The sequence below is a fragment of the Photobacterium sagamiensis genome (assembly GCF_050337085.1).
Lineage (GTDB): Bacteria > Pseudomonadota > Gammaproteobacteria > Enterobacterales > Vibrionaceae > Photobacterium > Photobacterium sagamiensis.
Genome location: NZ_JAKJSP010000033.1, coordinates 1 through 57671, shown reverse-complemented (window position 1 = coordinate 57671; position 57671 = coordinate 1). Strand labels below are relative to the sequence as shown.

The 57671-nt window shown below is 44.4% G+C and carries 43 protein-coding genes (1 of these 43 running past the window's edge); 27 read left to right on the top strand and 16 right to left on the bottom strand.

All coding sequences use genetic code 11. The features are described 5' to 3' along the window. The 6 genes from L4D76_RS16595 to L4D76_RS16570 all read left to right on the top strand — a co-directional run. Positions 1-1416 carry the 3' portion of a 4Fe-4S dicluster domain-containing protein gene (locus L4D76_RS16595; protein WP_428442013.1) on the top strand. It extends 108 nt beyond the left edge of the window, so the window shows 1416 of its 1524 coding nt (coding positions 109-1524); its start codon lies off the left edge, out of view; its stop codon occupies positions 1414-1416. After that, on the top strand, positions 1416-1718 hold the full coding sequence (locus L4D76_RS16590) for a hypothetical protein (RefSeq protein ID WP_428442012.1): 303 nt from the start codon (positions 1416-1418) through the stop codon (positions 1716-1718). The genes L4D76_RS16595 and L4D76_RS16590 overlap by 1 nt, the downstream gene beginning before the upstream one ends. 85 nt (positions 1719-1803) lie before the next feature. After that, a complete protein-coding gene (locus tag L4D76_RS16585) occupies positions 1804-3069 on the top strand; it encodes an FMN-binding protein (RefSeq protein ID WP_428442011.1) in 1266 nt (421 codons plus the stop codon). After that, a complete protein-coding gene (locus L4D76_RS16580) occupies positions 3066-3275 on the top strand; it encodes a hypothetical protein (protein WP_428442010.1) in 210 nt (69 codons plus the stop codon). Before L4D76_RS16585 ends, L4D76_RS16580 begins: the two co-directional genes overlap by 4 nt. A 195-nt stretch (positions 3276-3470) precedes the next feature. After that, positions 3471-4370: a LysR family transcriptional regulator gene (locus L4D76_RS16575; protein ID WP_428442009.1), complete on the top strand. Its 900-nt coding sequence runs from the start codon at positions 3471-3473 to the stop codon at positions 4368-4370. Between the two features lie 281 nt (positions 4371-4651). Then, positions 4652-5560, top strand: a complete 909-nt coding sequence (locus tag L4D76_RS16570) for a L,D-transpeptidase family protein (protein ID WP_428442008.1) — start codon at positions 4652-4654, stop codon at positions 5558-5560. Between the two features lie 54 nt (positions 5561-5614). Here the strand turns inward: L4D76_RS16570 and L4D76_RS16565 are convergent, their stop codons facing one another. The 3 genes from L4D76_RS16565 to L4D76_RS16555 form a co-directional block, all read right to left on the bottom strand. Beyond that, positions 5615-5878 carry an Lpp/OprI family alanine-zipper lipoprotein gene (locus L4D76_RS16565; RefSeq protein ID WP_428442007.1) on the bottom strand — a complete coding sequence of 88 codons (264 nt, stop codon included), beginning with the start codon at positions 5876-5878 and terminating at the stop codon, positions 5615-5617. A 237-nt stretch (positions 5879-6115) separates the two neighbouring features. Next, the gene (locus L4D76_RS16560; RefSeq protein WP_428442006.1) at positions 6116-6586 is read right to left on the bottom strand and encodes a copper chaperone PCu(A)C; all 471 of its coding nucleotides are present in this window, start codon (positions 6584-6586) and stop codon (positions 6116-6118) included. Beyond that, positions 6586-7179 carry an SCO family protein gene (locus tag L4D76_RS16555; protein ID WP_428442005.1) on the bottom strand — a complete coding sequence of 198 codons (594 nt, stop codon included), beginning with the start codon at positions 7177-7179 and terminating at the stop codon, positions 6586-6588. Before L4D76_RS16555 ends, L4D76_RS16560 begins: the two co-directional genes overlap by 1 nt. 514 nt (positions 7180-7693) lie before the next feature. Between L4D76_RS16555 and L4D76_RS16550 the strand changes: the two genes are divergently transcribed. Then, complete coding sequence (locus L4D76_RS16550) at positions 7694-8086, top strand: sulfotransferase (protein WP_428442004.1); 393 nt, start codon at positions 7694-7696, stop codon at positions 8084-8086. Positions 8087-8707: 621 nt separating this feature from the next. Then, positions 8708-17701, top strand: coding sequence for a tandem-95 repeat protein (locus tag L4D76_RS16545; protein ID WP_428442003.1), 8994 nt, complete (start codon positions 8708-8710; stop codon positions 17699-17701). A 56-nt stretch (positions 17702-17757) separates the two neighbouring features. On the opposite strand, the gene L4D76_RS16540 is transcribed toward L4D76_RS16545, so the two are convergent. Both L4D76_RS16540 and L4D76_RS16535 read right to left on the bottom strand, forming a co-directional pair. Beyond that, positions 17758-18288, bottom strand: a complete 531-nt coding sequence (locus L4D76_RS16540; RefSeq protein WP_428442002.1) for a hypothetical protein — start codon at positions 18286-18288, stop codon at positions 17758-17760. 163 nt (positions 18289-18451) lie between these two features. Continuing rightward, the gene (locus L4D76_RS16535; RefSeq protein ID WP_428442001.1) at positions 18452-19366 is read right to left on the bottom strand and encodes a polyprenyl-phosphate transporter; all 915 of its coding nucleotides are present in this window, start codon (positions 19364-19366) and stop codon (positions 18452-18454) included. A 268-nt stretch (positions 19367-19634) separates the two neighbouring features. Between L4D76_RS16535 and L4D76_RS16530 the strand changes: the two genes are divergently transcribed. Continuing rightward, positions 19635-20114, top strand: coding sequence for a GtrA family protein (locus L4D76_RS16530; protein ID WP_428442000.1), 480 nt, complete (start codon positions 19635-19637; stop codon positions 20112-20114). On the opposite strand, the gene L4D76_RS16525 is transcribed toward L4D76_RS16530, so the two are convergent. Next, the gene (locus L4D76_RS16525) at positions 20071-21357 is read right to left on the bottom strand and encodes a sensor histidine kinase (RefSeq protein WP_428441999.1); all 1287 of its coding nucleotides are present in this window, start codon (positions 21355-21357) and stop codon (positions 20071-20073) included. The genes L4D76_RS16530 and L4D76_RS16525 overlap by 44 nt on opposite strands. Further along, positions 21354-22034, bottom strand: a complete 681-nt coding sequence (locus L4D76_RS16520) for a response regulator transcription factor (RefSeq protein WP_428441998.1) — start codon at positions 22032-22034, stop codon at positions 21354-21356. Before L4D76_RS16520 ends, L4D76_RS16525 begins: the two co-directional genes overlap by 4 nt. A gap of 151 nt (positions 22035-22185) precedes the next feature. Between L4D76_RS16520 and L4D76_RS16515 the strand changes: the two genes are divergently transcribed. From L4D76_RS16515 to L4D76_RS16495, 5 genes are all read left to right on the top strand, one after another. Continuing rightward, positions 22186-23205, top strand: a complete 1020-nt coding sequence (locus tag L4D76_RS16515) for a glycosyltransferase family 2 protein (RefSeq protein WP_428441997.1) — start codon at positions 22186-22188, stop codon at positions 23203-23205. After that, on the top strand, positions 23205-24728 hold the full coding sequence (locus tag L4D76_RS16510) for an ArnT family glycosyltransferase (protein WP_428441996.1): 1524 nt from the start codon (positions 23205-23207) through the stop codon (positions 24726-24728). Before L4D76_RS16515 ends, L4D76_RS16510 begins: the two co-directional genes overlap by 1 nt. 129 nt (positions 24729-24857) lie before the next feature. Beyond that, on the top strand, positions 24858-25109 hold the full coding sequence (locus L4D76_RS16505; protein WP_428441995.1) for a hypothetical protein: 252 nt from the start codon (positions 24858-24860) through the stop codon (positions 25107-25109). 382 nt (positions 25110-25491) lie between these two features. Then, positions 25492-25890, top strand: coding sequence for a VOC family protein (locus L4D76_RS16500; RefSeq protein WP_428441994.1), 399 nt, complete (start codon positions 25492-25494; stop codon positions 25888-25890). A gap of 222 nt (positions 25891-26112) precedes the next feature. Then, positions 26113-26379 (top strand): hypothetical protein, encoded by a 267-nt coding sequence (locus tag L4D76_RS16495; RefSeq protein WP_428441993.1) that lies wholly within the window; start codon positions 26113-26115, stop codon positions 26377-26379. An 11-nt stretch (positions 26380-26390) separates the two neighbouring features. Here the strand turns inward: L4D76_RS16495 and L4D76_RS16490 are convergent, their stop codons facing one another. The 3 genes from L4D76_RS16490 to pdsR all read right to left on the bottom strand — a co-directional run bounded on the left by L4D76_RS16490 (position 26391) and on the right by pdsR (position 30514). Next, on the bottom strand, positions 26391-27029 hold the full coding sequence (locus tag L4D76_RS16490; protein ID WP_428441992.1) for a hypothetical protein: 639 nt from the start codon (positions 27027-27029) through the stop codon (positions 26391-26393). 579 nt (positions 27030-27608) lie between these two features. After that, a complete protein-coding gene (pdsS, locus tag L4D76_RS16485) occupies positions 27609-29822 on the bottom strand; it encodes a proteobacterial dedicated sortase system histidine kinase (RefSeq protein ID WP_428441991.1) in 2214 nt (737 codons plus the stop codon). A gap of 5 nt (positions 29823-29827) precedes the next feature. Next, positions 29828-30514 (bottom strand): proteobacterial dedicated sortase system response regulator, encoded by a 687-nt coding sequence (pdsR, locus tag L4D76_RS16480; RefSeq protein ID WP_428441990.1) that lies wholly within the window; start codon positions 30512-30514, stop codon positions 29828-29830. A 257-nt stretch (positions 30515-30771) separates the two neighbouring features. On the opposite strand from pdsR, the gene pdsO reads away from it, so the two are divergent. Both pdsO and L4D76_RS16470 read left to right on the top strand, forming a co-directional pair. Continuing rightward, positions 30772-31527, top strand: coding sequence for a sortase-associated OmpA-like protein PdsO (pdsO, locus tag L4D76_RS16475; RefSeq protein WP_428441989.1), 756 nt, complete (start codon positions 30772-30774; stop codon positions 31525-31527). 18 nt (positions 31528-31545) lie between these two features. Beyond that, positions 31546-31773, top strand: a complete 228-nt coding sequence (locus L4D76_RS16470) for a hypothetical protein (protein WP_428441988.1) — start codon at positions 31546-31548, stop codon at positions 31771-31773. Between the two features lie 495 nt (positions 31774-32268). On the opposite strand, the gene L4D76_RS16465 is transcribed toward L4D76_RS16470, so the two are convergent. After that, positions 32269-33213 (bottom strand): chemotaxis protein CheV, encoded by a 945-nt coding sequence (locus L4D76_RS16465; protein ID WP_428441987.1) that lies wholly within the window; start codon positions 33211-33213, stop codon positions 32269-32271. A gap of 442 nt (positions 33214-33655) precedes the next feature. Between L4D76_RS16465 and fdhF the strand changes: the two genes are divergently transcribed. Both fdhF and L4D76_RS16455 read left to right on the top strand, forming a co-directional pair. Next, positions 33656-37831: a formate dehydrogenase subunit alpha gene (gene fdhF, locus L4D76_RS16460; RefSeq protein ID WP_428441986.1), complete on the top strand. Its 4176-nt coding sequence runs from the start codon at positions 33656-33658 to the stop codon at positions 37829-37831. 474 nt (positions 37832-38305) lie between these two features. After that, positions 38306-38689 carry an NADH:ubiquinone oxidoreductase gene (locus L4D76_RS16455; RefSeq protein WP_428441985.1) on the top strand — a complete coding sequence of 128 codons (384 nt, stop codon included), beginning with the start codon at positions 38306-38308 and terminating at the stop codon, positions 38687-38689. A gap of 395 nt (positions 38690-39084) precedes the next feature. Here L4D76_RS16455 and nagA read toward each other — a convergent pair whose 3' ends face one another. The 3 genes from nagA to L4D76_RS16440 all read right to left on the bottom strand — a co-directional run bounded on the left by nagA (position 39085) and on the right by L4D76_RS16440 (position 42709). Further along, the gene (gene nagA, locus L4D76_RS16450) at positions 39085-40212 is read right to left on the bottom strand and encodes an N-acetylglucosamine-6-phosphate deacetylase (RefSeq protein WP_428441984.1); all 1128 of its coding nucleotides are present in this window, start codon (positions 40210-40212) and stop codon (positions 39085-39087) included. A gap of 209 nt (positions 40213-40421) precedes the next feature. Then, a complete protein-coding gene (locus tag L4D76_RS16445) occupies positions 40422-40961 on the bottom strand; it encodes a hydrolase (protein ID WP_428441983.1) in 540 nt (179 codons plus the stop codon). 203 nt (positions 40962-41164) lie between these two features. Then, a complete protein-coding gene (locus tag L4D76_RS16440; RefSeq protein ID WP_428441982.1) occupies positions 41165-42709 on the bottom strand; it encodes a glutamate synthase-related protein in 1545 nt (514 codons plus the stop codon). Between the two features lie 310 nt (positions 42710-43019). Here L4D76_RS16440 and L4D76_RS16435 point away from each other — a divergent pair, with 310 nt between their 5' ends. From L4D76_RS16435 to L4D76_RS16410, 6 genes are all read left to right on the top strand, one after another. Then, a complete protein-coding gene (locus L4D76_RS16435; protein WP_428441981.1) occupies positions 43020-43163 on the top strand; it encodes a hypothetical protein in 144 nt (47 codons plus the stop codon). Positions 43164-43443: 280 nt separating this feature from the next. Then, positions 43444-44130 (top strand): VC0807 family protein, encoded by a 687-nt coding sequence (locus L4D76_RS16430; protein WP_428441980.1) that lies wholly within the window; start codon positions 43444-43446, stop codon positions 44128-44130. Between the two features lie 356 nt (positions 44131-44486). Beyond that, positions 44487-44942 (top strand): hypothetical protein, encoded by a 456-nt coding sequence (locus tag L4D76_RS16425; protein ID WP_428441979.1) that lies wholly within the window; start codon positions 44487-44489, stop codon positions 44940-44942. A gap of 655 nt (positions 44943-45597) precedes the next feature. After that, positions 45598-46032 carry a thioredoxin TrxC gene (gene trxC / locus L4D76_RS16420; RefSeq protein WP_428441978.1) on the top strand — a complete coding sequence of 145 codons (435 nt, stop codon included), beginning with the start codon at positions 45598-45600 and terminating at the stop codon, positions 46030-46032. A gap of 197 nt (positions 46033-46229) precedes the next feature. Further along, positions 46230-47144, top strand: coding sequence for a cation diffusion facilitator family transporter (locus tag L4D76_RS16415; protein WP_428441977.1), 915 nt, complete (start codon positions 46230-46232; stop codon positions 47142-47144). A gap of 970 nt (positions 47145-48114) precedes the next feature. After that, complete coding sequence (locus L4D76_RS16410; protein ID WP_428441976.1) at positions 48115-49698, top strand: EAL domain-containing protein; 1584 nt, start codon at positions 48115-48117, stop codon at positions 49696-49698. A gap of 80 nt (positions 49699-49778) precedes the next feature. Here the strand turns inward: L4D76_RS16410 and nagZ are convergent, their stop codons facing one another. Beyond that, positions 49779-50783 (bottom strand): beta-N-acetylhexosaminidase, encoded by a 1005-nt coding sequence (gene nagZ / locus L4D76_RS16405; protein WP_428441975.1) that lies wholly within the window; start codon positions 50781-50783, stop codon positions 49779-49781. A gap of 390 nt (positions 50784-51173) precedes the next feature. Between nagZ and L4D76_RS16400 the strand changes: the two genes are divergently transcribed. Further along, on the top strand, positions 51174-51665 hold the full coding sequence (locus tag L4D76_RS16400) for a DUF1097 domain-containing protein (protein WP_428441974.1): 492 nt from the start codon (positions 51174-51176) through the stop codon (positions 51663-51665). Between the two features lie 368 nt (positions 51666-52033). Here L4D76_RS16400 and L4D76_RS16395 read toward each other — a convergent pair whose 3' ends face one another. Then, positions 52034-52969: a precorrin-2 dehydrogenase/sirohydrochlorin ferrochelatase family protein gene (locus tag L4D76_RS16395; protein WP_428441973.1), complete on the bottom strand. Its 936-nt coding sequence runs from the start codon at positions 52967-52969 to the stop codon at positions 52034-52036. 297 nt (positions 52970-53266) lie between these two features. Between L4D76_RS16395 and L4D76_RS16390 the strand changes: the two genes are divergently transcribed. Next, on the top strand, positions 53267-54382 hold the full coding sequence (locus L4D76_RS16390) for an efflux RND transporter periplasmic adaptor subunit (protein ID WP_428441972.1): 1116 nt from the start codon (positions 53267-53269) through the stop codon (positions 54380-54382). A 9-nt stretch (positions 54383-54391) separates the two neighbouring features. Continuing rightward, positions 54392-57544 carry an efflux RND transporter permease subunit gene (locus tag L4D76_RS16385; RefSeq protein WP_428441971.1) on the top strand — a complete coding sequence of 1051 codons (3153 nt, stop codon included), beginning with the start codon at positions 54392-54394 and terminating at the stop codon, positions 57542-57544. Positions 57545-57671: the final 127 nt, after the last annotated feature.

The window sequence follows — 57671 nt, the reverse complement described above, 5'->3', positions numbered from 1 at the left end:
GGCGCGGGTTTTGTGCTCGGGCGTGATCCGGATGCCAACATCGGTTGGGGCAGAACCGAAGCCGGTAAGGACATGTTCTTTAACCGCGAACCATTCCGCGTCGACATAGCGCCAAGCCTAAAGGCAGTCGGAAAAATTGAGCGTCCGGAATGGGGTGATTTCCTGTTCAACCGGGTAATCAGCATGGGCGGCTCTATTCATAAAGATGGCTGGGTACCGACGGCAGACTGGGGCGATATCCCGGATCCCCGGGTGCGTGAGTATTACTCCAGGCATCCCGAACGCTGGAAAGAGATGTTGCAGTCGTTCCGCGAGAAAGTGAACCACGATGAGAATATGGAGCAGCACCGTGACCGTTTTGCACTGGCCTATGCGTATTCTAAAGCCTTTTTCACCGGCATGAATGCGAACTTTCCACCATTGCCGATCGCGCATCCTGACCAAGATGATTTTAAATGGGTGAAGCGAGAGCCGATGGAGTTCCAGTCACCGGCACACGCGTCGAAGCTGGTTAAGCAGATGGCGTTCAAATTTGGCATGAGCCTTGTGGGTGTCACTAAGCTGGATCCGAGCTTTGTCTTTAAGAATATGATGCGTGGTATGCCAGAGTGGGGCGAAGAGATACCCAAACACTGGAAGAATGTGATCATTTTCGGGGTGCCAATGAATTGGGATCCTCTATATGCCGCAGTTGGCTATTCCACCTCTTACGATGCCTATTACCGCGCCAAGCAGGCTAGCGGCCTGATGGCGGCTTTCCTGGGTGAGTTGGGCTATGCTGCCCGTCCTCAATATCCACCAGGTGACTATGAAATGATGGTGGTGCCACTAGCCGTTCAGGCTGGCTTGGGTGAGGTGACCCGCAATGGTATTTTGATGACGCCGGAAGTCGGGCCAAATATCCGTCTTGCAGCCGTGATCACCAACCTGGATCTTGAGCCGGATAAACCCGTTGATCTGCACATGACACACTTCTGTGAAACCTGCAAAATCTGTGCAGATGCCTGCCCGAGCGGTTCGATCAGCAAGGCTGACAAACCGGATGCTGTGGTACGCGGCTTCAAAAAATATGCCTTCAGTCAAGATGGCTGCTGGCGATTCTGGAACCAGGGACCGACGGAAGATGCGATGGGTTGTCGTGTGTGTATCGCCGTTTGCCCTTATACCCGCAAGAACAACTGGATCCACACATTGGTTAAAGAGGCCGATCCGCGCGATCCAACCGGGCTAACCCGTAATGCACTGCTGGGAATGCAGCACAACTTCTTCTATTACCCTGAAGCCGAGGCTTATCATGGTTCATGGACCGGAGGAAACTTCGCCAGCTATCACTTGCCACCAGAGTGGATGCGCAGTGAAAACTATCTGAAGGTTGAAAAAACCTGGGACTATGACGGCAACTGGGAGGGCTTCTAATGTTTCCGCAATCAACTGTATTAGATCCGTTATTCTGGATGTTGCTAGGTGCCGTTCAGGTGATGGTCTTTGCTGGTGCAAATCAGTGGGCAAAAGAGTATCAACTGGGCATGAACTGGTGGAAGTGGGCGCTTGCCGGGGGCTGGTGGTTTAGCTTTGTCTTGACCATTGCCGGGGCTTTCACTTTATTAGGCGAAAACGAAGGAAATGCCGGTTGGTACTTCCTTGGTTTTGCCGGAACGCTGCTGGTGATCGGCGGCGCAGTATTGCTCAAAGTATTACTGATGTTAAAGCCTAAGTAACAGCAGACTGCATAGTTACATCTGATAAGCTAATTACTGACATTAAAGCCTTGAAGAGTCCGTTCTTCAAGGCTTGTGAGGTCATATGAAAAAGAAACAACGTAAACAGTCAAACAAGCTGGTCGATAAAATCGCCAGCGTGGCGTCAGTCCTGTTACTGATCCTGGCCTGGTATATGGGCGGATTACGTATTGCTGGCAACCAAAACGATTTTCTTAATAACCTGTTGGTCGACGGCGACACATTGCAGGCCATCAGTTCGACCTTGTATCAAGGCAATGCAGCGCAAGAGCCGGATCCGGCAGAATGGATCAGCGTCGGTACCGGCATAGGCTATGGCGGCGAGATGGAGGTGGCGCTGACGGTGTCACCGCAAGGGGAGATCAAACGTATTGCCGTCTTGTCTTCGAAAGATACCTCCTCCTATCTGGAAAAAGTGATGCAGGGTAAGTTGCTGGACGACATGCTGGGGAGGAATATTAAAACCTCTCTCTATGTTGATGGCATCAGCGGGGCCACCTTATCTTCAAACGGCCTTCTACAGGCAGCCAACAGTGCTGCAGATTCGGTGCGTAAGCAACTATTTGGGTATACATTAAGCGAACAAGCCGATTCTATAACGTATTTCCGCTGGCTGGATTTTGCGGCACTGGTGATGTTCGCCGCAGCAGTTTGGGTGAGCAAAACCCGCCACCCGAGAAAGAACACGTTTAACTGGGTAATCTTGCTGACATCCATGGGACTGTTTGGTTTTTATTCTGCTTCGCCGTTTTCTTCATCGACAATGGGGATTTTTGTTTCAGGAACCTGGATATCGGGGTTGGGTAACTATACCGCATTGATTTTGTTACTGTTGAGTGCCGGCTATATTCTGGCATTTAATAAAAATGTTTATTGCCAGAGCCTGTGTCCGTTTGGCGCAACCCAGGAATGTCTGGCCAAGATTGGTAACGCTAAAGCGGTGACGTTCAAGCATTCATTTTTTGTTTGGTTCCCGAGAGTTATCTTACTTGCCATCTTGTGTTTCGGGGTCTATTTTCGCAACCCGGCATCGTTCTCTTATGAGCCTTTCGGCATCATGTTCGGCATGATCGGTACTTTATATCTTTTTGTACTGACAGTGCTGGTGTTGCTCACTTCTTTGATGGTGCGACGACCGTGGTGCAAATCACTGTGTCCGATGAACGCGATGACCGATTTTTTGAAATTCAACAAAACCTGGGCAAAGCAGACGATGAATGGTCGAAAAAAGCCACGGGGTAAGCGAGCGGTAAATGCCGCGGAGGTTGTAACGAAATCTGGCGCTGTGATATGGCGTGAAGGTGCGGAAAACCGGAGCAAAGCATCATGAGAAAAAAGATAATGGGGGTGTTTTATACCCTGGCATCGGTGCTGATTTTGATTCATATTGGTACACGGCTTAACATTATGAATAGCCTTCAGTCCAGTACCAAACCGCTGTATATAATATCTCAGACATCGGAACCGACTGCAGCAGAGCAGCAACCAATCGATTACTCAAAGTGGGGCCATAAGTATGATGATAAACAGCAATAGATAAACAGTGCCAGGCTGGTCCGCAATAGCGTAAACAATAGGGCAATGATGCTATAACTGGCTTCATTGCCTTTTGAGTACCGGTGAGTAAAACAGAGATTTGTGGTGTGAACTTGAACCGGTAGAGAACGCTCGTATCAAGGATAATTATTGGTGGCGAATGTCTACCAGAGAAGTTTTGAACTAGGGTGAGTTATGGATCAGTTAAGTGCAATGCGAGCTTTTATTCGGGTCGTGCAAACAGGCAGTTTTTCAGCGACCGGTAGGGAATTTAATACCACCCAGACTACGATCAGTAAAAAAGTGGCGGCGCTTGAACAAAAGCTGGGTGTTAAGCTGCTAACCCGGAGCAGCCGGGATCATGCGTTGACCAATGTTGGTTCCGAATACTACGAAAAATGCGTGGCGATTATCGGTGAGCTGGATGAAGCTGAGGCAAAAGCACGTTCAGAAGTGGCGACACCACAAGGCGTTATTCGAATCGCTGCCCCGGTCGCTTTTGGTCGCTTGGTTATAGCGCCTGTCATCGCTGAATTTTTTTCCCTCTACCCTGAAATCAGAGTGGATTTAATCTTAAGTGATAGGTGTGTAGACCTTATCAGCGAAGGTGTGGATGTTGCAATCCGAGCCAGTAATCTGGAAGACTCGTCTTTGGTCGCCCGGCACTTGTTTGATAACCCCATGCTTTTGGTGGCTTCACCCGAGTACTTGGCACAGTATGGCGAGCCCAAAGAGCCAAAGGAGCTAAAACGACATAACTGCCTGATTTATTCGAGGTTAAAATCGGTCGATGTCTGGCATTTTAGCCTCGGTGACAATCATTTTTCCGTGCCTGTAAACGGTAACTTTCAAAGCGATAACGGTGATGTAATTCTGGAAGTGGCTCTTTCCGGAATGGGATTTAGCAGGCTACCGATTTGGATGGTAGATGAACACCTGAAATCGGGGCGGTTGATACAGGTTTTGTCAGACTATACGGGGCAATCGCACCCTTTTAATGCTATCTATCCGCAAAACCGTTATGTTCCGCTTAAAGTGCGTTGTTTTGTCAATTTCTTAAAACAGAAGCTGTCTGAAAATTCAATTTATAAATAGACATATACCCAAGCACCTTAAAGTCACTTGGGTATAAACATAGCTGCTTGAAATGTTGGATGAAAAATTAAGCTACTGGCTTGAAGTAGCTCAGCCTTTGTGATCTTTGTTCACGAAAATGCCGAATTAGAGTAGAATACCTATAATGCTGATAAGGAATATTGCATGAACTAGTTGGTCTCTTTACAGATAAACGTCTTAAAGTTAGGAATTTTTGGTCAATTACGACAGTTAAAACAAAACTTTGCCATAATTATCAGATTACTATTGGAGGCGTTTACGTGTATCGCTCACTACTTTTATCGTTAACATGTTTAGTTTCAACGGCAGTAAATGCAATTGAATATCCGTTGCCTGCTGACGACAGTAATATCATTGGCACGATGGAGTATTATCAGGTTAGCAAGGGCGACAGCCTGGCTGATATCGCGAACAGGTACGATGTGGGCTTTTTAGCACTGCTAGAAGCCAATAAAGGGGTTGATCCGTTCTTGCCAGAGATAGGAACCTTGTTAGCTGTTCCTACTCAATTGATTCTGCCTGATGTGAAACGACAAGGGATCATTATTAACCTGGCAGAGCTGAGACTGTATTATTTTCCAGCCGATGACGATTCAATCGTTCATGTGTTTCCTATCGGTATCGGACGTGTCGGACGTGAAACACCGTCAATGAAGACCCGGATCAGCCAGAAAATAGAAAATCCCACCTGGACACCTACCGCGAATATTCGAAAAGAATACCTGGAACAACGTGATATCGAATTACCAGCCGTTGTTCCTGCGGGGCCTGAAAACCCGTTGGGTGATTATGCAATGCGCCTTGGGTATGGTCATGGGCAGTATTTAATACACGGTACCAATAAAGATTTCGGTATCGGTATGCGCGTCAGCTCTGGTTGTATTCGGATGAATCCATGGGATATCGAATGGTTATTTCCCCAAGTGCCAGAAGCAACGCCAGTCCAGGTGATAAATCAGCCATTAAAGCAGACGATAGAGCCGGATGGGGCGCTATATGTTGAAGTGCATCAGCCTTTATCGAAAACAGAGAAACAAGTCGGACAGCCTAAAAAGGTAAAAGCGACTTCGTTGTTAAAATCGGCTGTGGAAAGTGACAGTGTTGCAGCATCCAGACTGAGTGCAGCATTGAATTTGCAGATGGGTATTCCAGTAGAAATAACAAAGTAATACAAAAAAAAGAAGTGGCGTATGAACGCCACTTACAGTTAGTAAATTACAGCGCTACTTACTGTACGAACTAGCGATGTTATCGATACGCTGGTTCGCACGCATTGCTTCTTGGTAAGCCGCATCTGAAGCTGCTCTAGCATCATTTACTGCGCCTGCCATTTGATCTTGTTGACTTTGTATAGCACTGACTTGGTCAGAAAGCATGTCTACTTTATTAGTCAGCTGTTGCATTTGGTCGACTTCATCTGAGCTTGAACAACCAATTAAGCTCGCACTCAGGATCAGACCTGCAAGGATAGATAGGGAACGTTTCATTTTTCTTTCTTCTCCTTTGTTTGCCACTACAAACCGAGTGTTAAAAGTTTCGGTCGGCAAATTTATTATGGCATAACTTGCTCAATATGCTCATTAAATGTCCTTAATTTGCAAAAAAATCGCTCTCAAAGTCGAGAAAACCTGCTGCAGGAGGTATATGGCATGCTTCTGAGGGGCGGTAAATAGCCGTAGATATGCCCGCAGCACATAGCCTCGAGCATGATCGCTGCGGGTAAATTATTTGACCGGGTTCTTATCCTCGTCGTGTTGCATACCTTTCATTCCTGCCATTACTTTCTTTACGGGGACGAACATTGATTCGCTGTCACCATTTGCGAAATGTAATGTCAATGCGACTTGTTCACCTTCTTCTAAGGGATGTTTTAAACCAAGTAGCATCACATGTAACCCCCCAGGTTTTAAAAAGGTGCTACCGTAGGATGGAACAGCAATCGAATCGACTTGGCGCATTTGCATCATCCCATCAACCATGGTGTGATTATGAAGTTCAACCTTTTCTGCAATATCACTAGTGGCAGCCACCAGACTGCGATCATTTTCGCCATGATTCATTATGGTCATGAAGATGGCACTGTTAGGTGCGCCAGGGGGCGTTGCTCGTGCGTATACACCATTAATCATTAGATCTGCATACGCTGACGTTGAAGCCAGTAATAAACTGCTGAGAGCCAGGATTTTTAATTTCATTATGAATCTCCATTTTTTATTAACAGGCGATCTATCGCATCTACCAGAATCGCAGGGTTTAATGTGTGTGGTACTTTCTCTAATAAGGAGCCGTCTGGTTTTAGGAAATAAAAATATGAACTGTGATCTATAGCGTATTCCAGGGCGGAGTTTTCAAGCTCGGTACGCATATAAAGCACACCATATTTTTCGGCAAGGGCTTTCGTTTGTAGAGCATTGCCCGTCATTCCTATGATGTTCTTATGAAAATATTGGGCATATTCGGCACTTTTCGCTGGCGAATCACGCTCAGGATCCAGAGTAATGAAGATTGGCCAAAGCTGGCCTAGCTGGTCTTGCTTTATCTCTTTCAGCGCAGCAGAAAGCACAGCCAGTGATGTCGGACAAACATCCGGACAGTGAGTATAACCAAAATAGAGAATACGCAGGCGGGGATCTTCCTGATCATAAAGGTCGATGGCTTGATCGCCACTTTCTAAAATATTCATGGGATAGGCAGGTTCAACCGCTGCAGTGGTATCGCTGCTATCTACCACATAGCGAGTGATTAACCCCGCACCGAGTGCCAGTGTTAAGATAATCCATTTTTTCATCTTCGTTAACATTCCTGTATCGAACAGTATACATTTAGCCACCTCGCCCCAATATAGCACATGAAATCATATGGGTTAGGCTCGTTTCACGATAATTAAGTTTATAAGAAACGTAATAGCGAACAACTTAACCCACCATCTCAGTATTGCGATACAACCCAACAATGTGGAAAAACATTAGGTTTACAAATGACTATTACTTCTCTTTCATATTAGAGTGTGAGCTCTATTGCATATAATGTTTTTTTACGCGTTCACCTGAAAATGAAATTTGTTGTCATGATGGAATTGTCTACATTTATGTATGAATCATCATACATTTTGGTTGTGAATGTTGGACATCAGTTATTGTTGTCTCCCTATTCATTTTCCGGTGGCTCCTCAGTTGCAGGCTTCAATCGAAGCATTATCAGATGACAGGTGGCTTCCTCATGTCAATCAAGGCTGTTTTGAAGGGCAATGGGATGATGACTAATTACCAAATTGCATAGAAAGCTATTAATGGATGGACGTCATGGACAGGACATACCATTTTATTGCGGGGCTGCCTCGCTCAGGTTCAACACTTCTTGCTGGGATATTAAGGCAACCCCGTGCCTTTTATGCTGCGATGTCTAGCCCTGTTGTGTTTTTAATCAATAGTTTTTTAGAGCAAATAAGTGCAAACCGTGAATTTTCCAGCTTCTTTGATGCAGAAAAACAAAAAGTGATGTGTCATGGCTTATTTCATTTTTATTATTCAGCCACCCCTAAACGTGTTATTTGGGATGCCAACCGGCAATGGACAGCACACATGCATCAATTGGTTGTGCTGTTTGATGATTTCAAAGTGATTTTCTGTGTGCGCAAACCAGCCTGGGTAATGGATTATTCCGTTCAACCCAGTAGATACGCGGGAAATCAGTAAAATCACAAAAAATATGATCTGGATACATCCGAGCTTAAGCGATAAATTTCATCTCAATAAAGGATTGCCAGCATGAAACTTAAAAATCTTGTCAAGAGATCGTTGAGTATTTACAGGCTTTCTAAGCTGAACGATATTTTTAATACGCAATCCAAAAAACGTCCGAAGCTTAACTATTCCCCGCAAAAATTTATCACACAGTGCTTTTTGGCACTAAGTCTTCTTGTTATCTCCGGAAATTCAGCGTTTGCTGCAGCAGCGTGCACAATATCAGCACCTAATAGCACTGGGTCTAGTGCTGTTGGTACTCCTTTGGGACAAAGTTTTACAGCAGGCTGTGATGGTACATTGTCTCAGCTAAAACTACTTGGTGATCCCCATCAAACTAATGTAACCATAACTATTTATGAGGGAGAAGGACTTGGGGGGGATGTTTTAGGAGAAGTTACTGGTATTACGTTGCATGATTATGGCAAAAACTTCACTAATTATTCTATTATTGATTTGTCTGGTGCAGATGTTTCAGTGACCGCTGATAGTAAATATACTTTCTACTTGACACACGCTACAAATTTTGACGGAGCAGTTGGGTTAATATATTCAAATCACTATGATTGGGGGATGGCTTATTCTGATGGAAGTGCCGTCCCAGATCTGGACCTCATTTTTACAATGGATATTGTTTCTTCCAACGCAGCCCCAACAGCTACAGCACCAAGTGCACCAAGCGTAACTGAAGAAGACACAAATGTTGCTTTGGCAAATGATATTCAAGTGGCAGATACCGATGCAGATGACCAGACTCTTACATTTACAATAACAGGAGGAACGCTAACTATCGGAACTGCAGGTATAACTTTTGATAGTGGAAGTAATGGTTCTTCAAGCTTTACAGCAGCCGGTACGCTTGATGCAATTAATACTTCCTTGGATGCTGCAACCTTTACACCCACTGCAAATCTCAGTGGTACCAATGCTGCTACAATTTCGTTCACTACCAACGATGGAACTGTGTCTTCCAGTGCTGCATCAGTTACTTTTGATATAACTGCAGATATCACTGCCCCCTTACTTGTTTCAAACTCCCCATTGGACAATGCTACAAATGTCACTTTAGGTGAAAACATCATTCTCAATTTTGATGACAATATGGTGGCGGGAACGGGAAATATTACCATCAGATATTCCGGAGATGATACAGCATTTGAACAAATAGCAATTGGTGATGCTAAAATTAATATATCATCGAACCAGGTAACAATTAATCCTGCAAGTACGCTTGCAAGAGGCATTGCTTATTATATTGAAATTGATGCAACCGCTTTGGATGATGACTCAAGCAATTCTTTTGCGGGAATAAGTGGCAATTCAACACTTAATTTCACCGCGGTTGATGTTGTGATTAACGAAGTCGTGACTGATCCCCAACAGGACTGGAGCACCAATGGATTTAATGGAACAATCGATGCTGGAGCAATAAGTTCAGGAACAGATGAATGGATTGAATTATTGATTAATTCTGATGGTATTGATTTAACAGGTTGGACTTTAGAGCTCTTGGATGGGTCCGGCATCGGCGGAGATTTGTCCAATACTGGTGCTTTTGATGTATCCAATTATTTGGGTAGTGGTTCTTTTGCGAACACAGTTAGTGGAGATTATTTAGTACTTGGTGATGTAGATGGTGCTGGTGAGATGAATAACTCGGGCTTAACCATTAATCTAAAAGATCCAGGTGGAGCCATAGTTGATGCAGTAGTTATTGGTGGTGTAGGGCAAGCTCCTTCTGGCAATGCTGCTGATATATATAGTGAAACTGTTCAGCGTTATACCAATGGTTTGGATACCGATGTTGACAGTGATGACTTTACTATAGGAATTGCAAGTATGGGTTCTGCCAATACAGGACCAAGTGTTACATTATCTGTTTCATCAGCTATAGCCGAAGCCAGTGGCGTGTCAACCATAACTGCTACTTTAAGTGCAGCAACAAGTCAGAATGTAACCGTAACTTTAGCTGTGGATGGATCAAGTACAGCTGTCCCAGCCGATTATACTTTATCTTCAAGTTCGATTGTTATTACTGCAGGAAGCACAACGGGTACTGCTACAATAACAGCTACGCAAGACCTAAAAGATGAAAACAATGAAACGGTTATTGTAAATATCACTGGTGTTACAAATGGAAATGAGAATGGAACTCAACAAGAAACCGTAACGATAAGCGATGATGATGCCACACCAATGCTAGCCTTTAATGCGACTTCTTCAAATGGTTCGGAAACGCTTGGCAGCGCTGATTTGCAGGTTGACCTTTCTGCAGCAAGTGGTCTGACCGTTACGGTTGACTATACGGTAACCGGAACGGCAACGGGTGCCGATTATACCTTGGCAGACGGCACACTGATAATGACTGCCGGTGATGTCAATGACAATATCACCATTGCAAGCATTGTAAATGATCTGCTGGATGAGAATAACGAAACCGTTATTGTAAGCCTTTCAAGTCCTACCAATGCCAGCCTTGGCACCAACACGGTACATACCTACACAATCAATGATAATGATGCCACGCCGACGTTAGCGTTTAATGCGAGCTCTTCAAACGGCTCGGAAACGCTTGGCAGTGCTGATTTGCAAGTTGACCTTTCTGCAGCAAGTGGTCTTACCGTTACGGTTGATTATACGGTAACCGGTACGGCAACCGGGGCTGATTATATCTTGGCAGACGGGACATTGACTATGACGGCCGGTGATGCCAATAAGAACATCACCATTGCCAGTATTGTTAATGATCTGCTGGATGAGAATAATGAAACCGTTATTGTTACGTTATCAAACCCAACCAGTGCTACTTTGGGTACAAACACAGTCCATACCTATACGATCAACGACAATGATGCCACGCCGACGTTAGCGTTTAATGCGACCTCTTCAAACGGCTCGGAAACCCTTGGCAGTGCTGATTTGCAAGTTGACCTTTCTGCAGCAAGTGGTTTGACTGTTACGGTTGATTATACGGTGACAGGTACGGCAACCGGGGCTGATTATACGTTGGCAGATGGCACACTGACAATGACTGCTGGTGATGTCAATGACAACATCACCATTGCCAGCATCGTCAATGATCTGCTGGATGAGAATAACGAAACCGTTATTGTCAGCTTATCAAGTCCAACCAATGCAAGCCTCGGCACCAACACAGTTCATACCTATACCATCAATGATAATGATGCCACGCCAACGGCAGCGTTTAATGCGAGCTCTTCAAACGGCTCGGAAACCCTTGGCAGTGCTGATTTGCAAGTTGACCTTTCTGCCGCAAGTGGTTTGACTGTTACGGTTGACTATACGGTAACGGGTACTGCAACCGGTGCTGATTATACCTTGGCAGACGGGACATTGACTATGACGGCCGGTGATGTCAATGACAACATCACCATTGCCAGTATTGTCAATGATCTGCTGGATGAGAATAACGAAACCGTTATACTAACCTTATCCAGTCCTACCAACGCAAGCCTTGGCACCAACACGGTACATACCTATACCATCAACGATAATGATGCCACCCCAACGCTAGCCTTTAATGCGAGCTCTTCAAACGGCTCGGAAACCCTGGGCAGTGCTGATTTGCAGGTTGACCTTTCTGCCGCAAGTGGTTTGACCGTTACGGTTGACTATACGGTAACGGGTACTGCAACCGGGGCTGATTATACCTTGGCAGACGGGACATTGACTATGACGGCCGGTGATGCCAATAAGAACATCACCATTGCCAGTATTGTCAATGATCTGCTGGATGAAAACAACGAAACCGTTATTGTAAGCCTTTCAAGTCCTACCAATGCCAGTCTTGGCACCAACACGGTACATACCTATACGATCAACGACAATGATGCCACCCCAACGCTAGCCTTTAATGCGACTTCTTCAAATGGTTCGGAAACGCTGGGCAGTGCTGATTTGCAGGTTGACCTTTCTGCCGCAAGTGGTTTGACTGTTACGGTTGACTATACGGTAACGGGTACTGCAACCGGGGCTGATTATACCTTGGCAGACGGGACATTGACTATGACTGCCGGTGATGTCAATGACAACATCACCATTGCCAGCATCGTCAATGATCTGCTGGATGAGAATAACGAAACCGTTATTCTAACTTTATCCAATCCAACCAATGCAACACTGGGTACCAACACGGTACATACCTACACCATCAACGATAATGATGCCCCGCTGACGATCATTATCACCTCAAGTAGCCCTGACAATGTTAATGGTGCCTTTACTGTGGCCTTCACGCTGAGTGAGTCGAGCAGCGATTTTGCTATCAGTGACGTGGCGGTGAGCGGCGGCACCTTGAGTAACTTCACGGGCTCGGGCAGCAGTTATAGCGCCACGGTCACGCCATCTGCAGAAGGTGCCGTCACGGTGGATGTGGCGGCAGACAGCATCAGCGATGCGGCAGGTAATCTTAATACCGCGGCGACCCAGCTCAGCCGCACCTATGATGCGACGTTGCCTCGGCCTGTAATTACAAGTAGTGCCAATGCGATTACTAATACTGATTTCGTTGCCGACATTGACTTTGGTGAAGCCGTTACAGGTTTTGCCCTGGATAAAATTTCGGTAGTCAATGCCAGCCTGAGTAAACTGGCTCATCAGGGAGAAGGCCGCTATCAAGTCACAGTGACGCCTGATAGTGACGGTACGGTTTCGATCAATATTGCAGCCGGAACTGCGACTGATAGTGCGGGGAATAGCAACTTGGCCGCTGAGCAGTATAGTCTGGAGTTTGATGGTTCACGGCCTTACATCCAGTCCCTGGCACCAGTCGATGATGCCGGCAATGTGCAGCGTAATGTGTCATTGCTGATGGTATTCAATGAGGTTATCGTAGCAGGCGAGGGCAGTATCAGTATCTATGATGCTGATGACAGCCTGCTTGAAACGATTAGCCTGAGCAGTGTTCAGGTTGTCATTGATGGTGCGAGGGTAGCTATTGATCTCGTCACTACTTTTACACCTACGCATAGCTACTATGTCCACATTTCGTCTGATGCCCTGTTCGATACGGCGGGTAATGCGTTTACAGGCATTGATGATACGACCAGCTATAACTTCACTATCATCAACAATGTGCCCGAGGTTGCAGATGATATTGCATCGGTAGCGGAAGACAATAGCGTAGCGATTGTCGTGCTGGATAATGACAGCGATAGTGACAGTGAGATTAACTTAGCTAGCGTCACGGTTACCACGCAACCCAATAACGGTAGCACCAGCGTGAATACGGGAACGGGTGTGGTGACATTCACCCCTAACGATGATTATGCTGGAACGGATAGCTTCACCTATCAAGTGGAAGATGTGTATCGCGGGCTGTCTGGTACTGCAACGGTGACGGTCACCGTTACAGCTGTCGATGATGATCCTGTTGCGATCGCCGATGTAGGATCGACAGATGAAGATCAATCGATTTTGATCGACGTCCTGGCTAACGATACGGATCCTGATGAGGGTGATAGCACAGACAGTGATACCTTGACCATTGTGAGTCAACCCGAACAAGGTGTGGCGACCGTTGAAGATGGCCAGATCCGCTATGCGCCTGAAACGGACTTTACGGGCAGTGATACTTTCAGTTATACCGTGCGTGATAGCAGTGGTCGACTGTCCAATACTGCTGAAGTAATAATCAATATTACAGGTGTGAATGCCGCACCTGTGACAGTTGCCGATGATGCTGTAACGGATGAAGAAACAGCTGTTGATATATTGGTAGTTTCAAATGACAGCGATATTGATGGTTCTGTGGATATTGCTACCGTAGCAATAGTTAACCAGCCGGGAAATGGTACCGTAACGGTATCTGAGCTCGGTGTAGTGACCTATACGGCAGAGGCTAACTTCAACGGGGTAGATAGCTTTACCTATGTAGTGCAAGACAATGAAGGTGCGACCTCAGAACTAACGACGGTAAGCCTGACAGTCAATAGTGTCAACGATGCGCCAGTTGCCAGTGATGATATTGCAACATTACTTGAAGACAGCACTCACTCTATCAATGTATTGGGTAATGATGACGATACTGACGGCCAGTTAGATAGCAGCAGCGTAGTGGTTACCAGTCAACCCGAGCAAGGTAGTGTGAGTGTTGCTGATAGTGGGGCTATTCTGTTTACACCTGACGGGAATTTCAGCGGTGAGGATAGGTTTACCTATCAGGTTCGTGATGACCTGGGCATGATATCGAATACTGCGACGGTAACGCTTACTGTACAGTCGGTGAATGATGCGCCGCTAGCCAATGATGACAGTGCCCGTATGAAAGAAGACAGCGCGATAACCATCAACGTTATTGCCAATGACAATGATGTGGATGGCAGCCTTGATACGACGACGCTGACAGTGGGTACTGCTCCGGGGAATGGCTCGCTAAGATATAACGGCGATGGCACATTCACCTATACGCCTGATGAAAACAGCCAGGGTAGCGACAGTTTCAGTTATACCATCAGCGATAATGAGGGAGAGGCCTCCAACACCGCGACGGTAACCGTTGATATTGAGGCTGTTAACGATAACCCGACGCTGTCAGGAGTACCGGCAACGGACGTCGCTCAAGGAGAGAGCTATAGCTTTACCCCGGAAGCAAGTGATGTCGATGGTGACGATTTAACGTTCAGTGTTTCTAACAAACCTGCCTGGACTGAATTTGATGTATCAAGTGGTACTCTGAGTGGAAGTCCGGGTAATGATGATGTTGGCACCACCAGTAACATCGTGATCAAGGTCAGTGACGGCATTGAAACCATTAGTCTGGCGTCGTTCAATCTTGAGGTGGTTAACGTCAACGACACCCCTGTGGTCAAAGATGAAACATTAGACGAGGAGTATTCTGAACAGAATCGCTTTGAAATTGATGTATTGGAAAACGATTCTGATATTGACGGCGATACGCTCACCATTATTGCGGCTTCTGCCAGTATCGGCGAAGTGATTATTAATGATGATAAACTGACTTATCAGGCGCCTGCAGGTTTTACTGGTAACGTAGAGCTTCAATATTTAGTGAGTGACGGCAATGGCGAAATAGTTCAGGCAACAGTAACATTAGTTATTGAAGGTGAGGTTGAACTGAGTATACCAATCCTGACTGTCCCTGATGATATTGAAGTCAATGCAACGGCGTTATTTACCAAAGTTGATCTGGGCGTGGCAACGGCCCGTGACAGCAATGGAAAGGCACTTCCCGTCTCGCTTGTTGATAATCAGCTGTTCTTTGCCCCCGGCCAGCATATTGCATATTGGCGCACCGAGGATGCGCAGGGAAATATCGCTAAAGCGAGTCAAAAAGTGACGGTTTATCCAATGGTGTCGATTGTCAAGGATGATGAAACAACGGAAGGAACTCGCCATAGCGTTAAAGTTTATCTTAATGGTCAATCGCCCGTTTATCCCGTTGTGATCCCCTATTCAGTTTCAGGAAAAGCTGATCAATATGATCATGATTTGCTAGACGGCAACGTGACGATTGAACATGGCACGGTAGGGGAAATTGAATTCAATATTGTTCAAGATGCAGAAAATGAAGGAGATGAAGAACTGACGATCACGTTAGATCCAAATCTGAATCTAGGTAGTAAAACTGAATTTACTCTATGGATCATTGAACGAAATATTGCACCTAAAGTGACGACGATGATTGTCCAACAAGGGGAATCTCGGCAGATTATTGTGAACAATGATGAAGAAGTTACGATATCGGCTAAGGTGACAGATGCCAATATCGGTGATAGCCATCAGTATGAATGGAAGCGTAATGGCCAAGTGATTGGTAATGGCAGCAACTATAGCTTTTCTCCAGCCCAACTTAGTCCCGGTATTTACCATGTCAATTTGACGGTGACAGATGATGCTAGTGAGTCACTGTCTGTGTCGAAAGATATTTATATTGAAGTGGTTGATGAGTTGGCATTACTGGGTAGCGAAGATACGGATGGAGATCTGGTCCCTGACAATGAAGAAGGTTTCTCTGACGGTGATAACGACGGTATTCCTGATTATCAGGATGCAATTAGCGAATGTAATGTGATTCAGGAACAGGTATCTGAACCTGATTGGTATCTTGTTGAAGGTGAACCAGGGGTTTGCTTGCGCAAAGGGGTCACTGTTGCCAGCAATGAAACAGGCGGAACTCATCTTCTTGAGAATGAGGTATCAGAACAGTTAAAGGTTGATCAGGAATACGAGAATATTGGTGGTGTATTTGATTTTGTTGCTTACGGCTTGCCACAAGCAGGACAGAGCTATAAAGTCGTATTCCCTCAGCGTCTCCCTGTACCAGCTAATGCGGTTTACCGTAAGTTTAAAGATCTTGGCTGGAGTGATTTTGAATCAGATCCCAATCCCGATAGCGATAGTCTCAACTACTTGTCTTCGACCCAGGGTGAACCTGGATATTGTCCGCCTCCTGGAGATGAAAGCTGGGTAATTGGCTTAAAGCAAGGCCACTGGTGTGTTCAGTTGACGATACAAGATGGCGGTCCAAATGACGATGATGGAGCTATAAACGGAAGTATCATTGATCCAGGTGGCGTGGCGGTACGAGCGAGTGATAATGTACCGCCTGTCGCTCAGAATGATACTGTCACAATGAGTTGGAATAGCGCTATTACTATCGATGTACTGGCCAACGATAGCGATGCCGACGGCAACATACTCGATATAGTTTATGCCATGGCTAATTTTGGCATCGTCGATATCGTGAACAACCAGCTGTATTATATGGCGAAAGACCAATATTACGGTGTGGCAAAGGTCAAATACTGCATTACTGATAACAGCGGTGGTGGCAGTTGTGCGGATGTCACCATTAATGTTGTCGATAGCTTGCCTAGTTCTGCTGTTGATAGCTTGCCTAGTTCTGTTGTTGTCGAAAATTCGGCTGGCGGTGGAATAGGAGGGGCGACATTGTTTTTATTAACGCTGTTAAGCATTACCCGCAGTTATAGTCGAAAGCAAGGTCTGGCATTGTTACTTTTTATAAGTTTTAGTAGTCAGGCAAATTGGTATATTGAGTCAGATCTAGGGCATAGTATTGCTCGTGATAGCGCCGAGTTGGGGGCTGATAAAATCACTAATATTGATGACACTGATTTTTACTGGACAGTAGGGCTTGGTTATTCAATAAACTCGGAATGGGATGTGACAGCGCGTTATATCGACCAAGGCCAGGGAAGTGCCAGCATTATAGGTAATACAGCCACTCCTGATGAATATCATCAGAGTATTGCCCGAGTTACGCCTGTTCTAGCTAGTGGTGTGGGGGTTGATGTCAGGTATTTTGTCTGGCAGGCGGATGCATATAATTTTGCCGTCAGTGCTGGTGCTATGTACTGGGAAACGGATTTTGACAGTGTCTATCAGGGAAACATTCTTCATTATAGTGATGATGGTATTGATCCGTACTTAGGCGTTGAGCTTGGTTATGACATCAATGCACAATGGGCGATTGGTCTAGGGGTAACACGGTATTTCATAGAAGCGAATGATGTCGATGCATTTAGTTTGAAATTGAAGTACCGAATGAATATTGAAAAAGATTAATACGTTGAATGGTGGCTACATTTGAAAAATTAGTGCGTTTAGGTTTTGCTACAACTTCACTTTGTCATCCTTAATGATACGTTAAGAGGCTTTACTTTTTCTGAAGTGTGCAAAGGTTGAATGTTACCTTGCCAGATCATCTCCTTTGAGGTGCAAAAGGGTAGCATTAACTCGCTACGAAATTCTCCCGAGGTATTTTTAGTTAATTTTAATCGGTAGACGCCCATCATCATCTCTTGTCCTTCAAGTGACAATATCAGCTCCGTAATTTCCTGAGGCAACTCTGGCCAGGATACCGTAATTTCGGTTGCCTTTAGCGGGTGAACGATATCAGCGGCCAACTGAATGCGGGCACCTTGTTGGATACAGGCTTTAGAGTTTAATTGGCATATATCGTCTGTTTGTAAAGCTGAGGTGGTAGCCGTTGCGCTGTTCGGTTCTGTGATGTCAGGTGTGGTGCTTTTAGCGAGAGTGCTGTGATCAGCCCAGAAATGGTCAATAAGCTGAAACGAACCAAAGCCAATAGTAAAGGCGACAAACATTTGAGCCAACGTCGATCGTTTATTGCTTTTTTTGGGTTGCGACATAGACAAACTGTAAATGGTTGTAATGGATTTGTGAATGTTATCATTCTGGTTTTGTGAATAGGCGATTGATGAGGTGATTTTGTGAGGAGGGTAGGTATAACACCCTGTTATTTCACTCAATGGGAATAACAGGGCGTGGCAAGGGCCTATTTAAATGAAACCCTTATGGTTGTTCAGTGCATTTTTCCAGTCCCCATACCAGGGTAATACCCAGTAGCATGGCAACTACGGCATAGCCAATCAGAGCGGGTTGCCCTGTGATCTGCTCAAAGCTGAACGGTGAAAGGTTGTGTTCCTGTAGCGGTACTTGCATACCACTGGAGTTGGTGCGCCAGGTTAAGGTTTCTTTCCATGGCCATATTTTGCTTAGCGTACCGACCATCAATCCCGTTAAGAAAGTCAGTGCAATATCGCGATAGTTACGTATAACCCATGACAGCAGATGTGAGAAGGTCAGCAGACCAATCACGCAGCCGGTAGCAAATAGCGCTAGCGTAGCAATATCCAGCGATTTAGCTGCCGTTAAGATTGGCCCGTACATGCCTAACAGTAACAGAATAAAGCTACCTGAAATTCCCGGCAGGATCATAGCGCAAATGGCAATTGAGCCGGCAATCATGAAATTAAGGGATGTAGGCTCCATATTAAGAGGATGGAGTACCGTTATCCCGTAAGCAAACAGCGCACCGGCGATAATTGCTATGAAGCGGGTGACTTTCCAGGCTTCAATTTGTTTGAACATGTGTACGACAGAGACAATGATCAAACCAAAGAAAAACGACCATAGTGGAATGGGGTGAGTGTGAAGCATCCAGGTAATGAAACGGGCCAGGGTAAAGATACTGGTCAGAATACCGGAGAACAGAACAATTAGAAATGTGCCGTTGATATGCTCGAATGCGGCCTTAAATCCACCTTTACGTAAAATACCAATCAGACTTGGGTTAATACGGCGAATGCTTTCAAGCAGTGTATCGTAAATACCGGTGATAAATGCAATTGTACCACCAGAGACACCCGGAACCACATCGGCAGCCCCCATTGCGGCGCCTTTTAGAAAGGTAAAAAGTTTGCTCATTGTTGTCCGTAATATGTGTTAATGGATCTGTGAAATACAGGTTATGCCAATCGGGATAATGCTCTGAATTAACCAGATAATTGTCCTGATTGGCATTATACCGTGTTGATGTGAAAAATAAGACAATGTTGATGTAAAAAAATGCAATGTCGATCTGAACGTATTCTTTTAACTAAAGACGCGGGTATAAAAAATTCCACCTTTTTTTGACCTTGTTTCGTTTAATTTGTCAGGTTAATAGAGCTTAAAAACAGGGCATTGATACGAAATGAAAATAAAACTGATCCGTTTTGCTTTTGTCGGCGGGATCGGCTTTCTTGTCGACGTGGTAACAATGGCATTGTTATCTCTGTTTATACCTTTGATACCCGCCCGTGCTTTGGCATTCTGGGTTGCGGCATCATCAAACTGGTGGTGGAACCGGCGGATTACATTTAAAAACAGTGATACTAATAAGCCCATTAAGCAATGGACCCGATTTTTGTGCGTTTCCTGCCTAGGTTTTGTGCCAAACTGGGGGTGTTATTGGTGGTTAATGCAATTGGTTGATACTGCAACCATTCAAGTGTCGCTGGAGGCTCTGTTCGGCGCATCGACAGGGAAGGCTGAAAGCTACCAAGCAGAAACTATTATCAGAATTGCAGCATCAGCCTGGCCATTTATCGCAATGGTTCCAGGCATATTATTAGGCATGCTGACCAATTTCATGCTGGCTGAACGCTGGGTTTTTCGCCCTGCTGCAGTGTGATTTTAGCGGTGCAACCACCATTTTTATTGTTTGTCAGATCGAGTTGCCAGCCATATTTACGACAAATATCGTTGGCAATCACCAGCCCTAAACCATACCCCTCGATGCCCCGCGGCTTAGCGCTTAAACCTATGCCGCTATCAATAATTTTGATGGCTTGCGGTGATACATGAATTGTTACCTTGCCATCATCTGTGCAGGCAAACGCATTTTTGACCAAGTTACCAATTAAGATCTTTAAAGTGGTTTCCGGTACTTTCACTCTGATTTCAGCGCTGACTATTACCTCACATACCACGGATTTGTTATCCAGTAAGTGGCTATGTGCTGAAACGATCTGATGTAGCTCCTTTTTATCGAGGCTGCGCAGAGACAGCTTCGACAGATCCTCATCACGGGTGAGGGAGAGCAATGTTGTGACAAAATCATTCATTTCATTACTGGCATGCAATAACCGGTTTCGTTGCTTTTCAATAAAGGCCGGATCATTCGATTGGCCCAGCAATGAAATTGCGCCTTTGATCACCATGAGCGGGGTTCGTAATTCATGGCTGGCGTAGCGATTAAATGATCGCTCGCGTTCAATTGAATCATGGAGCTGCCCCTGGTGAAGATTAAAGCTGTCAACCAGTTGTAGCAGTTCTTTTGTGGCAGTGCCTGATGGCAGGTTTATCGGAGAGTGATCATGAGGTGAACGATTTTTTAGTGCATCGGTTAATTGAGACAAAGGGCTGGTTAATCGTTCTGAAATACGAAGAACCACAACCAGGGTGACGATAAGCAATGCAAAAGAGATTGATAGCTGTTTGGTTTGGGTCCAGAAAGCTTGTTCTTCGCTGAGTTCATAAATCTCATCGAAATGAAGAAGATAAGCGGTTTTCGGTTCACCATTAATCATGAGTTGGGTTTTCATCACGAAATATTCGGTACTCATCGCATTCGTGTGAAATACTTCGAATGCTTGGTCGAGTTGAATATCATCGGGAATGACCATGCCACCAGGCAGACTCTCTTTGCCAATATACGCGTGACCATAGGGCGGAACCGCTATATCAGTTTCTTCACTCTCAGCCAGTAGTTCTTGAGCAACTTGCTTGGTGTAGTTGAGGCGGTTTTGCGCATTTAATTGTTCCACGCCTTCTAGTGCAGAATCGAAGACAGAGAAATGAATCGCAATAATGGCAAATGCTACGATTGAAAAATAGGTGAATGTCAGTTGCTTGGCTGATTTTACTTTCTTCACTCTTTATTCTCATGAATAAGTTGATAGCCCACTTTCGGTACAGTATTGATATAAGCGTGCTTAAAGGGTTTGTCTATTTGGGTGCGTAGCTGATAAATGTGACTTCTCAGCACATTCCCCTCAGGTTCATCATCACCCCATAGCGTTGAAATAACTTCTTCTTTCGTCACGACATTGGGTGCCCTGAGCATCATGAGTTTCAATATGGTAAACAGTGTTGGATTGAGTGAAAATTGACAGTCATTACGGCTGAGAATGTGACTATTCAGATCAAGCTCAAGATCGCCAAAGTTGAGTTTTTTTGTTGCGGCATTACCAATGCGGCGGCGGGTCAGCGATTTTATTCTCGCTTCCAGTATCTCAAGATCAAAAGGTTTTACCAGATAATCATCGGCGCCCAAGGCAAAGCCTTCTAACGTGTCTTCACGAGTATCGCGTGCTGTCAGCATCAGAATTGGGGTGTCGATTCCATGTTCTCGGAGCTTCTGACAAACGGTAAAGCCATTCATTCGAGGCAGCATGACATCCAGGATGATTAAATCGTAATGGTTGTTGCTGGCGAGATCGTAACCATGCTGTCCATTGTTTGCATAATCGAGGGTGTAGCCTTTGATTTCGAAGAAATCGAAAATGACACCTGCAATGTCTTGATGGTCTTCAATGAGAAGTAATTTCATCGTGTTATCAGTGTTCACGCATCTTGAAGTGATTTGGGTATATATGATGGCACATAAAAGGGTGAAAAAAATGTCGATGACCTTTTTCTGACATCTCTGACAGTAAAGTTAATTCAGTCAGAGAAGAGTCACGAAGTAAAAAGGATCTAGTATGTCGACCATTGCTTTGCTATCCCAACATCGGGGTAAGTATCAGAAAGGAAAAGGGGATACACCGTTTGTCTCGATAATTGTTGCTATGTATAACGAAGATGAGGTCATTGAAGCCTGTCATCAGCGAATATGTGCCACGTTAGATACACTCAATGAAAAATGTGAAATTGTGTATGTTGATGATGGCAGCCAGGATAAAAGCTGGGAACTGGTCAGCAACTTTTCCAGTGACAGACATCAACTGACGAGAGTACGATTCAGCCGCAACTTTGGTAAAGAAGCGGCGATGAGCGCTGGGTTACAAGCAGCGACAGGACAGGCAGTGATCCTTATTGATGCGGACTTGCAAGATCCGCCAGAGCTGATCCCGGCCATGGTAGAAAAATGGCTTAGCGGTTTTGATGTTGTGGATATGCAACGTCGGAAACGTCATGGTGAAAGCTGGTTTAAACGCACCACAGCGGCCGTTTTTTACAAATTGATGAATAATCTGTCTGAAATGCCGATCCCGCAAAATGTCGGAGACTTTCGACTGATTGACCGCCGCGTTGTTAACGAAATCAATAAACTTCCTGAACGTACCCGCTTCATGAAAGGGCTGTTTGCATGGCCGGGCTTTCGCCGCACGACAATACGTTTTGACCGTGATCCGCGTAAAGCCGGGGAAACCAAATGGAATTATACCCAACTCGTCCACCTGGCTTTTGAAGGCATCACCTCTTTTAGTACCCGGCCATTAAGAATGGCAACGGGGGCAGGTTTGCTGACCTCGTTCGCTGCCGTTGTGATGGCGATCGTTGTGTTTACTAAAACCATGATTTGGGGCGATCCGGTTGCTGGATATCCGTCGATGATCATGGTGGTGTTGTTATTAGGTGGTGTTCAGCTGTTATCGATTGGTCTGATGGGCGAATACGTAGGGCGACTGTTTATTGAAGCGAAACAGCGGCCCTTGTTTGTGGTTATGGATGAGAAGGTTCAAGACATTAATCCCCATCATGAGGAAGCTAAAGCATAATGTTGAAATTGTTAAAGAAACTATCCCTAACGCAATATGCAATTGCATTGACTGTCATCTCTTTATTGGTGCGTTTTTTGTCACTTGGGCTCTATCCGTTGATGGATACCACAGAAGCCCGCTACGGTGAAATGGCGCGTATCATGTTTGAAACGGGGAATTGGATCACCCCGATGTTTGACTACGGTGTGCCTTTTTGGGGCAAGCCGCCACTTTTCAGCTGGTTGAGTGCCGCGGGTTTTGAGCTTTTTGGCGTGAATGAGTTTGCAGCGCGTGCACCACACGTGGTCGTTGGGGGGCTGATCTTGGGATTGACTTGGTTTATTGCCTCAAATGCAAGCCCCGATAATAAGGTTCGCAAAGATGAGGCCTGGCTCACCACTGCCATTCTGGCAACGAGCTCAGCTTTTATCGTGATTTCCGGTTCGGTCATGACCGATACGGCACTGACATTGGGTATTACGTTAAGCATGGTAGGCTTTTGGCTGTCATGGACAAAGCAGTCAAAGTTTTGGGGATATATGTTCTTTGTCGGCCTTGCAATTGGCATGCTGGCAAAAGGGCCGTTAACAATAGTGCTGGTAGGTATCAGTTTAACCTTATGGCTGTTACCAGATCGGCGTTGGAAACGAATACCTACGTGTTTACCGTGGAAAGGCGGCATTGGTATATTCCTTTTGCTAGCACTACCGTGGTACTTATTAGCAGAATGGAAAAGCCCGGGTTTTCTCAATTACTTTATCATCGGCGAGCACGTTAAACGTTTTATCGTCAGTGGCTGGGAAGGTGACTTGTATGGCACCGCTCATAGAGAGCTGCGTGGCACTATTTGGCTATATTGGCTGCTTGCTGCACTACCATGGTCGCCAGTACTTATTTATCAGGTGGTGCGTTTCTTTAAAGCCGGTCAAGAAGGTGTTGTTTCTGAGCAAGGTTACTTTGGTTTTCTTTGGTGTTGGATGTTATCGCCGCTGATTTTATTTACCTTCGCCGGTAATATTCTATCTAGCTATGTGATGCCGGGTTTACCGGCTTTTGCCCTGTTAGTCGCGGGTTATCATTCCAAGCAACAATTACCAGAAAAAATCTTTAAAATAGGTTTGATTACACCCGTTTTGGTCATAACCGCAGCATTGCTATTAAGATATGATTTGACAGGTAAAGAAGCGGAAAACGTACTGTTGGGGGAGTGGGCTAAGCAACCTGAAGCTTCATCTACTCAGCTTGTTTATTTAGGCCGCCGGCCATTCTCTGCACAGTTTTACTCAGGCGGGAAAGCAAAAAAAGTGACCGGGTCACTTGATGGTATATTGAGTAAAGGGAGTGATTTGGATAAAGACCATGCTTTGAGTAAGCAAGGGGATTTGAATAAACAAGGTGCTTTAAGTGAAATTGATAAGCCTACTTTTCTTGCAATAGATAGATCGCAGGTGCCGCAAGACTTTCTCTGGAATAAGAGTCGCTGTGAATTACGGGCTCAATCGAAAAAGCGTGATTTGGTGTATTGTCAGGGTATTGAGTGATGAGCGGATATGTGATGAAAATCGTATTGTGTGTTTTTTGAACTGTGATTAAGCTAACAAAGCCCTTGATAAATGTATGAAAATATGGCTCCAGTTTATTTGTAAATATCAATTAATGGAGTGATAGCCATGTACAGAGAGCTATTGGGTATACCTGAAGATCACAAGTTCATACGAACTGACATGAAATGGGATATAGGCAAAAAAGTTGACATTGATACTTTTTGGTACGATGAAAAAGATCCAACCGGAAATATTATTGCCAAGTATGTTGTCAAGGTGACGAAATTTATTTATCCACCTAAAAAATCATTGATCAGTTTTAATAAATTCACACCAGACAGTTTATCGTTGTTATCGGCTGGCGAATTACAGCACTAGTTAAGTTTCATCCGAATTATTCAAAGAAAACGAGAATGATATAAAGGGAGTGGCATTTTGCCACTTTCTTTATGTTTATTTTTGTAGTTATTCCTAAGAGTGGGGACTGTTTTAATCTAAGTAAATCCGAGTAAATAGGTAGGGTATTTGTCGATATTGTGCTTTGTTCAACAAAGCTGCATGTTTCATCATACATTATCCCGTTAATGACTTGACGGTATCACTTTGAGCTGCAACAGTATAAGAGGCAGTCAATTTTTTAAATTAGTGAGATTTGTCTGTGAGTTAACCAAGCATATAAAAAGAGTCGCTGATCGTCACTTCCCTATATAACGAGCGACCGTTTGGTTATGGTGTACTAAGATCAAAGGATGATACGGCTATGATACCTAAAGACGCGACACTCCGCGTTGTAAGACCAACTGATAATTTGAAACAAATCGCTTTGATGTATAGCAAAGCGTTGGGTTTTGAAATGGTAAAACAATTTGAAGATCATGATGGATTTGATGGTGTAGTACTCAGCCATTCAAAACACCCTTATCATTTAGAATTTACCCAGGAACGTGGTGTTACTGTTGGCAATGGGCCCTCACAAGATCACCTGCTGGTATTTTATATTGCCTGTAGCCGTGAATGGGAACGGGCATGTCGTGGCATGATTGATGCTGGTTTCAATGTGGCTGACTCGAATAATCCATACTGGGAACGAATCGGTAAAACATTTGAAGATATTGATGGCTATCGCGTCGTGCTACAAAATTGCGACTGGGCGATATAAATACCGCTGGACATTCAAATAAAAGCACAGAATGCCTGTGCTTTTTTGTTTTATATTACAGTATTAAAGATGCGCATTAACATCTCCACAAAATTCTCATAGTTAAGTTGGAAGAGATAACCAACATCATCTTTACTTATATAGACCTAAACGACCTCAAGATGCGAGATTCCGTCTTGGATGGGTTGGGTCTATACAACGGGCTGTTAAGAGTCGGAGAAGATGATGAGAAAGGTGTATGTCGTCGTTTTTGTGGGGTTGATAGCAGGGTTATCGCATGCCGAAGCTTTGCTTATGTCATATGAAGACTACATGGATCGTTGCTTAAATACCTATGGTGAAGATCTGCTCACTAAAAGCGTTTGTGAAAAGCAATATCAGGCTATTGCGAAAAAAGAGCAATCACTGATGGTGAAAACTGAAAGGGGAGTAGACAACCAATGGTTATCGGAACATTCTGAACAACAACAACCCAATGATATTGAATAAATTTATTAACATCACGGTTCTGAGTTCAGGGCGACTTTTATTAAGTTGGAAAAAATCTTGCAGGGTTGCTTGTGAAATACCAGAGTATGATGATTTTCACCTATGACAGCCAAGAGCTGCTCTTCGGCTAATCTTTTTGCGTTCAGACGTTCGTCGGTATTAAAGTAAGCTAATATTGGTGATGTTAATTGTCGGTCAATTTGTTGCAGATCGTAATAGCAACGATTGATGGCCATGTTTTCGATGAATATTGTTTTTGCTTGTTTTAATGTGTTTATTTGAACGTTTTTTGTGTAGACATCGAACAGTATGTCCCACTTCTTGGTCGCGAGTATCCCCATAACGACGTATTCAGGCCTTTCATAGCTCGAAAGTAACATTTTTTCATAGTCATCTCTGATCTGATTGTTATTCAGGTCAGCTCCGTAAATGCCATTTCCATCTATACCATTAAAAAAATCAGTATGTTGCGGTAGTTCTGCACTACTGACTCGCCATTTTGCCAGTAATGCCAGAGCATAATATTCATTGAAAGGCAGTGATATATCTTGCTTTCGTTTATCTGAGGGTTGCTTTGTTGTGTTTTGCTGCTCTAGAGCAAAGAGAGAGGGGATAACGAATATGAGCAGTAAGACTAATAATCCTTTCATGGGATACAGTTTAAGAATGGCAGCGTAAGAATGAAAAACAGCAGCATCTTTGATTAGTGCAGTGACAACAAGTGGCCTTGAATACAAATGCGAATGAATACAAGGAAATATTACACAGTTACACTTTTTTGCACAGGCAGGTTGCGTGTCTCTCTCAAATTTGTTGTTTACCTTCTGATGATCAAAATTGAGGAGTAATTGCTATGTTATAAAGGTGGGGTTGTTCAGGTTAGATTTAGTTTCTCCTTGTAATATTGCGTGGGTATTGTAAACAAGAAAGAAATATTGAATTCCATTATTAGTTTATTGCTTATGTTATGAATAAATGATAGTTGGCTGGGTAAAGCATGGCGCTGAAAATTTGGATTTTGGTGCTTACTGGTTGGATAAATGATGCAAGAAAGGTTTTTTGAAGTTCTGCTAGCGGTTGCTGCTATTATTATAGCCATTGGTTTATTTATGGCAGCGGTATCGGCATAATAACCGCTATAACGATTGAAATAAAATTATTGGCAAAGATAGCACCAATAAAGGTGCTATATCATCCGTATGTAACTTTTCTGCAAACAGGCCGTTTTGTTACGAAATAGGCAGTAACAAGATGACTTCTACGCCTTTGTTGTCAGATCTATTACGTAACCGGATGCTGCCCAGGTGATATTCGGATATTAATCGAGCGATAAATAAGCCCAGACCTAAGTGTGGCTTGGTTTGTTTATCTTGCGTACGAACAGATACCATTGAGTTGAGCAGTTGATCGGCCATGTTTTCTGGCAATAGCGGGCCTTGGTTACTCACCACCAGACGTGCTTCATTGTTGTGCTGATCCAGACTTACTTCAATTGGGTCTTGGTTCCGGCTGAATTCTTCTGCATTGGCTATCAATTTATCCAGCAGTTGTGCAAGGTAGTCAGGCGCGCCGTTAATCATGATTGCGGAATCAGGCACTTTCACGTTAAAAGTCTGATCCGGATATGCCATCTGATAACCCTGCATACAGCCTGAAACCATCTCATTGAGTGGAAAATACTCTTTTTCTGCGCCCTGCAAGCTCTGCTCAATCCGCGTTGCTTCGGTCATATTTGACAGAATGGTGCTTAAGCGATGAATGCCATCATGAGCCCGGGCAATATAACGTTGCGAATCTTCATCTTGATTCTGCATCGATAAGTTTTCAATCGATGAGCGTACCACTGCTACCGGCGTTCTGAGCTCATGAGACAATCGAGAAGATAAGTTTTCCAGGTAATGATTGTATTGACTCAAACGACCGACCATTGCCGCTAAGCTACGCGATAAATCACCGATTTCGTCAGTCCCGTTGGTTGGCGAGATGGTTTTTTTAATCCGTCCCTGGCTGTCTATCGCTTGTTCTGCTTCATCGCGGAGCAAACGAATACGTGATGAAATATTAGATGCAAATAAGAATAGAGTAATCGTCCCAATTGCAATGATTGCCAGAATGACATTGAACAGTTTTTCCAGTGCACGATTACGCAGAGTCTGAATTCCATTGGTGGATTCTTCTGCCACAACCGCTCCCATCACATTGTCACCCAGCCAGATTGGATAAGCGGCAGCTAAGATCATTGCATTGCTGTCTTCTGATAAACGCCAGTGAGAATAGCCTCGGCCTTGCAGTGCCTGAGATATATGAACCCCTTTCAGATAAGCGGCATCTTGATGGGAATCGACAAAATCGACTGGCTCTGAAATCAGGAATTTATAATAAAGCGGGTGCAAAAAACGCTCTTCGAAATGAGACCACCAGGAGTCAGTCTCTTCACCATATTTGATGGATGTAGACCACACACCGTTTGACTCCTGAATATCGCCGGTTTGTGCTAAAACCCGCTGGTGGCGATCAATGATCCAGATACGAGAACTGGTGTGCCCCATGCCTTTCAAAATATTGTCAATTTCAGGCGAGGGTATTAAGATCGTCCCAAGGCGATTAAGATGTGAAGTGTTTGAAGTTCCAATGATGGTGTCGATTTCTCGATCACGCTCATTATTGACATCATAAAAGGCAAATCCTAATTTACTGCCAAGCAAAGCTAATGGAATGCGTAGTTCTAAGTTGTAGCCTTGCTCAGTCGTTCGCCAGTAGCCCTGAATGTTACTTTCCGCAACCAGAGTTGCAGAGGCAATACTGGTTGGATCGGTACTTGATCGTTGAGTATCACTCTGCTTGCTATCAGTATATTTTTCTGAAATCTGAAATGCGTTTACCCAGCCGTCTTCATAAGGAGAAATAACATAGCGCTGGAAGTCGCCATCTGATGTTGTCATTGCAATGACAAGATGATCATTGCGATCAACCCGTATGGCGTCGGTACGACGCATCACCGGCTGCTTATCTTCTACCGCAAAGACCGCATACAGGTAACCTTGATATTTACCGACCATATGTTTAAAGCTGATGCTGTTTGTCGTATAAGGTCGGCGGCTGAACTGGACATGATCGCGGCCATAGGCCATCATTTTGTCGCCATAATCCGTCCAGTCACTGATTATACCGTCGAGCTTTATCGGATTATGTAGCTCGTAGGCATACAGATCTCGGCCTTTTTTAACGGACTTCAAGAAACTCGCCTGACGATTAAACAGTTTAGGGCGTTCATTTAGTGCTGTAGCCACCGCTCGGGTGGTGCCGATCAGCGTCTGCTCTTGCCCTTGACGTAACAGCTTTTCCATTTCCCAGACATATTTATATCCAAGCCAGGGTAAGATCAGCAGGAAACTGGAAATCAAAATGACTTTGGTACGCAGACCAAGACGCAATTCAAACATAAGACTTATGATCCCCAACGATAGCCCATACCATAAACGGTATGGATGCAGTCAAATGCGGCATCACTTTGCACAAACTTCTTACGAACACGTTTTACGTGAGATGTGATCGTACTGTCATCAACGACGACCTGTGCTTCTTGCATTAAGTCATTACGACTCTTGACGTGTCCGGGGCGTTTGGCGAGCGCGTAGATCATCCAGAACTCAGTTACCGTCAGCTCGATCGGTTGCTGTTTCCAGAACACCTGCATTTTGTTTTTGTCGATGGTCAGCGAACCTTGTTCAATCAAGCTCTCTTGATCTGTCGGGATTGCCATTAAATCGCTGCGTCGAAAAAGGGCGGCAATACGAGCAATTAGGTGAGGCAGGCTAACGTCTTTCGTCAGGTAGTCATCGGCACCCATTCGTAAGCCGCAGACGGTATCAAAGTCACTGTCACGGGCGGTTAAAAAGATAATCGGAACAGTAGGTGACATCGCGCGTAACGATTGGCACAGGGAAAAACCACCATCGATTTCATCTTGCAGACCAATGTCAATAATAGCGAGGTCGGGTAAACGTTGCTCAAATGCAGCAAGCGCACTCGGGCGATTATCATAGCCTTGTACACTGTATCCATGCTTTTTTAATACATCGATGTAGTTTTCACGGATTGCAGCTTCATCTTCGACTATGGCAATTCTTTTCATGGGTTCCCTTGTATAACGTTGGTCTTTTAGAACGTGCTTGCCGTTTTATGTGCTGACTATACAACAAAAAGTTAGCTAAAAAAGCACCGAAAACAGATTGCCATTTTTCTGCCACATTTGATCACCACATTGCCTTTTTTCATCCCCGGTATTGCCAGAACAGTTTGGTTTAATGACCTCATCGAAACGGGAACACTTGTTTCAACAAGACCGTTAGTTTTAACAACAGATCCAGAACAACTGATGAGGAAAACAAAATGAAAAAGCAGCTTATCTCAACAATGATCGCCACCACTCTGGTTGCTTCAGCGATTGCACCATGTGTACAGGCAAGTGAAACCGATGCCACACAGGATCACTACATCGTCGCCGAGCAGGAACAACTTATTGGTTTAGGCTCGGGAGCCGCGCTGGGCGCACTAGTCGGCGGTCCGGCAGGTGCCATGATTGGTGCGATTGTAGGCGGCATCGTCGGTACGACTGTCGGTCAAGATGAGTACATTAAGTCACAAGATGAAGAGCTGATGGAACTATCTGCACGTAATACTGAACTAGAGCGAGTCAGTCAGAAATTTAACCAGGCCCAAACTGAGATTGCTCATCTGCAGCAAGATCTGCAAGTGCAAAGGGATGAACAGCGGGAGTTAGATTTAGCTCTTGAGACGAATGTGCACTTCCGTACCGGTTCAGATTTGATTGAACCTCATTTTCAGCAGCAGCTTGATGAATTGGCAGAATTAATGAAGCAAGCACCGGAAGTAAAATGGCTGCTGTCGGGTTACGCCGATCGCCGTGGTAACAGTCAGAAGAATCTGGTCTTATCCATGCGTCGTGTGGATGCTGTTAGTGAATATCTGGAAGCCCGTGGTGTTGAGCGTGACCAGTTTGACGTAGAAGCCTATGGCGATTTAGAACCGATTAAACCAGAACAAAACTTTGAAAATGACTTCTTTGACCGTCGTGTCACGCTGCGTAGTGAACAGCCTGATATGCGTACCGCCCATATGCAATAACTGCCGAGGATGCATTTGATGAATGAAAATACATCGGAGGCACCTGGCTGGGTGCTTCCAATTGTAATCATTGTGCTGTTGACAATGCAGCTATCGCTGAAAGCCGAAGATGTACGGGCGCAGCAGATTGATACGCTCCATGGTGAAACACTTGATCTAGTCGCTGATAAAAAGAGCGATGAACTCTATTGGCACGAGCTGAGTGGATCCGAACAAAATCAGCATGAGCTATATAGGTATTTTTAAAAGTTAATCGCTTAAAAAATAATGATTATAGATCATTGGTCATGAGTTGTGCTTTGTCATATGGGGGAGTTAAGGGTGATGAATTCAGCGCAGGGTGTCCAGTATGGCAGTAGAATTAGAAAACTCGATTTTAATGTAAAACACACTATTTGCCTGATTAGACAACGGTTATTACATGCATGTTTAATGGATGAGCATCAGATGATGACAGTAGTGCTCAAGCTGTCTGTTGTCCATTTAAGTCTGGTTTATTGCTGATTTAAAGGCGTACTAGTACTTCATCAAAAACGTATTGACGAGTTCAGTCACCAAACTTCGTCATTCCGTAAAGTGAGGAACGAACTTATACGGAATCTAAGGAGTACTCGGTAAGAACTGGATCCCGGATATCTCGTACCTCGATTCCGGGATGACATGTTTAGGAGCTTCAACGATGCATAATTTATGTGAAAGCCGCGTTTAATGGCATAGTTATTTTAGCTGTATCTGAAAGCGTTATTGCGTGATGACTTCGCGCAAACGATCCTGAACCACTTCGACCAGTAAATCCGGTTGAAATTTTGAAATAAAGCGGTTACAGCCCACTTTTTCCACCATGGCTTCGTTAAAGCTGCCGCTTAAAGAGGTATTCAATGCGATATGAAGATCTTTCATACGAGGATCATTTCGCACTTCGTTGGTGAGTTTATAACCATCCATTTCAGGCATTTCGGCATCGGTAAACATCATCAAGATTTCATCATTGATGTTCTTACCTTCGTCACACCAGCCTTTCAGCATGTTAAGGGCTTTCAGGCCATTGCTGGCTTCGATAACCTCGACGCCAAGTTGAGCCAGGGTTTCGCGGATCTGAGCTCGGGCCGTTGACGAATCATCGACAATTAAGATTTTTTGACCATGGAGATGGCTGACAATCGTGTCGTCGAGTACGTCCTCAGATATCTGGATATTGTAGTCAATAATTTCAGCCAGCACTTTTTCAACATCAATGATGCTTACGATGCGCTGAATACCTTCCCGTTCAAGTTTGGTGATCGCCGTTAGGTAATTATTTCGGCCAACCTGATCCGGTGGTGGTTGGATATCTTTCCAGGTCATGTTGACAATATTCATGACTTGGCCCACCAAGAACGCCTGAACAGTGCGGTTATATTCAGTAATGATCATGTTGCAATCGGGGGTTTGCTCAGTGCTTCTCATTCCAATCGCACCGCGCAGATCAATAACAGGAATAGAAATGCCGCGGATATTTGCGACACCACAAATATTAGGATGAGAGCCAGGCAAAGTGTGAAGATGCGGAAGTTTCACGACTTCTTTTACTTTAAAGACATTAATGGCAAAGAGTTGTGAAGTATTCAGTTGGAAGATTAAAAGTTCAAGCCGGTTTTCACCAACAAGCTGCGTACGTTGATCAACAGAGTCTAAAATATTGGCCATAATCTGTCCGGGAAATCACTGAATAATTAAAGTTATCATTAAATTATAAAATGACATGAGTGGTAAAGTCACGTCCTATCTGCGTCTGTTAGACGAAGATCAACCTACAGAGGCGGGGGATTATGAAAAGAGCGCTTCTTACCTGTTGAGAATAATGGCCATTTGCATTCATGTGTAAAAGTTATAGAAATGTAAGATTTCAGTGTTTTAAATCAAAGAATTTTATGCTGCATTTGATACGTTTGGGAGATAATAACAAATTGATGATTTTTCCCCCAATCATCCTCGCGCAACTGCTATTCGCACAATTGCTGCTATTTGCACAAGGCGAAGTTTAAGAAGCAATGGGTCACTGAAACCAAAAGAACATTCGTCTACAGAATGCCTTTTGGCTATTGGTGATCACTATGATGCATTGCCGAGAAAAACAATGAGGCAATCAATGATAAATGTCACGATAGATGAACAGATTTATACCGTCGATGCACAACAGACCCTGCTCGACGTTGCAACACGCTGCAAAATTGAAATTCCGTCACTGTGTGGATTAAACAAAAGTGGCGAAAAAGACCCATGCGGGTTATGCGTAGTCGATGTCGAAGGGCTGGGCATTCGACGATCATGTGAAATCAAACCCGTTGAAGGTATGACGGTGACGACCGTCTCTGATGAGCTTTCGTCGCTGCGTCAAAAAGCACTCAATCGAATTTTGTCAGATCACTATGCGGATTGTGAAGCGCCATGCCAGACTGCTTGTCCCGCTGGCGTGGATATTCAGTCGTATTTGTACCATATCTCTCAAAATGATCATCAAAAAGCCGTAGAGGTGATCAAGCGAACTCTGCCTATGCCATTGTCGATTGGACGTGTCTGTCCGGCTTTCTGTGAAACAGAATGTCGTCGAGGGCTGGTGGATGAACCGTTAGCAATCAGACAGCTCAAACGCCATGCCGCCGATATTGATCTGGCAGCACAAGAAAACTATGTACCGGAGAAAAAACCAGCTAAAGGCAAATCAATCGCGGTGGTCGGTAGCGGCCCGGGCGGTTTAACCTGTGGTTATTATCTGACTAATGAAGGTTATGACGTTACTGTTTACGAGTCGATGCCAGAAGCTGGTGGCTGGCTCCGCTACGGGATCCCGGAATACCGTTTACCAAAAGCTATTTTAAATAAAGAAATTGAGCTGATGTGCCGCAACGGCCTGCAGGTTGAGACATCGAAAAAGCTTGGTATCGACTTCACACTGTCTCAGTTAACCAAAGACTTTGATGCCGTTTGCCTCGCGGTTGGCGCATCGAAAGCCGTCGAAATGAATTACCCGGGTAGCGATCTTAACGGTTGCTACCTGGGCGTCGATTACCTGAAAGATTATGTGACCGAGCAGCGTTTTACTACCGGTAAGAAAGTGGCCGTGATCGGCGGCGGTAATACCGCCATTGACTGTGCCCGAACAGCCGTTCGAGACGGGGCCGATACAACGTTAATTTATCGACGTACCCGCGATGAAATGCCAGCGGAAGATTATGAGATTGTTGAGGCCGAACATGAAGGGGTAAAATTCCACTTCTTAACTAATCCGGCTGAAAATATTGCCGATGACCAGGGGCGTGTTTGCAACGTTAAACTGGAGAAAATGGCATTAGGTGAAGCGGATGCGTCTGGTCGTCGCAGGCCTGAAGCAACCGGAGAGTTCTTTACTGAAGCTTTCGATACCGTGATCGCGGCGGTATCGCAAAAGCCGGATCTTGATTTCCTTGAAGGTGAAAAGCTGGAGCTGCCGGTGACCCGCTGGTTAACGCAAGAATCTGATCCGAATACCATGCACTCAGGCCTGGAGAATATCTTCAGTATCGGTGACTTCCGCAGAGGTCCGGCGACTGCCATTGAAGCCGTTGCAGATGGCCGCATTGCTGCCGAGGCGATCGATCGCTTCTTTAATGGTGATATGGAACAGATTCCGGTTAAACCATTCAACTCGCAAAAAGAAAGCAAACTGAAGCAGGTCGATCCTGAACACTTTGCCGGTATTAAAAAAGCGATGCGTTCTGTGATGCCGGAATTAAGTAATGCAGACCGTGCGCTTAGTTTTAGCGAAGTGGAAACCGGGTTTAGCAATGAAGAAGCGATGCGCGAAGCTGCTCGCTGTCTGGAGTGCGGTTGCCAGGCGAATACCGATTGTAAGTTGCGTGACTATGCGACCGAATATGAGGTTGCCGAAACCAATCTCACTAACGAAAGCCGCCAGAAATTCAGTGTTGATGATAGCTCGGAATTTATCGTTTTTGATGCCAATCGCTGCATCAGCTGTGGCCAGTGTGTCCAAGCCTGTAATGAACAAGCGGTACACGGTGTACTAAGCTTCTCATCAGATGCTACCGTCAGCTGTTCTGACGATAGCGAAACCCATGCAAACCGTCCCGCATGCCGTCCGGGCTTTGATAACGGTTACAGTATGGGCGATTCTAATTGTGTGCAATGTGGCGCCTGTGTTCAGGTTTGTCCGACCGGGGCACTCGTAGACAGCCGGGATAAGTCGCAAGGCCGAATTGAAATGCTGACCCCCGTCGATACCATTTGTACCTATTGCGGCGTCGGGTGTAAGTTGACCATGTTTGTTGACGAATCTCTAAACCAGATCCGTTACGTGCAAGGTGCAAAAGATTCCCCGGTGAATCAGGGAATGCTGTGTGTCAAAGGTCGCTTCGGATTTGATTTCGTTCATAGCAAAGAGCGCCTGAGCACACCGTTGATCCGCAGAGATGGCCAACTGCAACCTGCAAGCTGGGAAGATGCATTAGCGCTGGTATCGGATAAGCTGAAGGGGATTAAAACCCAGCACGGCGGCAATGCCTTAGCAGGGTTCTCATCGGCCAAAACGACCAATGAAGATAATTATGCCTTCCAGAAGTTCATTCGCCGTGAATTGGGCACCAATAATGTCGATCACTGCGCGCGACTTTGCCATGCATCGACAGTGACAGGCCTTGAAGCGTCTATTGGCAGTGGCGCGATGACCAATGATATCCCAAGTATTCAGCACTCTGATGTGGTGTTTATTATTGGCTCAGATACAACTTCTGCTCACCCGATCATTGCTTCTCATATCAAGCAAGCCATTCGCCATGGCAAGGCGCGGTTAATTGTTGCTGATCCAAAACGTATCGATATTGCCGAGCACTCAGAGATCTATGTGGCGCATCGTCCGGGTACGGACGTGATGTTGCTGAACGGCATCATGCAGCAAATCATTCAGCATGGCTGGCATGACCAGGCTTATATTGCCGAGCGTGTTGAAGGTTTCGATGCGTTAAAAGCAGAAGTGATGCGTGAAGAATATGCTCCCGATAAAATCGAGCTGATCACCGGTGTTAAGGCATCTGATGTGATCAGAATGGCGGAAATGATCGGTAAAGCCGAGCGTACAGCGGTTTATTACTCAATGGGTATTACCCAGCATACAACGGGTCACGATAACGTCCGCTCCATTGCTAACCTGCAACTGCTGTGTGGCAACATTGGTATTGAAGGAGGAGGCATTAACCCATTACGCGGCCAGTCAAATGTACAGGGGGCCTGTGATATGGGCGCCTTGCCTGATAACCTCCCGGGTTATCAGAAAGTCTATTTGCCTGAAGTTCACGCCAAGTTTGCTGACGCATGGAATAAACCGGATTTGTCGAAAGAGCCAGGTCTCACTCTGACTGAAATTATTGATGCCGCGTGCCACGATCAAGTCAAAGGTTTATATGTGATGGGTGAAAACCCGGTACTGAGCGATCCTAATCAGGCGCATGTCATTGAAGCACTGGAAAAGCTGGACTTCTTAGTCGTACAGGATATTTTTCTGACAGAAACGGCGCAGTATGCAGATGTGGTGTTGCCGTCTTGTTCATTTGCTGAAAAATCGGGTAACTTCACCAATACTGAGCGACGGGTACAGCGTATTTCTCCGGCGGTGAATCCACCGGGTGAAGCCAAAGAAGACTGGTGGATCATCCAGAGCATCGCGAATGCAATGGGCAGTGACTGGAACTATCAGTCGGTGCAGGATATTACCGAAGAGATCACCCAAGTAACACCTCAGTATGCGGGTATTACCTGGCAACGTGTCGGTAAAGAGGGGGTTCAATGGCCATGTAATGACAATGCGCCCGCAGGCACCCGTATCATGCATACCGAGCAGTTTACCCGTGGTAAAGGCGAAATGACGGCAATACCGTTCCGTTATGCTGCAGAATTGCCTGATGACGAATACCCGTTAATACTGACAACTGGTCGTCTGTTAGAGCAATTCCATACCGGTACCATGACACGCAAAACGAAAGGGTTAAATAACCTGGCAGGGCCGCGGGCCATGATCTCGGTAGCGGATGCTGAGCGGTTAGGTATTCATAACGGCGAAATGCTAAGAGTGTCGACACGTCGAGGCAGTATTGAAACGCCAGCTTTTGTAACGAAGCGAATGCAAGAGGGGGTGGTCTTCGTGCCTTTCCACTTTGCGGAATCACCAGCTAACCGATTGACCACAACGGCCACTGATCCACATGCCAAAATTCCGGAGTTTAAAGTGGCTGCGGTGAAGGTAGAGAAAGTCGAGGAGTTGGCAACCGTATAAGTTTCATTCACCGATTTAATATTACTCTGTGAACCCATAAAACCACCAATAGCTTGTTATTGGTGGTTTTTTCTACATAAAGGATAGCTATCCTGATGATCTCACGCTATCAATAATGAAATATAACATTCCATGTTTAATGTTGTTTGATGGCAAAAATAAGCGTGAAAATATCGCGAAATTCCGCTTGAAATAATCGGTTTCAGAAGAATTAATAATAAAGAGTTTGTTTGGGAAGATTTCCCACAAGTCATTACAATATTAACAATTTAGCAACCATGCTGATGGAAGTTGTGATTATTCATGATCTTGTCGTGTTACCAGATGTAAAATACTAAAGAATTATTCGTTTTTGCCTCATTGATTAACAGCCGTTTTGTATGTAATCCGAACAAAAGGTGGGAAAATGCGCCTGTGGGCAATATTTTGCTTTGAAAGGACGCTTTCTGTTTAATTACTTTTTATGAGATGTTTATGAAATTCGGTTTGATCTTTCTGATTTCTATTGTGGCAGGTGTTCTTTCTGGTGAACATTTCCACTCTTTTATGGTTGGTTTTAGTATCGCAGCTATTGCTGTCGGTACGGGGTATTGGCTGGCATTTCGTTCAACGCGTTATCCGCAACTTGCTGCGTTGTTGTTGTTAATGGGTATGATGGCGAAAATGGCTGTTACCGTTGTGGGTGTGATGTGGAGCTTAGAAGCGAATCTGATCAACTCACCACTGGTTTTCTCATTGTCTTACTTGTTCTTCTCTATCGTAGTGACTTACCTGTACTTCAAACTACGTGAATTCCAGATGAACAGAGCATCGAAACTTGTTGCGGAAAATAAAACATTGGCAGCACAAGTTGCGTAATTTCTGAACCAAGCTGCTTATTAGATGCTGATATACCCAAGTAACCTCAAGATGCAGGATTCAGAGTGATACCAGCCAGCTCAATTCAAGGAAAATGTACGAAGGAATGACTGGTCCTTTCGAGTGCATTTGACACAGAAGTGGGCTGGCTGGATCACTCCCGAAGGGCGAGTTTTCCAGACACTAATGTTGCGTTGCTGTTTTTGATGTAGAGCGACTATATCTGCAAATCAGCGCCTGACCTTAGCGCCTGGAAATTCTCGCTGAAACGAGCATCTTGAGGTTACTTGGGTATAGTTATAATGAATAAATAAAAAGGGGCTGACTAGCCCCTTTTTTGATCTCGGCTGTTAATCAGAAGAAACGGATTACTACGAGGATCTGAGATGGACAACTTAAATTGTGTGCATCTGGCCCATCTGGAAAACGGTCTGTACTTCATTATCATCATTAAGCAAGGTGATGTTTGCTTTGTATCCGGTTTTTAATTGACCATATTCATTGTCGATCTTTAATGCTTTTGCCGGGTATAAACTCGCCATGCGCAATGCTTCTTCGCGGCTGAGGCCGACATGATCAATCAGGTTTATTACCCCTTCAATCATGGTAATGGCAGCACCTGCAATCGTCCCGTCGGCAAAATGACATTTTCCTTCCGTTACATATGCGGTGGTACCAGCCATATTATATTCGGTTAATTCAGTTCCGGCAGGAGCCACGGCGTCAGTAACCATGAATAACTTTTCGCCCATCAACTGGTGCGCGATACGTACCGATGCATATGAAGAATGAATGCCATCGACAATGATCCCTGCATGTGGTTTTTTATCGAAAATGTAACCGACCGTTCCCGGTTCACGAGAGCCGAAAGGTGTCATGGCATTGTAGAGGTGAGTCGCCATGGTTACGCCTTGCTTACTGATCAGATCATCGTAGTTAGCGTTGGTGTGGCCTAATGAAACGGTAATACCAGCTTGCGTGAGAATATCGATAACTGATTGCGGTGTGTTTTCAGGCGCCAGGGTAATGACGCGGATCTTATTCGCATTATCAGCAAGGTAATGGGCGGTTGTCTCATCCAGTTGACGGATGAAATTCTCTTGATGTGCCCCTTTTTTTTCTTTACTAATAAACGGACCTTCAAGGTGCAGGCCTAAGATACCTTCACTGGCAGGATTGTCGATATCTGCGATTAAGTCGATCGCCTGTTTCATCAATGGTGCCTGACTGGTAATAAAGGTTGGCAGATACTGCGTTGTACCATTTTTGATGTTGGTGGCATTCATGACATCGAGGGTGTTTTTCGTGATATCGGTATTGAGTAACACACCACCGCAGCCGTTTAATTGAATATCAATAAAACCGGATGTTGCAAGTAATCCATTGGCATTAAAGGTATTATCTGGCAAGTCAGCTTCAGGCATCGGCACGATAGCCTGAATTGTATCGTGTTCAATGATCATTGCCTGGTCGTAAAGAATGCTGTGACCATCAAAAACGTTAACATGAGTAATCGCAAACATAAGCATCTCAATTATTTAGTCTGTTTATAATTATAGATGGGGATAGCACCGATTTTATCACAACGGCATTCCCAACCAACGGCGATGAAAAGAGATGACCGGCATCTTATTTTTCATTAAAAAATAAGATAGCCAATCAAATCATTTTAGTCAATGGTCAGAGACGTTTTTTAAATGCTCTTTTTTATTCTCTTCTTTAAGCTATTCCATCATTTGATGATTTTTAATATTTGTTTGAAACGCTCGCCTTCCGCTATTGATTGCAACTCAAATAGCGCCATTTCCGTGCAAGTGAGCTTGACGCCAGCTTGTTGCATTTTATCTAGAGCAAGCTGTTTGTTTTGAGGGGTCCGTGAAGATACAGCATCGCTAACAACTTCAACATGGTAGCCGGCGTTATGTAAATCCATGACTGTTTGATAAACACAGATGTGGGCCTCAATGCCGACTACTAACACGATTTTACAACCAGTTGCTTTAAGTGCAGCAGCAAGTTCCGGGTTACGATAAGCACTGAAGGTGTTTTTAACGACAGGTTCCTGCAGCTTGATATGATCCGTGATTTGAGGAATGGTTGCCCCTAGCTTATCCGGTAATTGTTCTACCCACAGGGTAGGCAGTTCAAGGATATTAGCGCCTTTGACCATGGTTTCAAGATTACTAAAGAGCGCCTCTTTCTCGTCCATGATCTGTGCCAGTTTACCCTGAACATCAATAATCATGAGTGCAGTATTGGTGGTATCAAGCATAGTGCTGTCCTATTGAAATGATGAGATAAACATCTAGTAACGAGCCCCTAGCATAATGGCTTTTGTTTGTTGTGCAATTAGACGTTAGCTATATGTGAACTATTGCAGGTTAGAAGAATAAGCACCGCTTTTCCTGTTAACTATCGCCCATTTTTCAGACTGGCCTCAGCTCAGAATAATTGAGTATTATATAAGTGCAGCGTTTAATCTCGCTGTTTAAACCCTGAGTACTCAATTCCGGCTAATCTTGCCATCTCATGATCCCATGTTGCCAAATCATCTTTATTGAATTGATTTAAGTGGCGATGGCCACAGGCTCTTGCCATCACTTGCATCAGTTCGGTCGATGCGGCAAAAAAATTAGCAAGTTGTTTGGCTGCTTTGTCGGGATTTAGCTTCTGGCGTAAATCTTTTTTCTGAGTCGCGATCCCTGCTGGGCAATTATTGGTATTACAGATACGAGCAGCAACGCAGCCAATTGACTGCATGGCGCTGTTAGCAATGGCAATGCCATCGGCGCCCAGTGCCATGGCTTTAATAAAATCACTGGGTACCCTTATGCCACCAGTGATGATCAGAGTAACATGATCGGTCATGCCTTGTTTATCAAGAAAATATCGGGCACGTGCTAAAGCCGGAATGGTGGGAACACTGATGTGATCCCGAAATAATTGTGGCGCAGCTCCCGTACCACCACCACGACCATCAAGGATGATATAGTCTGCACCAGCTTCTAGGGCAAATCCCATGTCACGTTCGATATGGTTAGCGCTGAGCTTGAATCCAATGGGGATCCCTTTGGCGATTTCCCTCACATCATTAGCGAACTCGGCGAAATCCTTCACGGTTTTAAGATCTGTAAATGTCGGGGGCGAAATTGCGTCGGTACCTTCTGCTAATCCGCGTACTTGCGCAATTCTTCCAACATTTTTGGCTGCGGGAAGGTGACCGCCTGTCCCTGTTTTCGCTCCCTGACCGCCTTTAAAATGAAATGCCTGTACTGTTTTCAGTAATTCTTCGTTGTAGCCAAATTTGGCGCTGGCCAGTTCATAAAAATAACGGCTGTTAGCTTGTTGTTCTTCTGCGAGCATGCCGCCTTCACCTGAGCAGATCCCCGTGCCGGCTAATTCAGCCCCCATAGCTAACGCCGTTTTGGCTTCTTGTGACAACGCACCAAAGCTCATGTCAGAGACAAACAACGGTATATCAAGTACTAATGGTCGTTTGGATTTTGGGCCGATAACCAGTTCGGTACCAACTTTGGCATCCTCCAGTAGTGGCTTGGTGGCCATCTGCGCCACCATGATTTGAATGTCATCCCATTGAGGCAATTGATAACGTGGAACTCCCATGGCCGTCATCGGGCCGTGGTGCCCAAGCTTTGACAGGCCTTCCCGTGCCAGTTGATGAATGAAAGCAACGGTGGGCTCTTCTTTTGTTGCGGTGGCAACAGGCATTGCACTATGACTACTTTGTACACCGGGGCCTTCTTTGCCGACATCACTTGTTGAGAATTGTTTATGAGTACCATCACAGAACGGGGCATTCTGAGTGTGTTTACAGGCGCATAAGTATTCTTCACTGCTTTTATCGGCTTTAAAAGCCTTAGGGGTAAACCCTGTGCCTTGATGAGAACCATCACAAAAGGGTTGGTTGGCCGAACGGCCGCAGGTACAGAAATGATACTCCTCACCGGCCATCAGTTGGACTTTGGCCGGACGGTTATTGGCCACAATCGGTTTAGTCATCACTCGGCTCCTTTATAGATTGTTTTGTGTGTTCACAACGTCTTTTTGTGGTTTGGATTTACCATGTTTCAGGTCTGGTTCTGGTTTCAGTATGGAGGAGGAGGGCAGATTTTGCCTGTATGGAGCAAAAGGATGGATTGTTCAAAATAATAGAACAAAGTGTTCCAAAACGACGTGTTTAAAATATGATGGAAGCGGGGTACAGTGGCGTCCAACAATTTGGTGACTCGCTATATACCTAAATTATCTCAAGATACAGAGGAAGTTCTGAACCTCACATTATGAGGTGGTTGGGTATAGGATACACATAATGAATAAGTATAAAAAAATAAAGAGTGTAATGAGTGTAATGATTTATGCCGCTGGCATAGTCGGGGTGGCATTTATCTTACCGGCTTGTATTGGTTTTGTTTTATCAGAATTAGCCCCATCTATTCTTCTTCATTTACCCTAACTTTTTGGGAGTGAAATTTGAGCTTATTGATGGAATATCAATCATCGCTGATGTGTAACTTGTAGGGATATAGTTGATAAATACGACTCGTGTAAATTAACTATCATTTAGCTCGGCCTCCATTCTGGAGGTTTTTTTGTACCTGTTATCAGTGTTTTGTAGAGATTTACGGTTCTTATACCCCTTTAGCTTAATGCTTTGTAACGTGATGCCCCTTTACAGCATCGAAAAATAGCGGAACAATGGGCAGGCATTTCTTTAGTAACCTTTGAATGAGATTATGGCTGAAAAAAAAGCGAACCCATTTACTGATTTGATCTTTAACGTCATTGTACCTTCTGTCATTCTCATGAAATTGAGTGGTGATGAACATCTTGGCTCTGTTGGTGCGCTTGTTATTGCATTAGCATTTCCTGTTGCTTTGGGTGGCTACGAACTGATTCGATTCAAAAAGTTTAATTTTATCTCATTGTTAGGCTTTGTCAGTGTCTTGCTTACTGGTGGTATCGGTCTGTTAGAACTGGATACCAAATGGTTAGCCGTTAAGGAAGCTCTGATCCCTGGTTTAATTGGCTTGGGAGTCTTCATTTCAACCTACACTAAATTTCCGGTTGTTAGTAAGTTGCTTTTAAACGATACCGTTTTAAATCTTGCTTTGATCAGAGAAAAACTGGCGATGAATAACAAGCAAGATCAATTTGATCGTTGTCTTGTGCAGTCTAACCACTTGTTTGCCAGTACGTTTATTTTCTCGTCGGTGATGAACTATATATTAGCAACCACAATTGTAACCAGCCCTGCCGGATCTGTTGCTTTTAACGAAGAGCTAGGAAAGTTAACCTTAATGAGTTATCCGATGATAGCAATCCCATCGATGTTAATGATGATGGGCATTTTCTATTTCGTCTGGCGCAAAACTCGTCAGCTGACCCAGCTTGAATCAGCTCAGATTTTTATAGTGCAATAATCAGCAATAATCAGCAAAAATCCGGAACCGATTGGTTCCGGATTTTTTTATATCCCAGAGTTCAACCTGTTGCTTTAATTCCGCTCGGAAAGCGTTCTGAATTGATCAGATACTCACCCCATTTGGTATAAGAAATATCGTTCCCGCAGAGTCATCTGTAAGTGAGTGAACGGTGGTTTTCACTATATCCAACTTTTTATGTCAAACACTTTGGATAATAACACTACCTGGTTTAGTGGGGCTTAGCGTCTTATCGTTGAGACTTTATTGGGTTTAAATAGACACTTTGGCAGAATCAGCAATACTTAGTTAAGAACACCGTAGGGGTGTTCTTAACATTTCTGTGGTGCGTTGTTATGAAGTTGTTTTCAGGTTTTCTATCGCTTTGTCTGATCGCTGCTTGTACATCTCAAGAGTCGGTCAATAATCAGTTAAGTCAGCAAGGCCAGTTTATACAAGACGAATGCTACAACACATCGATGTACAGCCTATCCGAATCTTTTGATGAATTTATTTATGACCGTCAACAGGAGTTGAACGTACTGCGTTCCGAGCTGACAGATGAAAACTATGACCAGTTAGATTTTGCCCTAAAGAACTTTTCAACTCACTGGGATGAGCTGAGTTCAGAGCGTGATATGGCGTGCGAACAACGTGCTACCTGTGAGTTTTTCAAAACGAAAAATGCCAAGAAGCAAGGATATGCTCAGGACGTTTGCGAAAGTACAGATTTTAAATACAATGTGAGCCGAGCAAAGATCATTACTTTTTTCAATGATATTGAGCGGTTACAGCTACAAAAAGATGAGTAAATCCAGCCTGGTATAGAAGCCGCTAGTTTGGGTATAGGTGAACCTATTTTCACTCTGCTATGCCTTGTATACTCATACTTAAGATAATACCGACAGGTATCATGCCAAACAGACTTGTACTTCATCACAGAAGTTTTGACGAGTTCAGTCACCAAACTTCGTCATTCCGTAAAGTGAGGCACGAACTTATACGGAATCTAAGGCGCACACAGTTAGAACTGGATCCCGGATATCTCGTTCCTCGATTCCGGGATGACATGTTTCGGACTTCAACTATTCATAATTTACGTGAAAGAGTATTCGTAATCTGATTCAATCAGAGTTTAGTCCGTTTGGTATAGATACAGCATATACCCAAGTGACCTCAAGATGCAGGATTCAGAGTGAGCTCAGCGAGTTCAATTCAAGGAAAATGAGCACAGGAATGGTTGTCCCTTTCAAGCTCATTTGGCACAGAAGTGGGCTCGCTGACTCACTCCCAAAGGGCGAGTTTTATTGGCTTCTATGCTGCGTTGCAGATTTTTGACGTAGAACAACTAGGTCTTCAAATCAGCGTCTTGCCTAGAAGCCAATAAATTCTCGCTGAAACGAGCATCTTGAGGTCACTTGGGTATAAAAGATGTTACTTTTCTGTCAGCTGGAGCTGAAATAAATAATGAAGTTAATTACTGTTGATTGTCCCCACTGCGGCAAGGGGGCTGGTATTTCGGCTCAATCATTGTCAAATACGGTGAGTTGCGATCATTGCAATAAACCATTGTTGGATGGGAAGCCTGTAGAAGCGAATGCAAAGAATTTTGAACAGCTGATTCTGAGCCCTAAACCTGTTGTGGTGACCTTTTGGGGGACGAACTGTACGCCTTGCAATACCTTTAAGCCTATTCTTGAAAAAATAGCGGCTGAACGTAAGAAACAATTACGTTTTTTACGAGTGAACAGTCAGCAACACAGGGCAATTGCATCACGATATCGTGTCCGAGGAGTTCCAACGATTATGGTGTTTAAAAAAGGGAAGCAGCAGGCCGTTCTGAATACCGCTTTACGGAAAAAAGAGTTTGGCCAGTGGCTGGACGATGTATTGCAATCCTAAGTTGATGAGAGAAATCCCAATCGGGGTAAGTCACCCTGATAACTTTCTAATGCCTTGATTATATGTGATACCTGAACATGGTTTTATACGCGGGTATCACATTCCCATCGCATAAATTAAGTGCTATGGTGATTAAAAAGCGATATTGAAGATAGCCGTTTTGATACATTTATTACAGAAAGTGAAAGGAGGATAATATGGCTACTAGCCGTAAAATTAGTAAAGAACGTCTTGCTCTGAAATTATCTCTCGCCGGTACTGTACTTGTTGCTGGTTTGGGTATCGGTTATGGACTTTATGTCGATTCTAACGCCATTTTGCTTGACGGTATGTTCTCATTTCTAAGTATGGGGATGACGGGTTTAAGCCTGTATACCGCGTATTTAGTTTCAAAACCTGATGATAGGCAATTTCAGTTTGGTTACGCTCATATCGAGCCGCTTATTAATGTCGTCAATGGTTTGCTCATCTTAATTACCTGCTTGTTCGCTTTCATTAGCGGTGTGCAAACCATTGTCAAAGGTGGTCATGATATTGTCTTGGAACACGCACTGATCTATGCGGTTCTATCAACCATTTGTTGTTTTGTTATTTACTACACCGAAACCCATATAGCTAAAAGTGTGGATTCAGAGCTGGTTCGTGTCGATTCGCAAGAATGGTTGGTTGATGGCATTCTTAGCGCCGCCATCTTAGTTGGTTTCATTCTTGTGTTGATTTTTGATTCGATGGGGTATTCCCGCTGGAACGCTTATGTAGATCCAATACTCGTCTCTACTCTTTCTATTGCAGCATCGATTTTACCCATCAAAGTATTACGACGTAATTTGCGCGAGGTGTTACTGGTTGCGCCGCAAGATAAGGCACAGCGTCATGTTGATCGTGTGATAGAAGATCTCTCCAGGCTGTATCAGTTTGATGGCTACACGCACCACCTGGCGAAAACCGGCCGTCAGTATGATCTTGAAATCAACATTTTGGTGAAAGATGATGCACGATGGACAACCAAACGGCAGGATTACATTCGTCAACTGTTATGGGATGAGTTATCTGATGATCTAGGGGAGACCTGGTTGTCAGTTAGCTTTACAAGCCAGGAGCGATGGTTGTAAGCGGCAAAATTCCCCTGTTACTCTGAGTCGAGAGGTTTGGGTATTAAGCATTATTTTAATTAGCAACAGTCAGTTAATGTCAATCTCTGCTAAAATTAACATGTGATATAAAAAGATGTTTTTAAAGGACTCTCTGATTGAAATAGAGACACGGTAGGTGAAACCTAACAGGGTAGGTCATTTTTACATCACAATCTGGTAACTTATTTGTGCAAAATTAAGCTAAGTAAGGTATCTTATTTTCAAGTCTAAAAATTGTTTTTAGTGAGAGACATTTTTTAGACCATAACTTAGCGCTTAGGCTGACTATGAGCTGTACATGAAGTCAGTCACTTATAACCGAGATCCTATAAGGTTAAATTATGGAAACCATTTTAGTTCTGGCCTTTATTATTGGTGCCGTTTACATCATAGTCAAAGAGAAAAAATGCACGAAAGATGTAGACCATTCACGAGACTCATTTTAGGTCCTAAAGCGCTATCTGGCGTTTTTATGATCGTGATATCAAATATGGTTAACTCTTGATCGTATTTGTTTTGTTGTTTCCTTTCTTGCAGATCATTCTATAATTTATTGCAAATGCTGCCTTGAATAAGTGCCAATGAATTCTCGCTGAACTCTGCCTCTTGAGGTCGTTGACTGCAGGGGGTGTTGCTGATCTTATGCCTCTCTGACTGAACGACTAAATTCATTGCTCTGAGCTATATAGTATAGTTATCGTGCATACCCTTGCGGTAACTTTTTTCGCGTTGAAAAAATTTCGTTCTAAGGCGTGATCTATATCGCTAACATATTGAAATGACTGCTTGTTAATGATCTAACTAATGAATAAAGTTAAAGAAAATATGGATATTACTCAGCTATATTGCTTGGTTGGGTTTGGATAGTTTACAAGCGGATATGAAAAAAAATGAGGATTCGTGGTTCTCACTGCCTATATGTTTTTATAATAACTGTTGGCAGGGGAAAATGAGCAAGTTCACAAAGATAGCGCATTTAAAAGCTGAGCTTTATGCATTCGCATTTGTGATTGGGTTAGCTTTTCTTTTTTCATTATCGACTGGGTACTTTTCCAAGCACCAGCTTTCCTACGTTATTCGTACTGATTCTAAAGAGTTACTTCAGACCTATTCCTTGAGTTTTGCTGAATTTCAAAATGATCTGAGTAAGTTATCGGAAAAATTTCAATTAGATTGTGGCGCTCTGGATGAGCATCAACTACAGCATATTGTTTACAACGATTACATTATTCGGCGCATTACCCTACAAACGCAAGATGGCAAACAATGCACCAGCTTTAAAGGTGCTGATATAGAGAGTCGTCTGGCTCCATTAATCAAAAATTTAAGTTCAAATGTTTCGCTATGGGTGACATCAGAATCCCGTAATGAACAAAATATATTGGTTGCTGAATGGAAAGATGAACGAGGGACGATGCTGGTGCATATGGAACCTTTGGTTTCTGATACCCTTCGTAATAAATATTGTGATGATTGCATTCTGAGCTCGATGTCATCGATAGATAATCCCACCGTCTCTTTCTGGCGTGGTGATGCCTCTTTGCTGTCAAAAGAACCATTGTTCAGTTCAGAATTTGTTAACGGACTCCGGCTGAATACGTTTGTTAAATCAGAGTTGCTCGATAAGTATAAAGAAAAGCTTTGGTTACCTCTGTTTCTGCTCGGCGGAGCACTTGGCGTGCTGTTTATTTTTATTTATCGCACCATTGTCAGAAGAAAAATGTCACTGCATTCTTTGGTGGAACAAGGTTTAGCAAAGCGAGAGTTCATTCCTTACTATCAACCGATCGTTAATGTTGCAACAAATTCATTGTATGGCTGCGAGATGCTCGCTCGATGGAAGCGTCCCGGGCAGGATATGATTTCCCCGATGGAATTCATTCCTTATGTCGAAAAAAGCGGGCAAATTCTTCCGATCACTGAGCAATTAATGGAAAAAGCCATTAATGAAATCGGTAAGTTGAATTGGCATACGACTAAGCAAATTATTAGCATTAACGTAGTGCCTGATCAGTTAGAGAGTCTTGAAGTCATCGAAAAGTCGCTTGATTTATTGCGGAATTCAGAGCTGGAACCCACTCAAATTGCGTTTGAAGTGACCGAACGTAAACGCTTTAACAATCTGGCCATTGCTTCAGATGTTATTGAGCATCTGCGACTTAAGGGCGTCAATGTTAAGTTGGATGATGCCGGTACAGGATATGGAGGTTTTAGCTATATTCAGCAACTTAATATACGTAGCCTGAAAATCGATAAAATGTTTGTCGAAAACATCGGAACATCCGATATCAAACTGTCTTTGCTTGATTCGATCATCGCTTTTGGTAAAGAAGCCGGGATGGAGATGATCGCGGAAGGGGTTGAAACCGAAGAGCAATCTCAGTATTTAGCCGAGCAAGGGGTTAATTTGCAGCAAGGGTTCTATTTCGGCCGACCGATGACTTTTAGAGATTTTGCTTATTTCTGTAAATCGATGGCGTCAGATAAATTTGTTAATCCTCATAAAGAAAATGCTCTGGTCTGTATTGATTAGTTTGTGAAAAAAGGTGAACGCATTTTATTTGAGTTCACCTTTTTTATACGCTTAGCTAATAATAATCTCTGCAACAGCTATTAAGCGTGCTTGTCTCGCCATGCTTGAGTTAATCGGCTGATTTCGTTTTCAGTCTCTTGCCACATTCTGGTCTTGATCAGATCGCTGTAATCTCCTGTTGGCTTTTTCAACAGCGTATCCAGAAGCGGTACCTGAGCTTGAGGTAACCCATCTAATGCCTCAATAGCACCGTCACGGTTGTTACAGAGCATCACCATGTCACAGCCTGCTTGTTGTGCTGCAATGGCTCTTTCACTGTAACTTCCCAGCACATCGGCACCTTTCATATTTAAATCATCAGAGAAAATCACGCCTTTAAAGCCGAGATCCCTACGTAAAACGTCTTTCAGCCAATAGTCTGAACCGCTAGCTGGTTTGTCATCAAATGCCTCGAATATTACATGGGCCGGCATCATGCCATCGAGAAGGTTTTGTTCGATGAGATGTTGAAATACAGTCATATCGTGTTGTTTAATTGTCTCACGTGGATCGACAGGGGTCTCCAGATGAGAATCAGCAATGACACCTCCGTGTCCGGGGAAGTGTTTGCCTGTCGCTGCCATTCCCGCCTGTCTCATGCCCTGAATAAACTGGCTGGCATACTTTATTATTTGTTTCGGATCGTCGGAGAATGCACGATCGCCAATGGCCTTACAGTCAAAACCTATATCTAAAACAGGGGCGAAGCTGAGGTCGATATCCATAGCAAGCAGTTCTGCTGCCATTAACCACCCACCTTTTTTTGCCATCTCAATCCCATTTTTCTGCTCGGCAAAAGCTTTTGCCGGTGGAAGATGAGTGAATTCATTGCGAAAGCGCTGAACACGGCCGCCTTCCTGATCAACGGCAATAAGAAGAGGGCGTTTGGCTGTTTGGCGAATATCTTTTGTCAGAGCACGTAATTGAGCGCGATCGTGAAAATTTCGTGCGAAGAAGATGATCCCCCCCACGGTAGGGTGCTGGATAATTTCACGTTCTTCTGCATCAAGTTCACAGCCTGAGACATCGAGCATTAAAGGGCCCATGGGTTGCTCCGAAGTATAAAAAATTGGGGATATAGATAAGAAAAAGCTTAACTTACCATAGCTTGAGATTACCGCAATTTGAAAAGTGTAAATACAGGTTAAGCTAATGAATATCCTATTCGCGATAGATCTCTTAGACGGGATTCTACGGGACAACTGTTTCCATACGTAAACACTGGGTTGATGCGGATATGGAGCAGCTAACTATAAAAAATAAGTCGATTGCAATGATGTTGAAAAACCTCCATTTATTGTGAGCTTGATCTTTTTTTTAAGAAATAGCATGTAACCGCATTTCACATAATGTGATCTGCGTCTCTTTCGTTTATTTTGTAGCTGATTACACTGTTTACGAATTCAAGTGCTTTTATATATTTACGAGATCACAACATGACGGTACTGGTAGCAATTTCATTAACGACAGGTATTCTTTCCGGTATTTGGGGATGGGTGGCTGTTTCCCTGGGTCTATTGAGCTGGGCAGGATTTCTGGGTTGCACAACTTACTTTGCTTCCCCTAAAGATGGTATCAAAGGCCTTGGCCTGAGCATTGTGACAAATATGAGCGGCGTTTTTTGGGCAATGGTCATTATTCACCTGTCGAGTCTGTTCAGTGTTGAAATCTTAGGTTATGTAGTCACTGCTCTTGTATCGTTTTTCATGTGTGTTCAGGCAAAGAAAACATGGTTGAATTACATTCCGGGTACCTTTATCGGATCATGTGCAACATTTGCTGCGAACGGTGACTGGCAACTTGTCATTCCATCGTTGATTGTTGGAGCACTGTTTGGTTATACCATGAAGGCATCTGGCCTATGGTTACATCATAAACTCAACCAACCCAATTCAAAACTGTCTTCAGCTGCAGTTGAAGCTGAGTAATACAAAAGAATATCCCCCTTCTTGATATCCCTGAGTGGAATGTTTGCCGCACATATCGTTATGATATGTGCGGTTTTTTTTGTCTTTGGATATGTACCCAAACTACCTCAAGATGCGAGATTCAGAGCTTTCTCTGGGAACTCAATTCGAATTAAATGTGTGTAGGAATGGCATTCCCTTTCAAACACATTTTGTGAAGAAGTGATTTTCCAGAGGAGCTCCCAAAGGGCGAGTTTCATGGGCTTTTATTCTGTGTTAGCCATTCTCTAAATAGAACCACTATTCACTCTAATGGCTGCCTTGCCTAAAAGCCCATGAATTCTCGCTGAACTCTGCATCTTGAGGTAGCTTGGGTATATGTTAAAACGTCAGAGGCAAGGAACAAACAGTCCTTTGGTTTCTTGGCATAATGAGATTAGCGCCTGAGGGTGAGTGGCTTTAGGGGCCAGTACACAAACGCGCAGTCCATCATTTAATAAAGCATGAACCTTATCTTGAAGTGCCTCTGGTGTGTACGGCTCACGGTCTGCATCACGGCGGCATAGATCAACGAAAATATCATCGCTTCCTTCCGGATACAGTACAAAGTCAGATTGCTGCATTAAACGGAGTGCTTTTAGCGTCAGCATTTCCGGATCGATATCTGTTTCTATCAGGTAAAGGCTACTGGTTGGTGTTTCAGGCTCTGACAGCAATAATGTGAATGCCTGCTCTAAACTAGCGGTATCATTGGCTTGTTCGACTGCAGGCAGGCGGAAAAAGCGCTCCCAGAATTTCCTTCTCTCATCTACCGTTTTGAAATGCTGTTTGATGCGCTCTCTTTGTTTGCCTGAAAACTCAGCCAGCAAACTCAGGTTCTGCGGAAGCTGGGTTTCAAGTTTTTCTCTGATGAAACGAACCAGAACGGGTGAGGCTCCGCCGCTGGAAATTGCGACTTGAATAGGGGTCCGATCAATCATTGACGGTGTAATGAAATGGCAATGGAATGGATCGTCAACAATATTCGTCCAGATGCCTTCGGCTTCGGCATCAGTAAAAACCTGATGGTTCAGTTTGGGATCATTGGTCGTTGCCCAGACCTGATGGAACCCAATAACGCAAGATGGATCGTACTTTTGTTTAATGTAGGTCAGTTGCTTGTTAGCCGCTAAGCGTGATAAGTGCGGATGTAACTGAGGCGAAATGACGGTGATATCAGCGTTGGCTCGGAGTAAGAGATCAACTTTTCTGCATGCAACGTCACCTCCGCCGATGACAAGCACTTTTCTATTCTTTAAGTTTAAAAAAATAGGGAAAAAATCCATTGTATTAATACTTCCTCGGTATCTATTAATGTCAATAATATCTTATATCTATTGGTTTTATCACTAGTTACCCATCAATTAATTATGTGTATCTGGCTTTGTAATATTTTGAAACATAAAACTTTAAAAAACACGGTGTTATCAATAATCGTTCAGCTTTCATTAAAGGCTGATTGTTAACGTAATCTGACAAGAAAATTATTGATATTTATTGTGTGTTTTTTTAGCTGTTTGCATTTGAAATTTGAATTTGCGCATCAGCATTTTATTGTTTTAATTATAACTATGGTCAGCAAAATGAAAAAAAAACTTGTTATCGCGACGCTGGTAAGTTCGAGTTTACTTATGGGGTGTGGCGATAAGCAAAATGGACGGCAAGCCCCGGTAAGCCCGCTGGTTGCAGCAGAGCCTGTGAGCGTGATTGATTACCAGCAAGGTAAGCAATATGTCGGTCGAACTAACGCCATTGAAGATGCGGCAATCACGGCGCAGGTCTCGGGCTATCTTAAGGAGCGATTCTTCACCGAAGGCCAGATGGTAGAAAAGGGGCAGCTGTTATTTCAAATCGAACCAGCTGCTTATGAGGCAAGAGTTGCCAGTGCCCAGGCAGAAATTTCGCAGGCAGAATCTAGTTTAAAGAATGCTGAATTAGATTTTAATCGAGGCCTGAATCTATTGCCGAAAGGCAGCATTAGCCAGTCGGAATTCGATAAGCTGACCGCTGATAAGCTAGGTGCTGAAGCACAGCTGAAATCGGCTAAAGCCCAGCTATATGCCGCTGAAGTCGATCTGTCATATACCCGTGTTGTAGCCCCGTTCAGTGGCAGGATCAGTGACAGTAAAGCCAGTATTGGTGATTTGGTTTCACCCTCATCAGGTGTGCTGACGACTTTAGTGAGTCTTGACCCGATCCATACGGTGTTCAACCTCAGCGAACGTGAGCGCTTAGAACTAGGTATCGATACTCTTGATGGCAGCGGCCGTGGCAACGGTGATGTAGAAGTGGTTCTGACGTTAAATGATGGCAAAGAGTATCCGCTTTTGGGCCAGGTTGATTTTATTGGTAATCGCATTGATTTGAATACCGGGACAATCGCCATGCGTGCAATCTTTGAGAATCCGACTCAAGCGTTGCTACCTGGTCAGCATGTACAAGTTTTGTTACGTGAAAAACAGCCAGTGAAAATGACGGTTATTCCACGTCGCGCTGTGCAAAGTGATTTGGAAGGTGACTTTGTAATGATCCTTACTGAGGGTAATGTTACTGAGCGCCGCAATGTGGTACTTGGTCCTCAGACCGAGCAGGGCGTGATTATCCGTAAAGGTGTCGCAGCCAAAGAGATCGTGCTGACTAAAGGTCTGCAACGTGTTCGTAATGGTATGACCGTTCGTCTTGAAAATACGGATGCATAAGGAAAGAAAATGCTGAGTCGATTCTTTATCCAGCGTCCTAAATTTGCGTTGGTGATATCTATAATTTTAACTCTGGCAGGTGCGATTGCCGTACTGAATTTGCCAGTGGCGGAATACCCTAAAATCAGTCCGCCGTCGGTGAGTGTAACGGCTTATTACTCAGGTGCGAGTGCGGAGGTTGTCGAAGAGGCCATTGCTGATCCGATTGAAGCCTCTGTTAATGGCGTTGAGAACATGATTTATATGTCCTCAAAAAGTGCCAATGATGGCTCTTATAACCTGAACGTTACGTTTGATATCGGTACTGATCCTGACATGGCACAGGTGAATGTGCAAAACCGTGTTGCTCAGATTGAATCAAAGCTACCGGCTGAAGTTCGCATGGTGGGCGTGACGGTGAAGAAACGTTCGCCTGACTTGCTGATGGTCTTGAACTTCTATTCTCCGGATGGTAAGTACGATGATAAATTCCTGATTAACTACATCAACCTCAACGTTAAAGATCAGTTGGCGCGTGTACAGGGCATCAGTGAAGTTAACGTTATTGGTGGCGGTGAATACGCAATGCGTGTTTGGCTTGATCCGGAAAAAATGGCGAACCTGGGACTGACAACCTCTGATGTCAATGCCGCTCTCGCCGAGCAGAATGTTCAGGTTGCGGCAGGTAAAGTGGGTGCGCCTCCTTATAACAACGCTCAGGAAGTCCAGTTTAACCTGGTGACCAAAGGTCGCCTCGAATCCGTTGAGGAGTTCGAAAGAGTTGTGCTGCGAGCAAGTCCGGACGGATCTGTTGTTTACCTGAAAGATATCGCACGGGTAGAGTTGGGCAAGAAATCCTACGAAGGATACGGTACTTTCCGAGGCAATCCGGCTTCCATTGTGGCTTTATCGTTACAATCTGATGCCAATGCGTTAGAAAGTGGCCAGGCGGTGATGGAGCTGCTAGATAAGCTCAGTCACAATATGCCTGATGGTATGGCTTATGAAACCAGTTACGATACAACCCTGTTCGTCGCTGAGTCGATCAAAGGTGTGGTTAAAACGCTGATTGAAGCGGTTATTCTGGTTATTGCTGTGACTTACCTGTTCTTAGGTAGCGTACGCGCGACCCTGATCCCTGTTGTTGCTATTCCGGTTTCGCTCATTGGTACCTTTGCCGTCATGCTTGCGGCTGGTTTTACGATCAATACGGTGACGCTGTTTGGTCTGATTCTGGCTATTGGTATTGTGGTGGATGATGCCATTCTGGTTATCGAAAACGTAGATACCAATATGAGTCGGGATCCGAGCCTGACGCCGCGACAAGCCACCTTGATTGCGATGAAGGAAGTAACGGGCCCGATCATCACCTCAACGATGGTACTGCTGGCGGTATTCCTGCCTGTCGCCATGCTGCCCGGTATTACGGGGATCATGTATCGCCAGTTTGCTTTGACTATCTGCATTTCAGTTGTTATCTCCTCGATTAATGCGTTGACCCTGTCTCCGGCGCTGTGTTCTCTGGTGTTAAAACAAAACGGAAATAATACTGCTCGCTGGTTCCAGAAATTCAATAAAGGTCTGGATAACGTTACGCTTAAATACGGGGCTATAGCGGGCTTCTTGGTTCGTAAAGTTGCACTGCTAGGTAGCATCTTTGTGGTTGCTGTTCTGGCTGTCACCTTATTGGCTAAGACAACCTCCACGGCATTTGTTCCACAGGAAGATAAAGGCATTTTACTGGTCAATGTCCAGTTGCCGGATGCGGCATCGCTGTCACGTACTGAAGAAACGGCGATTAAACTTCAGAAAATAATTGAACAGGAACCTGGGATTGAAGGGATCACGGTTGCCAACGGTTATGCATTCCTGACGGGTGCGGCTGCTTCAAACGGGGCATCAATGTTCATCAAATTGAAAACATGGGATGAACGTGGCGAGATGGCCGGTGATCACTCTTCATTTGCGATCACTAACCGTATTAATGCCCGTGCAGTAATGGAATTGCCGGAAGCGGTAGTCTTTGCGATGGGTGCACCAGCCGTTCCGGGAATGGGAGCAGCATCGGGATTTGAATTTGTATTGGAAGATACCCTCGGGCGAAGCCGTACTGATTTGGCCAATGTCATGGGAGAGTTGATTCAGAAAGCCAATGCTCAACCAGAGATCCAGTACACTTTCAGTATGTTCCGAGCCAATGTCCCGCATTTCTATGTCGATGTTGACCGGGTTAAAGCGAAGCAGCTGGGTATTCCCCTGACCGAAGTGTTCCAGACCTTGCAAGGTAATCTGGGTTCTATCTATGTGAATGATTTTACCCTTTACGGCAAGAACTTCCGGGTAACGCTTCAGGCTGACAGTCAGTATCGTAGCGATCTGCAATCGCTGGAGCGGTTCCATGTGCGTTCATCTTCTGGTGAGATGATCCCGCTAAGTACGTTGGCAACCATTGAGCAAGTGTTCGAGCCGGATGTTGCATGGCGTTACAACATGTACCGTGCTGCGGTGATTCAGGGCAGCCCCGCTCCGGGTTATTCCAGCGGCGATGCGATTGCGGCGATGGAACGTGTCGCGGCTGAAGTCTTACCACAGGGTTATCAGTATGAGTGGACGGGGATGGCTTATCAGGAAGTGAAGGCAGGTAATCAGGCAATTTATGCTTTTGCTCTGGCGTTGATCTTCATTTATCTGTTCATGGTGGCACAGTATGAGAGCTGGAGTATTCCGCTGGCAATTATTCTGGTAGTGCCTGTGGCTACGCTAGGCTCATTCTTAGCACTGAGTATGACAGGGACACCGTTGGATCTGTACGCACAGATCGGCTTGGTCCTGCTGATCGCGCTGGCGGCGAAGAATGCGATTTTGATCGTGGAATTTGCCAAGATTGAACGGGAAGAAAAGGAACTGGCTATTGAACAGGCGGCGGTACGTGGGGGGAAATTGCGTTTCCGTGCGGTGAATATGACGTCCTGGTCATTTATTCTGGGTATTTTGCCGCTGATATTTGCGTCAGGTGCCGGTCATATCAGTCAGAACTCTCTGGGTATATCACTGACGGGCGGTCTGTTATTTGTGTTGCTTGCCGGTACTTTTCTAATTCCGGGCTTCTTTGCTATTATTCAGCGCCGCCGTGAAAAAATCCATGGTGGCTCAACCAAGCTGGTGGAATTAGCTGACGAGTAATATCAATTAGCGTTATTAAATAAAAAGGGTTCCCTATGGGAACCCTTTTTTTATAAGTTTTAAACCCAAACCACGTTGAGGATATAGAGTTACTTTCTGCGCCGGAGCAGGCCGACAGCGGCAAGAG

What these genes read in the sequence shown, in the direction of transcription:
- L4D76_RS16385 (WP_428441971.1), top strand. Translation starts at nt 54,392, where the DNA reads ATGCTGAGTCGATTCTTTATCCAGCGTCCTAAATTTGCGTTGGTGATA.
- L4D76_RS16550 (WP_428442004.1), top strand. Translation starts at nt 7,694, where the DNA reads ATGGACAGGACATACCATTTTATTGCGGGGCTGCCTCGCTCAGGTTCA.
- L4D76_RS16580 (WP_428442010.1), top strand. Translation starts at nt 3,066, where the DNA reads ATGAGAAAAAAGATAATGGGGGTGTTTTATACCCTGGCATCGGTGCTG.
- trxC (WP_428441978.1), top strand. Translation starts at nt 45,598, where the DNA reads ATGAAGTTAATTACTGTTGATTGTCCCCACTGCGGCAAGGGGGCTGGT.
- L4D76_RS16440 (WP_428441982.1), bottom strand. Translation starts at nt 42,709, where the DNA reads ATGACTAAACCGATTGTGGCCAATAACCGTCCGGCCAAAGTCCAACTG.
- L4D76_RS16445 (WP_428441983.1), bottom strand. Translation starts at nt 40,961, where the DNA reads ATGCTTGATACCACCAATACTGCACTCATGATTATTGATGTTCAGGGT.
- L4D76_RS16585 (WP_428442011.1), top strand. Translation starts at nt 1,804, where the DNA reads ATGAAAAAGAAACAACGTAAACAGTCAAACAAGCTGGTCGATAAAATC.
- L4D76_RS16505 (WP_428441995.1), top strand. Translation starts at nt 24,858, where the DNA reads ATGTACAGAGAGCTATTGGGTATACCTGAAGATCACAAGTTCATACGA.
- nagA (WP_428441984.1), bottom strand. Translation starts at nt 40,212, where the DNA reads ATGTTTGCGATTACTCATGTTAACGTTTTTGATGGTCACAGCATTCTT.
- L4D76_RS16555 (WP_428442005.1), bottom strand. Translation starts at nt 7,179, where the DNA reads ATGAAAAAATGGATTATCTTAACACTGGCACTCGGTGCGGGGTTAATC.
- L4D76_RS16520 (WP_428441998.1), bottom strand. Translation starts at nt 22,034, where the DNA reads ATGAAATTACTTCTCATTGAAGACCATCAAGACATTGCAGGTGTCATT.
- pdsO (WP_428441989.1), top strand. Translation starts at nt 30,772, where the DNA reads ATGAAAAAGCAGCTTATCTCAACAATGATCGCCACCACTCTGGTTGCT.
- L4D76_RS16500 (WP_428441994.1), top strand. Translation starts at nt 25,492, where the DNA reads ATGATACCTAAAGACGCGACACTCCGCGTTGTAAGACCAACTGATAAT.
- L4D76_RS16510 (WP_428441996.1), top strand. Translation starts at nt 23,205, where the DNA reads ATGTTGAAATTGTTAAAGAAACTATCCCTAACGCAATATGCAATTGCA.
- L4D76_RS16395 (WP_428441973.1), bottom strand. Translation starts at nt 52,969, where the DNA reads ATGGATTTTTTCCCTATTTTTTTAAACTTAAAGAATAGAAAAGTGCTT.
- L4D76_RS16530 (WP_428442000.1), top strand. Translation starts at nt 19,635, where the DNA reads ATGAAAATAAAACTGATCCGTTTTGCTTTTGTCGGCGGGATCGGCTTT.
- L4D76_RS16535 (WP_428442001.1), bottom strand. Translation starts at nt 19,366, where the DNA reads ATGAGCAAACTTTTTACCTTTCTAAAAGGCGCCGCAATGGGGGCTGCC.
- L4D76_RS16545 (WP_428442003.1), top strand. Translation starts at nt 8,708, where the DNA reads ATGGCTTATTCTGATGGAAGTGCCGTCCCAGATCTGGACCTCATTTTT.
- L4D76_RS16515 (WP_428441997.1), top strand. Translation starts at nt 22,186, where the DNA reads ATGTCGACCATTGCTTTGCTATCCCAACATCGGGGTAAGTATCAGAAA.
- pdsR (WP_428441990.1), bottom strand. Translation starts at nt 30,514, where the DNA reads ATGAAAAGAATTGCCATAGTCGAAGATGAAGCTGCAATCCGTGAAAAC.
- L4D76_RS16400 (WP_428441974.1), top strand. Translation starts at nt 51,174, where the DNA reads ATGACGGTACTGGTAGCAATTTCATTAACGACAGGTATTCTTTCCGGT.
- L4D76_RS16430 (WP_428441980.1), top strand. Translation starts at nt 43,444, where the DNA reads ATGGCTGAAAAAAAAGCGAACCCATTTACTGATTTGATCTTTAACGTC.
- nagZ (WP_428441975.1), bottom strand. Translation starts at nt 50,783, where the DNA reads ATGGGCCCTTTAATGCTCGATGTCTCAGGCTGTGAACTTGATGCAGAA.
- L4D76_RS16435 (WP_428441981.1), top strand. Translation starts at nt 43,020, where the DNA reads ATGAATAAGTATAAAAAAATAAAGAGTGTAATGAGTGTAATGATTTAT.
- L4D76_RS16560 (WP_428442006.1), bottom strand. Translation starts at nt 6,586, where the DNA reads ATGAAATTAAAAATCCTGGCTCTCAGCAGTTTATTACTGGCTTCAACG.
- L4D76_RS16415 (WP_428441977.1), top strand. Translation starts at nt 46,230, where the DNA reads ATGGCTACTAGCCGTAAAATTAGTAAAGAACGTCTTGCTCTGAAATTA.
- L4D76_RS16565 (WP_428442007.1), bottom strand. Translation starts at nt 5,878, where the DNA reads ATGAAACGTTCCCTATCTATCCTTGCAGGTCTGATCCTGAGTGCGAGC.
- L4D76_RS16390 (WP_428441972.1), top strand. Translation starts at nt 53,267, where the DNA reads ATGAAAAAAAAACTTGTTATCGCGACGCTGGTAAGTTCGAGTTTACTT.
- L4D76_RS16465 (WP_428441987.1), bottom strand. Translation starts at nt 33,213, where the DNA reads ATGGCCAATATTTTAGACTCTGTTGATCAACGTACGCAGCTTGTTGGT.
- pdsS (WP_428441991.1), bottom strand. Translation starts at nt 29,822, where the DNA reads ATGTTTGAATTGCGTCTTGGTCTGCGTACCAAAGTCATTTTGATTTCC.
- L4D76_RS16490 (WP_428441992.1), bottom strand. Translation starts at nt 27,029, where the DNA reads ATGAAAGGATTATTAGTCTTACTGCTCATATTCGTTATCCCCTCTCTC.
- fdhF (WP_428441986.1), top strand. Translation starts at nt 33,656, where the DNA reads ATGATAAATGTCACGATAGATGAACAGATTTATACCGTCGATGCACAA.
- L4D76_RS16410 (WP_428441976.1), top strand. Translation starts at nt 48,115, where the DNA reads ATGAGCAAGTTCACAAAGATAGCGCATTTAAAAGCTGAGCTTTATGCA.
- L4D76_RS16495 (WP_428441993.1), top strand. Translation starts at nt 26,113, where the DNA reads ATGATGAGAAAGGTGTATGTCGTCGTTTTTGTGGGGTTGATAGCAGGG.
- L4D76_RS16540 (WP_428442002.1), bottom strand. Translation starts at nt 18,288, where the DNA reads ATGTCGCAACCCAAAAAAAGCAATAAACGATCGACGTTGGCTCAAATG.
- L4D76_RS16470 (WP_428441988.1), top strand. Translation starts at nt 31,546, where the DNA reads ATGAATGAAAATACATCGGAGGCACCTGGCTGGGTGCTTCCAATTGTA.
- L4D76_RS16455 (WP_428441985.1), top strand. Translation starts at nt 38,306, where the DNA reads ATGAAATTCGGTTTGATCTTTCTGATTTCTATTGTGGCAGGTGTTCTT.
- L4D76_RS16575 (WP_428442009.1), top strand. Translation starts at nt 3,471, where the DNA reads ATGGATCAGTTAAGTGCAATGCGAGCTTTTATTCGGGTCGTGCAAACA.
- L4D76_RS16425 (WP_428441979.1), top strand. Translation starts at nt 44,487, where the DNA reads ATGAAGTTGTTTTCAGGTTTTCTATCGCTTTGTCTGATCGCTGCTTGT.
- L4D76_RS16590 (WP_428442012.1), top strand. Translation starts at nt 1,416, where the DNA reads ATGTTTCCGCAATCAACTGTATTAGATCCGTTATTCTGGATGTTGCTA.